The organism is Pseudomonas sp. 13B_2.1_Bac1 (assembly GCF_025466155.1).
In the GTDB taxonomy this organism is placed as follows: Bacteria; Pseudomonadota; Gammaproteobacteria; order Pseudomonadales; family Pseudomonadaceae; genus Aquipseudomonas; species Aquipseudomonas aylmerensis.
Window position 1 is genome coordinate 170,962 of record NZ_JANLOH010000115.1, and the last position, 43,896, is coordinate 214,857.

General features: G+C 62.7%; 34 protein-coding genes and 1 pseudogene (1 of these 35 only partly in view). 16 read left to right on the top strand and 19 right to left on the bottom strand.

Annotation, left to right across the window (positions count from 1 at the left end; genetic code table 11):
• A protein-coding gene (locus NTD80_RS30725) for an AvrE-family type 3 secretion system effector (RefSeq protein ID WP_262135891.1) crosses the window boundary here: on the bottom strand, positions 1-3,247 show its 5' portion. 998 nt of this gene lie to the left of the window's left edge; the window shows 3,247 of its 4,245 coding nt (coding positions 1-3,247); the start codon lies at positions 3,245-3,247; its stop codon lies off the left edge, out of view.
• Positions 3,248-3,594: 347 nt separating this feature from the next.
• Here NTD80_RS30725 and ggt point away from each other — a divergent pair, with 347 nt between their 5' ends.
• Positions 3,595-5,406, top strand: coding sequence for a gamma-glutamyltransferase (gene ggt / locus NTD80_RS30730; protein WP_262135892.1), 1,812 nt, complete (start codon positions 3,595-3,597; stop codon positions 5,404-5,406).
• Positions 5,407-5,428: 22 nt separating this feature from the next.
• The gene (pgeF, locus tag NTD80_RS30735) at positions 5,429-6,151 is read left to right on the top strand and encodes a peptidoglycan editing factor PgeF (protein ID WP_262135893.1); all 723 of its coding nucleotides are present in this window, start codon (positions 5,429-5,431) and stop codon (positions 6,149-6,151) included.
• 21 nt (positions 6,152-6,172) lie between these two features.
• Here the strand turns inward: pgeF and ddlA are convergent, their stop codons facing one another.
• Both ddlA and NTD80_RS30745 read right to left on the bottom strand, forming a co-directional pair.
• A complete protein-coding gene (gene ddlA, locus NTD80_RS30740) occupies positions 6,173-7,267 on the bottom strand; it encodes a D-alanine--D-alanine ligase (RefSeq protein WP_262135894.1) in 1,095 nt (364 codons plus the stop codon).
• Between the two features lie 44 nt (positions 7,268-7,311).
• Entirely contained in the window at positions 7,312-7,950 is a 639-nt protein-coding gene (locus NTD80_RS30745; protein ID WP_262135895.1) for a LysE family transporter, read from the bottom strand.
• 139 nt (positions 7,951-8,089) lie between these two features.
• Here NTD80_RS30745 and NTD80_RS30750 point away from each other — a divergent pair, with 139 nt between their 5' ends.
• Entirely contained in the window at positions 8,090-8,899 is an 810-nt protein-coding gene (locus NTD80_RS30750) for an AraC family transcriptional regulator (protein ID WP_065900440.1), read from the top strand.
• Positions 8,900-8,936: 37 nt separating this feature from the next.
• Here NTD80_RS30750 and NTD80_RS30755 read toward each other — a convergent pair whose 3' ends face one another.
• Entirely contained in the window at positions 8,937-10,295 is a 1,359-nt protein-coding gene (locus tag NTD80_RS30755) for an MFS transporter (RefSeq protein ID WP_262135915.1), read from the bottom strand.
• Positions 10,296-10,417: 122 nt separating this feature from the next.
• Here NTD80_RS30755 and NTD80_RS30760 point away from each other — a divergent pair, with 122 nt between their 5' ends.
• Positions 10,418-11,302: a LysR family transcriptional regulator gene (locus NTD80_RS30760; RefSeq protein ID WP_262135896.1), complete on the top strand. Its 885-nt coding sequence runs from the start codon at positions 10,418-10,420 to the stop codon at positions 11,300-11,302.
• Positions 11,303-11,342: 40 nt separating this feature from the next.
• Here NTD80_RS30760 and NTD80_RS30765 read toward each other — a convergent pair whose 3' ends face one another.
• The 4 genes and pseudogenes from NTD80_RS30765 to NTD80_RS30775 all read right to left on the bottom strand — a co-directional run bounded on the left by NTD80_RS30765 (position 11,343) and on the right by NTD80_RS30775 (position 13,734).
• Positions 11,343-11,921 carry a flavin reductase family protein gene (locus NTD80_RS30765; protein ID WP_262135897.1) on the bottom strand — a complete coding sequence of 193 codons (579 nt, stop codon included), beginning with the start codon at positions 11,919-11,921 and terminating at the stop codon, positions 11,343-11,345.
• Positions 11,922-11,980: 59 nt separating this feature from the next.
• A complete protein-coding gene (locus NTD80_RS31510) occupies positions 11,981-12,412 on the bottom strand; it encodes a methyl-accepting chemotaxis protein (protein ID WP_371920712.1) in 432 nt (143 codons plus the stop codon).
• Positions 12,413-12,520: 108 nt separating this feature from the next.
• A pseudogene (locus NTD80_RS31515) lies at positions 12,521-13,402 on the bottom strand (PAS domain-containing protein); the annotation flags it as partial.
• Positions 13,402-13,734, bottom strand: coding sequence for a DUF2790 domain-containing protein (locus NTD80_RS30775; RefSeq protein WP_065900430.1), 333 nt, complete (start codon positions 13,732-13,734; stop codon positions 13,402-13,404). The gene NTD80_RS30775 and the pseudogene NTD80_RS31515, both read right to left, overlap by 1 nt.
• A gap of 225 nt (positions 13,735-13,959) precedes the next feature.
• Here NTD80_RS30775 and NTD80_RS30780 point away from each other — a divergent pair, with 225 nt between their 5' ends.
• The 3 genes from NTD80_RS30780 (at position 13,960) to NTD80_RS30790 (ending at position 17,728) form a co-directional block, all read left to right on the top strand.
• Positions 13,960-15,279 carry an OprD family porin gene (locus NTD80_RS30780; RefSeq protein WP_262135899.1) on the top strand — a complete coding sequence of 440 codons (1,320 nt, stop codon included), beginning with the start codon at positions 13,960-13,962 and terminating at the stop codon, positions 15,277-15,279.
• A gap of 341 nt (positions 15,280-15,620) precedes the next feature.
• Positions 15,621-16,295, top strand: a complete 675-nt coding sequence (locus tag NTD80_RS30785) for a heavy metal response regulator transcription factor (RefSeq protein WP_065900428.1) — start codon at positions 15,621-15,623, stop codon at positions 16,293-16,295.
• Positions 16,292-17,728 carry a heavy metal sensor histidine kinase gene (locus NTD80_RS30790; protein WP_065900426.1) on the top strand — a complete coding sequence of 479 codons (1,437 nt, stop codon included), beginning with the start codon at positions 16,292-16,294 and terminating at the stop codon, positions 17,726-17,728. Before NTD80_RS30785 ends, NTD80_RS30790 begins: the two co-directional genes overlap by 4 nt.
• Here NTD80_RS30790 and NTD80_RS30795 read toward each other — a convergent pair.
• The 4 genes from NTD80_RS30795 to NTD80_RS30810 form a co-directional block, all read right to left on the bottom strand.
• Positions 17,643-20,798, bottom strand: coding sequence for a CusA/CzcA family heavy metal efflux RND transporter (locus NTD80_RS30795; RefSeq protein WP_262135900.1), 3,156 nt, complete (start codon positions 20,796-20,798; stop codon positions 17,643-17,645). The genes NTD80_RS30790 and NTD80_RS30795 overlap by 86 nt on opposite strands.
• An 18-nt stretch (positions 20,799-20,816) precedes the next feature.
• Positions 20,817-21,923 (bottom strand): efflux RND transporter periplasmic adaptor subunit, encoded by a 1,107-nt coding sequence (locus NTD80_RS30800; RefSeq protein WP_262135901.1) that lies wholly within the window; start codon positions 21,921-21,923, stop codon positions 20,817-20,819.
• An 18-nt stretch (positions 21,924-21,941) separates the two neighbouring features.
• Positions 21,942-23,162, bottom strand: coding sequence for a TolC family protein (locus tag NTD80_RS30805; RefSeq protein WP_262135902.1), 1,221 nt, complete (start codon positions 23,160-23,162; stop codon positions 21,942-21,944).
• Positions 23,163-23,272: 110 nt separating this feature from the next.
• Complete coding sequence (locus tag NTD80_RS30810; protein ID WP_201143485.1) at positions 23,273-24,178, bottom strand: cation diffusion facilitator family transporter; 906 nt, start codon at positions 24,176-24,178, stop codon at positions 23,273-23,275.
• Positions 24,179-24,431: 253 nt separating this feature from the next.
• On the opposite strand from NTD80_RS30810, the gene NTD80_RS30815 reads away from it, so the two are divergent.
• On the top strand, positions 24,432-25,802 hold the full coding sequence (locus NTD80_RS30815; protein WP_106805243.1) for a gluconate:H+ symporter: 1,371 nt from the start codon (positions 24,432-24,434) through the stop codon (positions 25,800-25,802).
• A 3-nt stretch (positions 25,803-25,805) separates the two neighbouring features.
• Here NTD80_RS30815 and NTD80_RS30820 read toward each other — a convergent pair whose 3' ends face one another.
• Positions 25,806-27,095 carry an MFS transporter gene (locus NTD80_RS30820; protein WP_262135903.1) on the bottom strand — a complete coding sequence of 430 codons (1,290 nt, stop codon included), beginning with the start codon at positions 27,093-27,095 and terminating at the stop codon, positions 25,806-25,808.
• A gap of 185 nt (positions 27,096-27,280) precedes the next feature.
• Here NTD80_RS30820 and NTD80_RS30825 point away from each other — a divergent pair, with 185 nt between their 5' ends.
• From NTD80_RS30825 to NTD80_RS30840, 4 genes are all read left to right on the top strand, one after another.
• Positions 27,281-28,699: a short-chain fatty acid transporter gene (locus NTD80_RS30825; protein ID WP_262135904.1), complete on the top strand. Its 1,419-nt coding sequence runs from the start codon at positions 27,281-27,283 to the stop codon at positions 28,697-28,699.
• A 141-nt stretch (positions 28,700-28,840) separates the two neighbouring features.
• Entirely contained in the window at positions 28,841-30,541 is a 1,701-nt protein-coding gene (acpA, locus tag NTD80_RS30830; protein ID WP_262135905.1) for an acid phosphatase, read from the top strand.
• A gap of 122 nt (positions 30,542-30,663) precedes the next feature.
• Positions 30,664-31,833 (top strand): hypothetical protein, encoded by a 1,170-nt coding sequence (locus tag NTD80_RS30835; protein ID WP_262135906.1) that lies wholly within the window; start codon positions 30,664-30,666, stop codon positions 31,831-31,833.
• Between the two features lie 146 nt (positions 31,834-31,979).
• Positions 31,980-32,504, top strand: a complete 525-nt coding sequence (locus NTD80_RS30840; protein ID WP_262135907.1) for an SET domain-containing protein-lysine N-methyltransferase — start codon at positions 31,980-31,982, stop codon at positions 32,502-32,504.
• Here NTD80_RS30840 and can read toward each other — a convergent pair.
• Positions 32,501-33,145, bottom strand: a complete 645-nt coding sequence (gene can / locus NTD80_RS30845; protein ID WP_262135908.1) for a carbonate dehydratase — start codon at positions 33,143-33,145, stop codon at positions 32,501-32,503. The two genes, NTD80_RS30840 and can, sit on opposite strands and share 4 nt — an antisense overlap.
• 153 nt (positions 33,146-33,298) lie before the next feature.
• Between can and NTD80_RS30850 the strand changes: the two genes are divergently transcribed.
• Positions 33,299-33,703, top strand: a complete 405-nt coding sequence (locus NTD80_RS30850) for a serine kinase/phosphatase (RefSeq protein ID WP_106805246.1) — start codon at positions 33,299-33,301, stop codon at positions 33,701-33,703.
• Between the two features lie 81 nt (positions 33,704-33,784).
• On the opposite strand, the gene rimI is transcribed toward NTD80_RS30850, so the two are convergent.
• Positions 33,785-34,237: a ribosomal protein S18-alanine N-acetyltransferase gene (gene rimI / locus NTD80_RS30855; RefSeq protein WP_003188286.1), complete on the bottom strand. Its 453-nt coding sequence runs from the start codon at positions 34,235-34,237 to the stop codon at positions 33,785-33,787.
• Positions 34,230-34,973, bottom strand: coding sequence for an energy transducer TonB (locus NTD80_RS30860; protein ID WP_262135916.1), 744 nt, complete (start codon positions 34,971-34,973; stop codon positions 34,230-34,232). Before NTD80_RS30860 ends, rimI begins: the two co-directional genes overlap by 8 nt.
• Positions 34,974-35,160: 187 nt before the next feature.
• On the opposite strand from NTD80_RS30860, the gene mksB reads away from it, so the two are divergent.
• The 3 genes from mksB to mksF are packed head-to-tail and all read left to right on the top strand — an operon-like array spanning position 35,161 to position 39,987.
• The gene (mksB, locus tag NTD80_RS30865) at positions 35,161-36,453 is read left to right on the top strand and encodes an Mks condensin complex protein MksB (RefSeq protein ID WP_065900405.1); all 1,293 of its coding nucleotides are present in this window, start codon (positions 35,161-35,163) and stop codon (positions 36,451-36,453) included.
• The gene (mksE, locus tag NTD80_RS30870; protein WP_012722059.1) at positions 36,443-37,150 is read left to right on the top strand and encodes an Mks condensin complex protein MksE; all 708 of its coding nucleotides are present in this window, start codon (positions 36,443-36,445) and stop codon (positions 37,148-37,150) included. Before mksB ends, mksE begins: the two co-directional genes overlap by 11 nt.
• Positions 37,147-39,987 (top strand): Mks condensin complex protein MksF, encoded by a 2,841-nt coding sequence (gene mksF, locus NTD80_RS30875; protein ID WP_262135909.1) that lies wholly within the window; start codon positions 37,147-37,149, stop codon positions 39,985-39,987. The genes mksE and mksF overlap by 4 nt, the downstream gene beginning before the upstream one ends.
• 172 nt (positions 39,988-40,159) lie before the next feature.
• On the opposite strand, the gene NTD80_RS30880 is transcribed toward mksF, so the two are convergent.
• From NTD80_RS30880 to NTD80_RS30890, 3 genes are read right to left on the bottom strand one after another with little or no spacing between them, the layout of a single operon-like run.
• Positions 40,160-42,463 carry a PqiB family protein gene (locus tag NTD80_RS30880; RefSeq protein WP_262135910.1) on the bottom strand — a complete coding sequence of 768 codons (2,304 nt, stop codon included), beginning with the start codon at positions 42,461-42,463 and terminating at the stop codon, positions 40,160-40,162.
• Positions 42,456-43,079, bottom strand: coding sequence for a paraquat-inducible protein A (locus NTD80_RS30885; RefSeq protein ID WP_065900398.1), 624 nt, complete (start codon positions 43,077-43,079; stop codon positions 42,456-42,458). The genes NTD80_RS30880 and NTD80_RS30885 overlap by 8 nt, the downstream gene beginning before the upstream one ends.
• Entirely contained in the window at positions 43,066-43,725 is a 660-nt protein-coding gene (locus tag NTD80_RS30890) for a paraquat-inducible protein A (protein ID WP_213554137.1), read from the bottom strand. The genes NTD80_RS30885 and NTD80_RS30890 overlap by 14 nt, the downstream gene beginning before the upstream one ends.
• Positions 43,726-43,896: the final 171 nt, after the last annotated feature.

Sequence of the window (43,896 nt, forward strand, 5' to 3'; positions counted from 1 at the left end):
TGGTGCCCGCCGCCGTGCGCGTAGTGGACTGACTCTTGTCCGCATGCGCAAGATTGAGGTTCGCCAACCCGCCGATACCTGCGCGTATCACTGAGTCCAGCTCGGCAATATTCTCCTGGGGGTTGTAGAGCACACGCAACTGCGCGAGTCCATCCAGGTTAACGTCACCACTCAGCTTGGAGCTGTGCCCGGCAGCGTGCTGCTCTCCCAGCGCCAGCAAATCGTGGAGACCACCCGATGAGTGGGTGAGGATCGACATCAACTTGCCGAAGTCCGCCTCCTTCACGTCAAAACTGATGCTCGAACCGGTGTTTTTCGCCACCGCTGCCGTCAATTCCCCCGCGACTCTCAAACCCGGCCCGTACGCTTGGCTGCCCCGCCCCACCGTCACCCCTGAAGCCACCGAAGCGGCCAACCGCCGTGTGTCGTCCATCGAGATCTCGACCCTGGCGCCTTTATCCGTGCGACTGATGCTGACGCCGTTGGTATGGGACTTGGAGGCGCCCAGGAAAAATTCCACGGGGGCGACAGGTTTTATCCCCGTCACCATCAAGCCCAGGCTTTTGCCCTGGGTGCGGCTGGAGCCAAGGGTTTGACCACTCTCCAGTTGTTGCACTTGCTGCGTCAGTGCGTCCTTGAGGGAAGCATCGACGGGCAATCCGAGCAGCGTCGAGAGGTGCCAATGCAAGGCGGATCCCGGTGTACCCAGGTCCTTGGCCAATAATTTGAAGTTGTCGTAGAGGGTCTCTGCCTGCGCGTAACTGACGACGTTCTGACGTGGCAATTGATGCAACGGGCTCTGGTCAAAATCCTTGATGACCGCGCTCACAGAGCCTTCTATGCGCTTCAGGGCGCTTGGGCTGTATCCGGAAACGCTGTCGAGTTCCTCCGCCAGATCAGTCAGTTTCCTCAGCGTGTGGGCGTGATGAATCAGGTCGCCTTCGACGAGGGCGCCAGGGTGAGTGAGGTCTCGCTTACGCTCCGGTTTCCATTGGGGCAACGTCAAATCTTGCCCCTCCAGATTGGCCAGTAGCGCAGCGGTGGTTTTTTCCGATGAGGGTGAGACCCGCATGAACGCCTGATGCAGTTGATGCAGCGTCGATTCCGGGTTGACCACTGTCCGGCCCAGTGTGGGCCGCGAGTCAAACGCCAGCCCATGCACATCGCCTAACAGGCGTGCGCTGGCCTGGCTGCTCGCGTCTACACGGGCCAACGCCTGGCTGATCTGGTTGGCCAACGCCTGGCGCGGGCCGGGTACGCCGAGCGCGACGAGGCGCGCGCTCAGGTCAGCCGCAACCGGCTTGCTCTTCGACAGGGGCTTGAGCCGCTCGTGCAGTTGCTTATCGTCAGCGTAGACGGCCTCCAGCCCGCGACGGCCGCTGACACGGTGCTGAATATCCTTGCCTGTCTGGCTGAGGGATTCCAAAGGGTGAAAATGCGCCTTGATCCCTTGAAAAAAACTGCGCTGGTGCGCAATCCCCTCACGGGATTGCCCCATCACATGACTGCTGGCCGTCAATGCCCCGCCTGGAAACTGCGCGCGCATTTGAGCACTCGCCAATGTATCGCCCAGCAACGGTACCGCTGTCACCGGTAGCAACGGCCCCCATTGCATCGACGTTGAGTCCGAGTGATCCAATCGATGGAACTGCTTATCCCAGCCGGCAACCAAGTGCTTGTCAGCCCCCATCCGCAAGGATTCCAAGAGGCGGCCCGCGGGCAGCTCAACCCTGGCCCAGCGATGCGGCCCCCTGGCGCTGCCTTGCCAAACCTCGCGATCAACCCTGAACAACTCGTCACCCTGGCTGTGTGCGTAGAGATGCCCTTCGTGATCCAGCGCCAGTGCCTTTATCGCAAGCGGCGGTGACAGCCGTAATGGGGTGACGACACCCTCCTGATGAACCTGGAGTTCGTTGTCTTGATTGGCCGTTACGAAATGACGGCCATCGGCGACTGCAAAGTGGGCGATGGGGCTCTGACTTTTTCCAGCGAGTACCTCAACCAGCGACACGTGAGGACGGGGCTTGGGCAGAGCGGCCAAGTCATGGCTGGCGCCCTCGAAAACCGGATCACGCACTTTCTGGATCGCCACCGCTTTCAGTTGCCCCTCTTGCAGCACATAGGCACGTCCATCCAGGCCACGCTCCAGACGCTCGACGCCCGGCTGCCGGGCGTTATCCCATTGCTGTGCACCCGCGTTCCAACTCAACAGCCTGCCTGAATCAAGTGCGACCTTGCCCCGCAGCCCGAGATCGATCGAGGCCGCGAGTGCCTGCTGGCTGGGCAAGGGCAGACCTTTCTCGATGCCCTTGACCAACACGTCACTGAGGTTCCAGTGCGGGCGCAATGCGCTTGATTCATTCAAGGGAGAACTATGCAGTTGCTCGCGCGCATCGCGAACCTGGGCATTGAGTTGCCCTGCATCATCATGAAAGAAACCTTCGACTCTGACACTGCCCTTCAGCGCCTGCTCCAGTGCTTCGACCGATTGACGTGCCATCGGCAGCACGCCGCCCCTGGCCTGACGCACATCTGCGCGCAGCAGTTCGCCGTCAGTCGTCGCGCCATACAGGGTACTACCGGCCAGCCCGATGCGCGCGAGCGGCACAGGCACGCCGGCCTCATCCAACGGACGCACAGCCGGTGCGCCGATGCCCTGCAGGTGCAGGGCAGAGACGCCCTGGACCTGGCTCAATACCACCGAACCCTGGCGCTGCGCACTGCTGTCCAGAGAGCCCTGAGGTGTCTTCAGCAAATGCCCTTCCCCGGTCAAACCAATGCGGCTGTATGCACGTGCATCGGCGTCGGGCAGCCAGGATAGCGTGATCGGTTCAAAGCGATAAAGACGCTCGTTATCCAGGCGAAACTGCTTGCCCTCGACAGTCGTGTGGATTGCGCTGACGCTTGCCAGGTGCGCCCGGCCAGGGTTGTCTAACGACGATACAAAGCTTGCATCGCCGGCCGGATCGGCAAGGCTGCTCTTGAATACCGCCGCGACAGCCGGCGTGGACTGAATATGAAACAGGTACTGTCGTTCATCTTTGATACGCAACGTATTGCCGCGCTCAGCAGCATGCCCGTCAACGACATAGCGTTTGCCTGGCGCGTTGAGATGATGGGCGACATCACGGCCCGCGGCTGTCGTGTCAGCCTGCACGTGTCCTTCTTTGAGGCTGACGTCGAACAACATCGAGGCCGGGTTCAGCGTTTGATAATGTGACTTCTGCACGTCAGGCAGTGAAGTCATACCCGCGCCCGGCGACTCTTTACCAGTCGACCTGACTGAGCGTTCGACAACATTCTGGTGCAACTTGAGCAGACCGTCTAACCCACCATGCATGACAACGCCTTAACCGGATACTTGAGAAGTACGTAGTGAACAGTTGCAGCACTTGGTTCCAAAGGGAGCAGCACACTCGTGGTGGGATCCGCTCCAAATTCCTTGCGGCCACGGCAAAGACAACAGACGGCAAACCTGCAGCCGACGGGCTCTCCAGAAAAATCAGTCAACCCAGCACGCCTCTGGCTCACCGCTGCGGTAAAGTCCCCCCACAGGAAAACCAGATCATTCTCAAAGTGAACGGAGTTCAGCGCGTGTTTTTGATTTCCCGCCGTCAACTGTCTGTGATTGCCGCCGCCCTCGTCCTGGCGGCCTGTCACACCCCCGTCAGCGAGCAACCGCCGGCACCGGAGTTGGGCTCGGGCTACCGCACCAACCTCACCCCCCAACACGCCGAACGCCATATGGCGGCAGCCGCCAACCCGCTGGCGGCCGAAGCCGGGCGGGAGATGTTGCGCCAGGGTGGCTCGGCCATCGATGCGGCCATTGCGATGCAGGCAGTGCTGACGCTGGTGGAGCCGCAGTCCTCTGGTATCGGCGGCGGGGCGTTCATCATGGTGTGGGACGGAGATAAGGTGCACGCGTATGACGGTCGTGAAACGGCACCGGCCGGGGCGACCGAGCGGCTGTTCCTGAAAGCGGACGGTACGCCGATGACCTTCACCGCGGCGCAAATCGGCGGGCGCTCGGTGGGCACGCCGGGGGTACTGCGGGCACTGGAGATGGCGCACAAAAAGACCGGGCACCTGCAGTGGGCCAAGCTGTTCGAGCCGGCGATCCGCTTGTCGGAACAGGGCTTCGCGATTTCCCCGCGCTTGCACGCGTTGATCGCGGCCGACCGCCATATCCCCCGGTCGCCGGAAATGGCCGCGTACTTTCTGAATGCCGATGGCACGCCCAAGGCCACCGGTACGCTGTTGAAAAACCCGGCGCTGGCCAACGTCTTCAAGCGCATCGCCAAAGAGGGCCCGGATGCGCTGTACCACGGGCCGATTGCCGACGAGATCGCGCGCAAGGTCCAGGGCAATCGCAATGCCGGCAGCCTGTCGGTGGCGGACCTTGAGGGCTATACCGCCAAGGAGCGCACGCCCCTGTGCAGCGACTACAAACAGTGGACCGTGTGTGGCATGCCACCACCGTCATCGGGCGGGATCGCCATCGCGCAAATCCTCGGCACATTGCAGGCACTCGAAGCCCGCGATCCGGGCCTGGCCATCGCACCGATGACGCCGGTGAAAAGCGCCTCGCCCGCAGGCCTCGAGCCAACGCCCGAAGCCGTGCACCTGATTGCCGAGGCGGGTCGCCTGGCCTTCGCTGACCGTGCTTCGTACGTCGCCGACGCCGACTTTGTACCGGTGCCGGTGGCCGGTCTTGTCGCACCGGACTACCTGGCCAAACGCGCAGCACTGATCGGCGAGCGCAGCATGGGCATCGCCAAACCCGGCACGCCTGCGGGCATCCAGGTCGCCTACGCGCCGGACCGCTCGCCGCTGCGCATCTCCACGTCGCAAGTGGTGGCGGTGGATGACCTGGGTGGCGCCGTGTCGATGACGACCACCGTGGAGGCGGCGTTCGGTTCCCATCTGATGGTCCAGGGCTTTTTGCTCAACAACCAGATGACCGATTTCTCGTTTATCCCCGAAGAACACGGCCAGCCGGTGGCCAACCGTGTCGAGCCGGGCAAACGCCCACGCTCGGCCATGGCCCCGACGCTGGTATTTGATCGCAGAAGCGGCGAGTTGCTGGCCGCCGTCGGCTCGCCCGGCGGCTCACAGATCATTGAGTACGTGAGTAAATCCCTGGTGGCGATGCTCGACTGGAAACTCGACCCGCAGGCGGCCATCAGCCTGCCGAATTTCGGCAGTCGCAATGGCGCCACCGAACTCGAACAAGGACTGTTCAGCCCCGCGTTGAAACAAGCGCTGAAGGACAAGGGCCATGCATTGAGCGAGATCGACATGACCAGCGGCATCCAGGCCATCGTCCGCACGCGCGACGCCCAGGGTAAGGTGTCGCTGAGCGGCGGCGCCGACCCTCGGCGCGAAGGCGAAGCGGTCGGCGACTGATTTATTGAGCGGAGAACAGCCCTTGCAACAGGCAAACAATCTCGGCGCCCTTGCCGGCGTCGACCACGGTTTCTGTGCGATCAATGACCCGGCGCGCCCGGAAGAGGTGTTCATCTGCAAGCAGGTGCACAGCGCCTCGGTGATTGAGTGGCAGCCGGGCCAGGTGGCCAATACCATCGAGGCTGACGCTGTGTTTACCCACACGCACCAGCCCATCGCGGTGATCACCGCCGACTGCCTGCCCATTCTGTTCGCCTCCAAAGACGCTCAGCAGGTAGCGGCAGTGCATGGCGGCTGGAAGGGCCTGCAACGCGGGATTATCGCCAACGCGGTGCAGCGCTTTGCCGCCGCGGGGATCGCGGCGGATCAACTGCAGGTGGCAATCGGGCCGTCGATCAAGCCATGTTGTTATGAGGTGAGCGAAGGGTTTATCGCCCAGTTCCAGGCGGAGCAAGGGCACCTGTGGCAGCACCGCCAGGCACCGTGGAGCAGCGTGCAACCGGCACCGCGGCAGACACCCGAAATTGCCCCGCCCGCCGCAAGGCAAAGCAACAGCGCGTGGTTTGACTTGAGCAGGTATGCGCTGATGTTGCTGCAGGCGGCGGGGGTCAAGCGCGAGCAGATCGAGGTCAGCGAGGTGTGCACTTACTGCACGTCGCCGACGTTTGCCAGCTACCGCAGAAGGACACATCACCCGCAAGAGGCGAAGACCTTGATCTATTCGTGGATCGCGCGCCGCCCCTGACCACCCGATAGCCCGCGGCGCTCAACGATTGATCTTCAGCCCCTTGCGCGCTGCATGCCGCTCCAGCGCCAGCTCGATCAACCGGCTCACCAACTCGCTGTAGCTCATCCCCGCCGCCTGCCACAGCTTGGGGTACATGCTGATGCGGGTGAAACCCGGCAGCGAGTTGATTTCGTTGATCAGCACCTCACCGTCTTCAGTGAGGAACACGTCGACGCGGGCCAACCCGGCGCACCCCAACACTTCGAAGGCGTCGATGGCCAGGCGGCGGATACGCTCGCTGGCGTCGTGGCTGATGTCCGCCGGCACCACCACTTGGGCGGCCTGGGCGTCGATGTATTTGCTGTCGTAGGAATAGAAACCGTTGTTCACCACAATTTCGCCGCAGCCGCTGGCGATGGGGTTGTCGTTGCCGAGCACGGCGCATTCGATCTCGCGCCCCTGGACGGCCGACTCCACCAGGACTTTCTCGTCAAACCCCAACGCCAGCTCGACGGCGGCGTGGTACTCGGCTTCATTGCCGACCTTGCTCACGCCCACCGAGGAACCCTGGTTGGCAGGCTTGACGAACATCGGCAGGCCGAGCTTGCGCACGGCGGCAGCAAACGCGGTGTGCGCGGCGTTGCGACGGGTCAGGGTAATGAACGGGGTGACGGCAATGCCGGCGTCGCGCAGCAGGCGCTTGCTGATGTCCTTGTCCATGCACACCGCCGAGCCGAGCACGTCGGACCCAACAAAAGGCAGGTCGGCCATGCGCAGCAAGCCTTGCAGGCAACCGTCTTCGCCGAGGGTGCCGTGGACGATGGGGAAGATCACATCAATGTGTTCGAGCAGGCCGCTGCCGGAGGTTTCCACCACTTGCTGGCTGGCCTTGCCGGGCACCACCGCCAGTTCGCGGTTGGACTGGTTGAGCGCGATGAGGGCCGGGTTTTCCTGGTTGATCAGGAAGTTCGAGGTGTCGTTGAGGTGCCAGTGGCCGGCCTTGTCGATGCCGATCAGGACCGGCTCGAAACGCGTGCGGTCGAGCGCATCGACGATGTTGCGCGCCGACTGCAACGAGACCTCGTGCTCGGCCGAACGCCCCCCGAAAATAATACCTACGCGCACCTTGCTCATGAACCGGCCTCACTGTTGAAAGTAAGGCTTCTTACCACGGGCGGTCAGCGATTCGCTACCAGATGTGCACCGAACAACACGTAGCAACCGCCGGCAAAACGATCCAGCCATTTGCGCGAACGGCTGTAGAGGTTGGCCATGCGCTCGCTGGAAAACACCAGGGCCACGCTGGTGTACCAGCTGAATGACAACGTGGCCATGGTGATCACCGCCAGGGTCAACAGCATCGGCGAGGGCGAAGGCGGCATGGTCGACGCAAAGATGGTGGCGACGAACAGCGCGGCCTTGGGGTTGGACAGGTTGCCCAGCAGGCCCAGGCGCCAGGCGGAAAACAGCGAGCGCCGGGGTTCGTCTGCCAGCAGGTTTTGGCCCATGGCCGGTGCCGAGCGCTTGAACAGCTTCAGCCCCAGGTAGATCAGGTAGCAGCCGCCGATGATCTTGAACGCCAGGTACAGCATCGGCGCAGCGGTGAACAATGACTTGATACCCAGGCCACCCGCCAGGCCCCACATGATCGTGCCGGTAGCGACACCCGCCGATGCCACCACGCCATGACGACGCGAACAGCTGGCGGCCAACTGTGCGGTGTTGAAGAAGTTGGGGCCGGGCGTCACCACCGCCACGGTCCACAGCAGGGCCAGCGAGACCAGCGGCGCCACGTAGGCGGGGTCGAAAAAATCCATCGGGGCAGCTCCATCAGTGCAAGGCACGAGCCAGGATCATAGGCCTCGCCCGGCACCTGCACAATCGTACAAGACCCCGGCAGACAAGGAATGCAGACTGGGTTAACGTGTTTCCATCCCTTTTTTGTGACAAGCCACCATGGGCAAACCGACTCCTATCCTCGACTGGCTGCACCGCGCGCCGCACGCCAGCGGCCTGGACCGTATCGAGGCGTACTTTGCCGGCTTCGCCTTCGACCCGCATCGCCATGACACCTACGCCATCGGACGCACGCTGTTCGGTGTGCAGAGCTTTCACTACCGCGGCGGCATGACCCACAGCATGCCTGGCACGACCATGGTGATTCACCCCGATGAAACTCACGACGGGCGCGCCGGCAGCGAGGAAGGCTTCAAGTATCGGATGATCTATGTGGAACCGGCGCTGATCCAGCAGATCATCGGCGGCAAGCCGTTGCCGTTCATTCCTGGCGGATTGTCCAGCGACCCATGGCTGCACCGTGCCAGTGAAGTGCTGCTGCAAAGCCTGGATTGCCCGATCGACCCGCTGCAGGAACAGGACGCGATGTTCGACCTGGCGCAGGCCCTGAGCAATGCCTCAGGCGCGATTGCCAGTCGCAAGACGTTCGATTACGTGGCCGCCGAGCGCGCGCGGGAATTTATCCACAGCGCGCTGGGCCGCAGCATCACCCTGGATGAAATCGCCGAGCACGCCGGTCGCGACCGCTGGGCGTTATCGCGGGATTTTCGCCTGTTGTTCGCCACCAGCCCGTATCGCTACCTGACCATGCGCCGCCTGGACCTGGTGCGCAGCCTGTTGGCCCAGGGCCAGTCATTGGTGGACGCGGCGTTGACCGCCGGGTTCACCGACCAGAGCCATATGACCCGACAATTTCGCAGCACCTACGGCATGCCGCCCTCGCGCTGGGTAAAGATGCTCGGGCGCTGAGGGCCTGGCCTGGAATACACCCACGCCTACCGTTGATCTACGTGGTTTCCAGCAACGCGTCCGGCTTCGGTGCGCGCGCTCTGAGCCCCAGCGCCAGCAGCGCCCCGGCCAAGGCAATCGCCGCACTCCAGCCCATCGCCGCTTCGATCCCCGCCGCCTGGCTCGACCCGGCATTTGCCACCGACACCAGCACCGCCAGGCCCAGCGCCCCACCGATCTGCTGGCTGGTCGATGCCATTCCCGCCGCCACGCCTTGCTCTCCTGGCCGGATGCCCAGCCCCGCAGCGACCCACATCGCGGTCCAGGTCATGCCCTGGCCGATGCTCAGGATGAAAATCCCCGGCAGCAGCGACCAGAACCCCACCCCTGTCGGCAACGCCCAGCACACCAGCGCAATCCCAACGGCACCGGCCAGCTGCCCGCAGACCAGCGTGTTGCGTAACCCCAACCGGGCGAGCGAACGCTCCGCCAGCCAGATCCCGAACGTGCACACCAGGGTCGCGGGTAAAAATGCCAACCCTGCCTGCAGCACGCTGTAGCCGTAGACCTGCTGGTAATACAGTGCGAGAAAGTAGTACTGCACGCCAAAGCTGCTCATGAACACCGCCGTCAGCACCATCGCCATGCGCAACTCGCGATAGGCAAACAAACGCAGCGGCATCAGTGGGTCGCGGCCGCGATGTTCAATCCAGGCGAACAGGCCGAGCAGCGCCAACGCCAAGCCCAGGCAACCCAGCGTGGACGGTGCCGTCCAGCCCCATTCAGGCCCCTGCACCAGCGAAAACACCAGCAAGGTGCCGCCAACGGTCACGGTCAACGCGCCGTTCACATCAAAGTTGCGTCCGCGCGCACGCTCGCCATCGGCGGGGATCCAGTAGCGCGCCGCCCAGGCGCAACCGCCCGCCAGCGGCACGTTGACCAAAAATACCGCCTCCCACCCCCAGGCCTGGGTCAGCACGCCACCCAGCAGCGCGCCGAGCGCCAGGCCTGCCGCCGACGCCGCGCTCCACACGGCAAACGCGCGGTTGCGCGCCGGTCCTTCGGCGTAGTGGGTGTTGATCAGGGCCAAGGTCGCCGGAAACAACAACGCCCCGCCCACCCCCTGCACGGCCCGCGCCAGCACCAGCAACACAGCGCTGCCACCGAGCACCGCAGCCAGGGAGGCCAGCGCATATAACGACTGGCCGACCCGATACAGACGACGCTTGCCAAGCAGATCCGTGGCGCGCCCGCCGAGTAGCAGGAAACCGCCAAACGCCACGCTGTAGGCACTCACCACCCACTGCAATTGCGCGGCGGAGAAGTTCAGATGCGCGCCAATCTGCGGCAGCGCCACGAACACGATGGTCGCATCCAGCGCAATAATCAGTTGCGCCGTGGCCAGCAGCATCAGCATCCAGCCTGAGGGTCGAGAGGGAGACATCACAGCGTCCTGTCCGAAAATGAGAAGCCGTCAGTGTCTTTTATGCGAAACAGATGATAAATAGCGCAATCACTCTTTCAGTAATGACTTTAATCATGGATCTGAACGCTGTTCGCTTGTTAGTCCGCGTGGCCGAAACCCGCAGTTTCACGCGCGCGGCCGCAGACCTGGGGCTGACCCAGTCGGGCCTGTCTCGCGCCATTTCGCGCCTCGAACAGGAACTGGGCGTACGCCTGCTGCAACGCAACACCCGCAGCGTCGGCCTGACGCCCGACGGGCAGATGCTCTATGAGCGCAGCGCGCCGCTGTTGGCAGAATTGGCCGAGGCCGAAAAGCTGATGCTCGACCGCCGCAGCACCCCTTCCGGCCTGTTGAAGATCAGCACGCCTTCGCTGTTCGGGCGCAAGGTGGTCATGCCGGTGATCGGCGAGCTGACCTTGCGTTACCCGGCGTTGCGCATCGAAGCAGTGATGACCGACCGCCTGGTGGACATCGTCGATGAAGGCTTCGACGCGCTCCTGCGCACCGGCGAGATCCAGGACCAACGCCTGATCGCCCGCCCGCTGGCGCCGCTGCGCTGGATCACGGTCGCCTCACCGGCTTACTTGGCGCGCTTCGGTACGCCGCAGAGCGTCGACGAACTCAAGGACCACAACTGCCTGACCGTGCGCAATCTGCGCAACGGGCGCATGGTCGATTGGCAGTTCATGCTCGATGGCAAGGTGCAAGACGTGAGTGTCGAAGGGCGGCTGATCTTTGATATCGGTGATGCACTGGTCGACGGCGCCGTCGGTGGCTTCGGCATCGCCCAGGTCATGGACTTTGCCGTGCGCGACGACTTGGCCGCCGGGCGCCTGGTGCCGCTGCTGGAAAACTTCGCTGGCCGCCGCCGGGCGATCTCGCTGGTTTACCCGCCGTCCCGACAGTACTCGCCAAAACTGATGGCGTTTGCCGAAGCCCTCGGCCAGGCCCAATGGTAACCCTGCAGGCACAGGCACGCCGGCGCCTGCGGGGGCTGTCTCAAGGCAAGGTTTTACCGTCAATCGGCGCGCCGATGGTGAGGAAATGCCCACCCGCCACATGGTGCAAGGTGCGCAGCGGATCATGCCCTTCGAAGTGCCAGCGGCCGTCGCTGAACACGCGCTCGTCGGCATAAGCCGCCACCACTTCACCCAGGAACAGGTCGTAGGCCTGCTGGTTGTGCGGTTCGGGCAGCAGGCGGCATTCCAGCCAGGCCACGCAGCCTTCCAGCAATGGCGCTTCTGTGTGTTCACCGCTGAAGGTGTGCAGGCCGTAGGCGGAAAATTTGTCCGTCTCAGAGCCGGTGGTGTTGCCGACGGTCTGGACCAGATCGACCTGGGCCACGCAAGGCACCTGCAGCACGAAGGTGCCGGCGCCTTCCAGCAGTTGGCGGGTCCAGGTGGCTTTGTCCAATACAACCGCGACTTTCGGCGGCTCGAAATCCAGCGGCATCGCCCAGGCGGCGGCCATGATATTGCGCTGGCCGTTGTGGGCCGCGCTGACCAGCACGGTAGGCCCATGGTTGAGCAGGCGGTAGGCCTTGGACAGCGGAACGGGGCGGCGGTGAGTAGGGCTCATGGAGGATCGGCTCTTCAAACGGAAAAAACCTACGATACCTCAAGCACAAGCCCCACGGCTCAGCTCGACAACTGGTTTGCGAATTGTCCCACTGCACTGACCACTTTTTGCGCACCGTCCTGGATTTCGACGATGACCGTGCCCGCCTCCGCCGCGAGGGCCAGGCCCTGCTCGGCTTGCAGACGGCCATCAGTCATCAGGGTCACCGCATCGCGGGCCATGTCCTGGTTCTGGCGCACCACGCCGACAATCTCCTCGGTGGCTTTGCTGGTACGTGACGCCAGCTGGCGCACCTCATCGGCCACCACCGCGAAACCCCGCCCTTGTTCACCGGCGCGCGCCGCTTCAATGGCGGCGTTCAGCGCCAGCAAGTTGGTCTGCTCGGCGATGCCGCTGATGGTCTTGACGATGGTGCCGATCACTTGGGACTGGGCGTTGAGCGCCTCGATGCCCTCGCCGGCCTGTTGCATGTGCTTGGCCAGATCGCGCATCACGTCCACCGCCTGGGTCACCACCGTGGTACCGCGCTGGGCACTGCTGTCGGTGTGCAACGAGGTGCTGTAGGCAATGTTCGCCGCTTCAGCGACGGCCTGCTCCTGATTGACCTGGTCGGTGATCACCGTGGCGAACTTGACCACTTTGTACAGCCGGTCGTTGGCATCCAGCACCGGGTTGTAGGTGGCCTCCAGCCAAACGGTGCGGCCATGGCTGTCCACACGCTTGAAGCGCGCCGCGACGAACTCGCCGGCGTTCAAGCGCTTCCAGAAATGCTGGTATTCGGCGCTGTTGTACTCTTCCGGCGCGCAGAACATACGGTGATGTTTGCCCTGGATCTGCGCCAGGCTGTAACCCATGCCGGCGAGAAAACGATCGTTGGCAGTGAGCACGTGTCCGCCCAGGTCGAACTCGATCACGGCGGTGGACCGCACCAACGCGGTGATCAGGTTTTCATGCTCGCGAGAGGCCTCGATCGTGCGGGTGAGGTCGCTGGAGTAGATCGAAAAATGCTTGATGCGCCCTTCCGAACTGCGCACCGGCTGCAAGATCGAGCGCAGCCACGCCTCCTGGCCATTGCCGCGCATCAGGCGCACGGTGCCGGCGAAATGCTCACCGCGCACCAGGGCGTTCTTGAAGCGGCGATGGAATTCATCATTGCGCACGTGATCGGGTACCAGGTCTTCGATCGGACGACCGAGAATGTTGCTCGACGCGTACACCAGTTCCTGCAGGAAGTTGGCGTTGGCCCACTCCACCCGGCCTTCGGCGTCCAGCGTCAGGCACAGCATTTCGCTTTCCAGGCTCTCCTTGACCTGTTGCAAGCTGGACAATTCTTCGCGAAGAGCCGACAGCTCCTGCTTCAAACGGGTGTTGAACATGGGGCACCGATGGTCATTTGGGGAGAGTGATCTGACCTGCATCGGCGCTGGCGGCGTTTTCTGAAGCGCTTTTTTGCGTGGGCCCCACTGTTTTTTTGGATCCATCAACTGCCGTTATTTCGGCACACACCCATCACTTGATATTCCAGGGTATTGAGATTGCCGCGGGAGTCTTCATAGGTCATGCGCGAGGGCACGGGATTGCACGCGCGGATCGGCGGCGTCACGTTGATCACCTTGGCAATGTCCAGTTTCATGCCGTAGCGATACGCCTGCACCTCGGGCGCCGGCTTGCCGTTTTTCACCGCGTAGTCGGCCATGGCTTTTTCATTGCGCTCCATCATCAACGCAAAAGTGCGATCACCGCCGCCTTCGGCCAATGCGCCCAATGACAGGCTTGCGGTAAATACACCCAGGGCGATTGCATAAAAGTTCATCACAGGTTCCTCGACTGAAAGTTCAGTGCCGAGACTAACCAGCGAACCCTGACGCGATGTTCACCAGAACATTACTTATTTGTTAGGTGGCCACCAGTTTCCAGAATTGTAATGTTGCCGCCACCCAGTCGTTATCCACGGTTTGCAACTATCAGCCCGGGCCAGATCAATAAGAACGCCCGCCTCCATAAGAAGCTGATCACTGCCAATACCGAGGAGCGAAACATGCGGATCCGTTATTACACCCTTCCCCTGTCACTGGTCGCCACGTTGCCGCTGGCCGCCGTGGCAGCCGAAGAAAAACCCGAAGGGTTTATCGAAGGCAGCAGCGTGAACGTGCTGGCGCGCAATTTCTATTTCAATCGCGATGACCGCAAGGGCCAGTCCAGCCCCACCGGCAACGGCTACTCCGAAGCCTGGGCCCAGGGGTTCATCGGTAAATTCGAATCCGGGTTCACCCAAGGCACGGTGGGGTTTGGCCTGGATGCGTTTGCCATGGTCGGCCTGAAGCTCGACTCGGGCACCGGCCGCAGCGGTGGCAAAGGTTCGTTCGGCGTGCTGCCGGTGGACAGCGACAACCATCCCGAAGACAGCTATAGCAAGGTCGGCGGCGCGGCGAAATTGCGCGTGCTGGACACGGTGATCAAGGCCGGCGACGTATTCCCGCTGAACCCGGTGGTGGCCTATGGCGATTCGCGCCTGCTGCCGGAAAGCTTTCGTGGCGTGACCGTGCAAAACACCAGCCTGGAAGGCCTGAGCTTGCAGGGCGGGCGTTTGAGCGGCATGAGCCAGCCCAGCGAAAGCGGCATGGATAAAGGCTTTGCGACGTTTTACGCAGGCAAGGTCGACTCGCCCTGGATCAGCTATTTCGGCGGCGACTACAGCCTCAACCAGCACCTCAGCTTCAGCCTCTACAGCAGCCGCCTGAAAGACGCCTGGGACCAGTATTACGCGGGCAGCGCCGCCAGCTACCCACTGACCGACGACGTCTCGCTGTTCGGCGACGTCAACCTTTACAAGGCGGTGGATGAAGGCAAAAAGCTGCTTGGCGAATTCGACAACACCATCTGGAGCGCCAGGCTCGGCGTCAAGATCGGCGCCCACAGCCTGGCCGTGTCGCACCAGCGCAACAACGGTGATGACGACTTCGATTACCTGCGCCAGTCGGATTCGATCTTCCTCAACAACTCGATCCAGTACAGCGACTTCAACTCCCCCAAGGAGCGCTCGTGGATGCTGCGCTACGACCTGGACATGCAGCCCTTCGGCATTCCCGGCCTGTCGTTCATGACCCGCTACGGCAAGGGCACCGGCGCCGACTACAGCGACGCCAACGCGGTATACATGCGCCGCGACGCGGCCGGCAATCCGCTCACCGACCAACGTCGCTGGGAGCGGGATGTCGAGGCCAAGTACGTGGTGCAAAGTGGCACGCTGAAGGACTTGTCGCTGCGCCTGCGCCAGGCCACGGTGCGCTCCAGTGCGTTCGAATCCGACCTGGAGGAAGTTCGCCTGATTGCCGAATACCCGCTGGTGGCGCTGTGAGTCGTTACAGTCGTTCGCGGTTAACTAACATCTGTTCACAAATAGCCAGGTATCAGAACTGTAATATTGGGCCCACCTTCCCGTTAAGTTGAACTTCTTATAGTGGACTCAACGCGTCATACACCGAGCACATTCATCTCTGAAGCTTTTGTGTAGCTCCTTTGGAAAGAGATGGATTTTTAACGCCCCGGTCGGGGCGTTTTTTTTGCGCACGCCCTTATGCGGCCGATGGTCGCAGTTGACCCTGAAGCGACTTCACGGTTGAGAATTTTCCCCTACCCCGAACACGTCATTCCATAAGGACATGGACCTCCCCTCTGGTAAAAAAAGGTAAACCCCCCATGCGTATCCTTGTGGTTGAGGACGAGCAGAAAACCGCTGACTACTTGCAACAGGGCCTGACCGAAAGTGGCTATGTCGTCGATTGCGCTGCCAGCGGCATCGATGGCCTGCACCTGGCCAGGCAGCACACTTATGAACTGGTGATCCTCGACGTGAACCTGCCCAACACCGACGGTTGGGAGGTGCTGGAACAGTTGCGCCGCGACGGCAATCAACGTGTGATGATGCTGACGGCACGCGGCCGGCTGGCCGACAAGATCAAGGGCCTGGACATGGGCGCCGATGATTACCTGGTCAAGCCCTTCGAGTTTCCCGAACTGCTGGCCCGTGTGCGCACGTTGCTGCGGCGCAGCGAGCACATCCCGTTGCCGGACGTGCTGCGTGTCGCGGACCTGGAGCTGGACCCGCGCCGCCATCGCGCCTATCGCGGCAACCGGCGGATCGACCTGACCACCAAGGAGTTCGCCTTGCTGCACGTGTTGATGCGCCAGGCCGGCGAAGTGATGACCCGCACGCAGATCATCTCCCTGGTGTGGGACATGAACTTCGACTGCGACACCAACGTGGTGGAAGTCTCCATCAGCCGCCTGCGCGGCAAGGTCGATGACCAGAGCGAGGTCAAGCTGATCCACACCATTCGCGGCGTCGGCTACGTGCTGGAGGCACGCCCATGAGGACCAGCAGCCTGTCGATGCGCCTGGGGCTGACGGTCAGCCTGATGGGCGCAGGCCTGGTCGTGCTGTTGGCGACCCTGGCTTACCTGGCGCTGACCCACGAGCTGGACAAGCTCGCGCGCAAGGGCCTGGAAAATAAACTGGAGCAACTGGAACACAGCCTCGGCCAGGACCTCAAGCCGCACGATATTGCCGCCCGCCCCCATTCGCTGCTCGACCTGGTGATGGGCCACGACAACATCTACCTGACCATCATCGGCGGTGCCCCCGATGCACCGGTGCTGCTCAGCGTCGGTGCCAAGCCCCAGCAACCGCTGTTGCTCGACGTGCCCGCCGGCAAGACCCTGGCCTACCTCAATTGGGTGGATGGGCGCGGCAATCGCATCCTCAGTGCCACGCGGCTGATGCCGTTGCGCAGCGGCGAAAATGTGCGCGTGCTGCTGTCGCTGGACCGCTCCGATGATGAGGCGCTGCTCAGTGCCTACCTGCGCTCCACGGTGATCGCGCTGCCGATGCTGCTGCTCCTGATCGGCATGGGCGCCTGGTGGCTGGTGCAACGTGGGCTCGCGCCGCTGCAGCAGTTCAGCCGCGTGGCAGCCAAGGTCAGTACCCAGGACCTGACGCACCGTTTGTCGCTGGACAACCTGCCCAAGGAATTGGGCGAGCTGGCCGAAGGCATCAACTTCATGCTGCATCGCCTCGACGCCGGTGTGCAGCAGCTGTCGCAATTCTCCGATGACCTCGCCCACGAACTGCGCGCGCCACTGACCAACCTGATGGGCAAGGCCCAGGTGACCCTGTCCCGCGAGCGTCCCGGCGAAGCCTACAAGGCCGGGCTGGAATCCTGCGCCGAGGAAATGGAACGCCTGTCGCGCATCGTCTCCGACATGCTGTTTCTCGCCCAGGTCAGCCACCCCGCTGCACGGGCGGGTTTCGACGCGGTGTCGCTGGGTGCCGAAGCGCAGCGGGTAATGGCGCTGTTCGCCCTGAGCGCCGAAGACAAACGCGTGACCCTGAGCCTGCGCGGCGACGCCTGGATCAAGGGCGATCGCCTGATGATCCAGCGGGCGATTTCCAACCTGCTGTCCAACGCGATTCGCCATACGCCCGAGGGCTCCACGGTGTTGCTGCTGGTGGAAAGCTACGACCACAGCGTCTCGCTGTCGGTGGGCAACCCCGGCCGTGGCATCGAAGCTCACCACCTGCCACACCTGTTCGAACGCTTTTACCGCGCCGACAGCAGCCGTACCCGCGCCGAGGGCGGCACGGGGCTGGGGCTGGCCATCGTGCAGTCGATCATGCGCCTGCATCAGGGGCACGCCGACGTCAGCAGCCAGCCCGGGCGCTTTACGCGCTTCGACCTGGTGTTTCCTCTTCCTTGCGATGCGCCCACTGGTACAGCGCCGGCAGCACCAGCAAGGTCAGTAGCGTAGAAGAGATAATCCCGCCGATCACCACCGTCGCCAACGGGCGCTGCACTTCGGCGCCGGTGCCGGTGGCCAGGGCCATGGGGATGAACCCGAGGGAGGCCACCAGCGCAGTCATCAACACCGGGCGCAAACGGGTCAACGCGCCTTCGTGGATCGCCACCGACAACGAACGCCCCTCCTCGCGCAGGTTGCGGATGAAGGCAATCATCACCAACCCGTTGAGCACCGCCACGCCGGACAAGGCAATAAAGCCCACCCCCGCCGAGATCGACAGCGGAATATCCCGCAGCCACAGCGCCATGATCCCACCGGTCAAGGCGAACGGAATCCCGGTGAACACCAGCAGCCCGTCCTTGAGGTTGTTGAACATCATGAACAGCAACCCGAACACCAGCAGCAGGGCGACCGGCACCACGATGCGCAAGCGCTCGGAGGCTTCCTTCAACTGCTCGAACTGGCCACCCCAGGTGGTCCAGTAACCCGCCGGCACTTTCACCTGCGCGCTGATCGCCGTTTCGGCCTCTGCCACGAACGAGCCAATATCACGCCCGCGCACGTTGGCGCTGACGATCACCAGGCGCTTGCCATTTTCGCGGCTGATCTGGTTCGGGCCGAGGACCAGGTCCAGGCTGGCAACCTGGGACAAGGCGATAAACCCCAACTGCCCGGCCGCGTTACCCGCCAGCGCCGGCACCGGAATCAACAGCCGCGACAGGCCGTCGATATCGGTGCGCAGTGCGTCGGACAAACGCACGACCATGTCAAAACGACGGTCGCCTTCGTACAACGTACCGGCCTGGCGCCCTCCCACGGCAACCGCAATGGTGTCCTGCACATCGCCGACATTCAGGCCAAAGCGCGCGGCCTTGTCACGGTCGATATTGATGGTCAGCACCGGCAGGCCGGAGGTCTGTTCCACCTTCACCTCCGAGGCGCCCTCGAGCTTTTGCAGGGTCTCGGCGATTTCCCCGGCCGTCGCGTTCAGCACCGCCATGTCATCGCCGAAGACCTTCACCGCCACGTCGCTGCGCACCCCGGATATCAGCTCGTTGAAACGCAGCTGGATCGGTTGCGACAGTTCATACGCACTGCCCGGCACAATCGCACTGGCGCGCTGGATATCGGCGATCAGGGTTTCGCGGGACTTGTTCGGATCCGGCCATTGGTCCTTCGGCTTGAGCATCACATAGCTATCGGAAATGTTCGGCGGCATCGGGTCCGAGGCAATTTCGGCGGTGCCGGTACGCGCAAATACCCGCAGGATTTCCGGCACCTGGGCCATCAGGGTTTTTTCCAGTTGCTGCTGCATCTGCACCGATTGCGTCAGGCTGGTGCCGGGCACGCGCAAGGCCTGCTGGGCAAAGTCGCCTTCGCTGAGGCTGGGGATGAATTCGCTGCCCATGCGGCTGGCTACCCAGCCCGAGGCGAGGATGGTCAACACGGCCAGGCCGAACACCAGCGGACGACGCCCCATCACCCAATCCAGGACTGGCGCATACGCCCGGCGCGCGGTGCGCATCACCAGGTTTTCTTCCTCCTTGACCTTGCCGGTGACGAACAGGGCAATCGCGGCCGGCACAAAGGTCACCGACAGAATCATCGCACCCAGCAAGGCAATCACCACGGTGAAGGCCATGGGGTGGAACATCTTCCCGGCCACGCCGGTGAGGGCGAAGATCGGCAGGTACACGACCATGATGATCAGTTGCCCGAAGATCAACGCGCGGCGGGCCTCCTTGGCAGCGGCAAACACTTCATGCAGGCGCTCGCTGCGGGTCAGCAGGCGGCCGTGACGCTGCTGCGCATGGGCCAGGCGGCGGATGGCGTTTTCGACGATCACCACCGCGCCGTCGACAATAATGCCGAAGTCCAGCGCACCGAGACTCATCAGGTTGGCGCTGACCCGGTTGGTGAACATCCCGGTAAAGGTGAACAGCATCGCCAGGGGAATCACCATCGCGGTGATCAGCGCCGCACGGATATTGCCCAGAAACAGGAACAACACCGCCACCACCAGCAGCGCACCTTCGAAGAGGTTTTTCTTGACGGTGGCGATGGCTTTTTCGACCAGGTCGGTGCGGTCATACACGGTGACGGCCACCACCCCTGCGGGCAGCGAGCGATTGATGCTCTCGAGTTTTTTCGCCACCGCCTGGGACACGCTGCGACTGTTTTCGCCGATCAACATGAACACCGTGCCCAGCACCACTTCACGGCCGTTTTCGGTGGCCGCGCCGGTGCGCAATTCACGGCCGATCTCGACCTGGGCGACATTGCGCACCCGGATCGGCGTGCCCTCCACGCTGGTGATGACGATGTTGGCGATGTCGTCGATGGACGCCACTTGCCCCGGCGCCCGGATCAGCAACTGCTCGCCGCTGCGCTCGATATAACCGGCGCCGACGTTGGCATTGTTGCGTTCAAGCGCCGTGACCAGGTCGCTCAAGGTCAGGTTGTAGGCCGCCAGGCGCTTGGGGTCGGGGGCGATCTGGTATTCCTTGGCAAAGCCGCCGATGGTGTTGATTTCGGCCACTCCGGGCACGTTGCGCAGTTGCGGCTTGATGATCCAATCCTGGATCACCCGCAGGTCCGTCGGCGTGTACGGCGTGCCGTCTTCCTTGAGTGCGCCGTCTTCGGCCTCGACGGTCCATAGGAAAATTTCGCCGAGGCCGGTGGAAATCGGCCCCATCGCGGTCTCGATGCCGGCCGGCAATTGTTCGCGGGCGGTCTGCAGGCGCTCATTGACCAACTGGCGGGCGAAGAACAGGTCGGTGCCGTCCTTGAAAATCACCGTCACCTGCGACAGGCCCGAGCGCGACAGCGAGCGGGTCTGCTGCATGCCGGGCAACCCGGCCATGGCGGTCTCGATGGGAAAGGTGATGCGCTGCTCGGTTTCCAGCGGCGAAAAACCCGCCGCCGCCGAGTTGATCTGCACCTGCACGTTGGTGATGTCGGGCACCGCGTCGATCGGCAGTTTCTGATAGCTGGCGATGCCGACACCGGCCATCAGCAGCACCGCCAGCAGCACGATGATGCGCTGCTCGATGGCGAATTGGATAAGGCGCTCAAACATGAGAAATCACTCGCGGGATCAATGGGCGTGCTCGGCCGAGCCCTTGCCCAGTTCGGACTTGAGGATGAAGCTGCCAACCGTGGCCACTTGCGCCCCGGCATCGAGGCCTTGACGCACTTCGACGTAGCCGTTTTCACTCAGGCCGAGTTCGAGATGGCGCGTGATAAAACCGTCCGGGGTACGCACGAATACCGACGGTTTGTCCTCGACGGTCTGGATCGCCGTTTGCGGCACGGTGACCTTGGCCTGGTAGGTGTCGGTGGCCAGTTGTACCGTCACGAACAACCCGGGGCGCCAGGCGTCGTCGGGGTTGGGTACCGTCACACGCACGGTGGCGGTGCGCGTCTGCTCGCCGAGTAAATTGCCGACATAAGCCACGCTGCCGATTACCTCGGTGCCCATTTCGGTGGAGCTGACTTTCACCGGTTTGCCGAGCCGGACCTTGTTCAAATCCTTGGGAAACACGCCGAAGGTGACCCACACCTGGGACAGGTCCGAGAGGGTAAACGCGTTGCTGGTTTCGCTGACCACCTCGCCGACACCCAGGTGTTTTTCCACCACCACACCGGCGAAAGGCGCCCGCAATTCATAGCGGTTGCCGCCCACCAGCACGGCGCTGCCGCTGAGGGCCGTCATCTTCTGGCGGGCATTGTTCAGGGCGATTTCGGCCTCTTGCAGGGTTTGGCGCGCCAGCAGGTAGTCCTGCTCGGCGGAAATCTTGTCCTGCCACAATTGCCGCTCGCGCTGGAAGGTCGTGCGCGCCAGTTCGACCCGCCGCTCACTGGCGGCCAGCTCACTGCGCTGATCGGAAATCTGCTGGCTGGCGATCACCGCCAGCAGCTCGCCTTTCTTCACCGATTGCCCGAGATTGACCCGCACCGACTCCACTACCCCGGCCGCACGCGGCACGATATGCGAGGTGCGGTCCTCGTCGAAGCGCACCTCTCCCGGCAGCGTCAGCAACGTGCTGATCTGCCGGGGCTGGGCCTGGGCGAGCTGAATGCCGGCAGCTTCGATTTGCTGCTCGGTGAGTTCAAGTTTGCCTTCCTCTTCCTCGGCGCCGGCCACGCCAGACAGCATCAGGCCCAGGGCGACGGCAAGCGCCACGCCGTGTCGTTTGTTCATAAGCCACTCCAGAAAAAATCAAAACCGGGCGAGGTCGCCGTAAATCCGTTCGATACGCACCCAGGCCTCGGTGGCCTGGGCGGTTGCCGTGAGGTATTGGGTGCGGGCCGCAATCAGCGTGCGCTGGGCGTCCAGCACCTCGAGGAAGTTGAACTTGCCCATTTCAAAGCCCCGCGTGGCGCTGTCCACCGCGCTTTGCGCTGCTGGCAGGATCTGCTGGTTGAACGCGCGCACTTCGGTATTGGCGGTGTGCCACAGGTCCAGGGCCTGGCGGATTTCAGTGCGCAAGCGCAGTTCGGCGGCGTTACGCAGGTCGCGGGCCTGGTCGGCGCGGCGGCTGGCGGCGAGGACATTGCCCTGGTTGCGATTGAACAGCGGGATCGGCATCGACACGCCCACCAGGTTGACCCGCTCGCGCACGCTGGCGTCGTACTGGCTGCCGATGGACACATCCAGGTCGGGAATACGCTGGGCTTTTTCCAGGCCCACGCTGGCTTCGTTCTGCAGGATCTGCAGTTCGGCCAGGCGCAACTCGGCGGTCTGTTCCAGGCGCGCGAGCAATTGATTCGCCGGCGGTAATGAAGGGGTGGACTGAGGCTGTGTGGCGACGGCCTGGAAGTCGGTCGACGCGCTGCCGGTACTCGCGGCCAGACGGCGGTAGGCGTCGGTGAGGCCCATCTGCGCGCGGTTGAGTTCGAGGCGGATCTCTGACAGCTGCACCTGGGCGCGCGTGGCCTCCACCGGCGAAGACTTGCCAGCGCTGACGCGGCCGTTGGCGACCACCAGGCCACGCTCGGCCAATGCCATGGAACGTTGCGCCAGGTCGAGGCGTTCCTGGGCGCGAAGGGCGCCGTAATAGCTGTCGATCACCTCGGCGCGCAGCATGTTGCGCCGCTGCTCCAGGGTCAGCGCCGCGGCGTCCTGGGCGCGCGTGGCCACGTCAATGCGTGCACCGCGCTTGCCGCCCAACTCGAGGGTCTGGCTCAGTTTGATCGTGGTGGTGCGCGTATCGCGCCGCGTGTCTTCGGCATCCCAGGACGCCACCGGGTTGGGGATCAAGCCCGCCTGCTGACGACCGCCTTCGGCGATGTCGATGTCCCACTGCGCGGCGGCAAGGTCAGGGTTATTGGCGAAGGCGGTTTGCAGCGCTGCATCGAGGGTGAGGGTCTGCGCCTGGGCCACCGCAGCGACGCCCCACAACGCCACCGCCCCCAACAGTGTTCTAACAGAAATTGCCATAACGAAAGTTCCACGCCCATGAAGTCGCTGAGGTTTCCCAGCGGGGGGCAATGTAGCTTTCGGTACTTATCAGGGCGGTGGGCAGAACATTACAAATCCGTTAGCCAGGATCAGGCGTGCACCTCGTCATGTTCGTCATGCGCAAAACCGTCGCCTTCGACTTGGACGGTAGCGTGGGAAATATCGAATTGTTCATGCAGCATTTCCGTCACCTGGCTGAGGATCTTGTGCTCAGTGTCCAGCGCCAAATCGGTCACCAGATGTGTGCTCAGCACGTTTTTGCCGCTGGTCAGCGCCCAGATGTGCAGGTCATGCACATCCTTGACCCCGGGAATGGCGCGAATGGCCTGCTCCACCTGGTCGATATCGATACCGTCCGGCACGCCTTGCAGCAGTACATTCATGCTTTCCTTGAGCAAGCTCCAGGTGCGCGGCAGTACCCAGAAGCCGATGGCTGCCGCCACCAGCGAGTCGACCCAACCCCAGCCCGTCAACATGATCACCACCGCCGCGATCATCACGCCGATGGAGCCGAGCATGTCGCTCCAGACTTCCAGGTAGGCGCCCTTGACGTTCAAGCTCTCGCCGCTGGCAGCGCTGAGCAGGCGCATGGCAATCAGGTTGACGATCAGCCCCAGCACCGCAATCACCAGCATGCCGGTGGACTGGATTTGCGCAGGTGCCTGTAGCCGTTGATAGGCCTCATACAGAATGTAAAACGCCACGGCGAAAAGCAGCAGTGCATTGAAAGCGGCTGCCAGGATTTCAAACCGCGCATACCCAAAGGTGCGCTTGCGGTCGGCGGCGCGCTTGGCGACCTGGATGGCCACCAGCGAAATCGCCAGGGCCAGGGCGTCGGTCATCATGTGGGCTGCGTCGGACAGCAGCGCCAGGCTACCGGTGACAAAGGCGCCGATGACTTCGGCAATCATGAAGCTGGTGGTCAGCCCCAGGGCGAACCATAACTTGCGCTCGTGGCCCGCGCGGACTTGGGCGTGGCTGTGTCCTGCACTCATGAGCAACCCTCGTGATGTTGTTGGCGGCAGGCGCTGGCGTGCCGGCTCCCACAGGTGTGTGGGTGAGCATAGAGCTATAGGCCCGACTCATTGCCATAGGTTGCACAATTGTCATCGGCGGGCCATTGGCACGTTATTGTCGAGCGCACCAAAATCGCACAGGTACGCTCTGGAACCGTTGTATCAGGTATGCTTTTCGAGCAGGAAACAAAAAGAAACAATTTCCCCAACCTGTTCGATAAGGAGTCCCGTTTTGGAGTTATCGACTGCCGCGTGGATGGTTCACGACACCCGCCTCATGTTCTGCGTCCTGTTGGCCATCGCCAGCATCATCGTGCTGATCAGCGCGACCAAGTTGCCACCATTTCTGTCGATCCTGATCGGCACCTTTATCGCCGGGGTCGGTGCCGGACTGCCGCCGGAAGAAGTGGCCAAGGCCTTCAGCAAAGGCGCCGGGGCGATCCTCGGTGAAGCAGGGATCATCATTGCCCTGGGCTCTATGCTCGGCGCATTGATGGCGGAATCCGGCGCCGCCGACCGCATCGCCACCACCCTGCTGGGGTTGGGCAAAGGCAAGTCGCTGCCATGGGTGATGGCGCTGGTGGCGATGGTGATCGGGCTGCCGTTGTTCTTCGAAGTGGGCCTGGTGATGATGGTGCCGATCATCTTTGTGATGGCCAAGCGTTCGAACCAGCCGCTGCTGAAAATCGCCATCCCGGCGCTGGCGGGCATGACCACCCTGCACGCCTTGATGCCACCGCACCCCGGGCCGCTGATTGCAGTGAGCGCGTTGCACGCCGACCTCGGCCTGACCATGCTGCTGGGCTTCTGCCTGGCGGTGCCGGCGGTGATCCTCGCCGGCCCGCTCTACGGCAACTGGCTGTCCAAGCGCCTGCACGTGGATGAGCCGGCCGACATCGGCGCGCTGTTCAGTGCACCGCCCAAGGCGCCGCGCCAGCCGAGTTTTGGCGTGTCGCTGTTGATCATTCTGTTGCCGGTGATTCTGATGCTCGGCAGCACCTTGGCCAAAGTCGCCCTGCCGGCGGAAAGCACCGTGGGCCTGACCCTGAAATTCCTCGGTGAACCGCTGATCGCCCTCGGCCTCGCGGTGATAGCCGCCGTGATCTGCCTGGGCTGGGCCGCCGGCATGCCGCGCGCCGAAGTCGGCAACACCCTGCGCAAGGCCCTCGCGCCCATCGCCGTGTTGCTGCTGACCATCGGCGCCGGCGGCGGCCTCAAGCAAACCCTGCTCGACGCTGGCGTCAGCCAGACCATCAGCAAAGTCGCCGAAGGCGCCCACATGCCGTATCTGTTGCTGGCCTGGTTGATTGCCGTGGCGTTGCGCCAGGCCACCGGCTCGGCGACGGTCGCCACGACCACCACCGCCGGTATTCTCGCGCCGATGATGGCCGGGTTGGCCGCCACCCAGAGTTCATTGGTGGCACTGGCGATTGGCGCCGGCTCGGTGTTCTTCTGCCACGTCAACGACGCCGGGTTCTGGATGGTGCGTGAGTACTTTGGCCTGCAGTTGAAGCAGACGATCTGGGTGTGGTCGGTGTTGCAGACGATTGTGTCGGTCGTCGGCCTGATCGGTACCCTGCTGCTCTGGCACTTTTTGACCTGAGTTTCAGCCAACCAGGGTGTGGCGCTTGCCGAACAGCGCCACACTTCCCACCCCCACCGCGCCCATCACCACGCAATACCCCACGCAAATCCAAGGGCTGGTTGGCATCAGCGCAATCAGCAGCAGCGGCGTAGTGCTCGCCCACAGTGCATAGGCGATGTTGTAGGTGAAGGAAATTCCCGACACCCGCACTGGCGCCGGAAACAGCCCGACCATCACCGACGGCACCGCGCCCACCACCCCGCAACTCAAGCCCGCCACGGCGTAGGCCGCGCCGAGCCACACACCCCCGTTGATCAGGCTGGCGTAGAGCAGCGCGACCCCCAGCGGCAGCAACAGGCTGTAGACCCGCACCGCGCGCCAGGCGCCGATGCGGTCCACCAGCAGGCCGGCGAGGATGCAGCCGATGTTCAGGAAGACGATGCCCAGTGCGCTCAAGGCGAAGGTGTGGCTGGGGCTCATGCCGAAGGTTTTCTGCATCATGGTCGGGGTGATGACCACCAGCACGACCACGGCCGAGGTGAGCACGCAGGTGAGGACCATCGCCGGCAGCAGCACGGCGCGATGGTCGCGCAGTACCGTGCGCAGCGGCAGTTCGGCAGCCGCGTGGCGGCGGGCCTGCATTTCGAGGAATACCGGGGTTTCACTCAGCCAGCGGCGCAGCCACACGCCAATCACGCCGAACACACCGCCGAGCAGGAAGGGAAAACGCCAGGCGTAGTCGAGGATTTCGGCCGGGGTGAAGACTTGCGCCAGCAGCGTCGCGGTCAGCGCACCGAGCAGGTAGCCAAAGGTCAGGCCGGCCTGCAGGAAGCCCAAGGCGTAGCCGCGATGGTGCGGCGGCGCGTGCTCGGCGACGAACGTCCAGGCGCTGGGGACTTCACCGCCGACCGCGGCGCCTTGCAGCACCCGCAGCACGAGCAGGATCAGCGGCGCGAAATAACCGATTTGCGCGTAGGTGGGCATGATCCCGATCAGCAGGCAGGGCAACGCCATCATCAGGATGCTCAGGCTGAACACGCGCTTGCGCCCCAGGTGGTCGGCAAAGTGCGCCATCAGGATGCCGCCCAGCGGGCGTGCCAGGTAGCCGGTCACGAAGATCCCGAAGCTTTGCAGCAGGCGCAGCCACTCGGGCATTTCCGGCGGGAAAAACAGCTGGCTCAGGGTCAGCGCGAAGAATACGAAGATGATGAAGTCGTAGATTTCCAACGCGCCACCGAGGGCGGCCAGGCCCAGGGTTTTGTAGTCGGAGCGGGAAAAACGCTGCGCCTGTGGAGAAAAGGTGGCAGTCATGTGATGGCTCGGCAGACAAACAAAATGGCGTGCAGGTTATGAGCTGGGCCGGATGATGGCAATCGCGGCAGATATATTTGTTTTCCTCATGGATCGATGAAGATAACTGCATTCCCATATGAATGGCCGTAGCGGAACATGCCGTAAAACTGCCAACACCATAATAAATACAAGAGGAAAGACTCGTGGCCGATGCTATCGAAGAAAGCCGCTATGCCCGATTTGCCCTGCGTTGTTCCAATTTCGCCGAACGCTGGTTCCCCGACTCCTGGGTGTTCGCCGCCCTCGCCGTGATCATCGTCGCCGTGGCGACCCTGGGCATGGGCGCCGCGCCGACCGAGGCCGCCAAGGCCTTTGGTGATGGGTTCTGGAGCCTGATTCCGTTCACCATGCAGATGGCCTTCGTGGTAATCGGCGGCTACGTGGTTGCCAGCTCGCCGCCGGCGGTCAAGCTGATCGACCGCCTGGCGCGCATCCCGAAGAACGGCCGCTCCGCCGTGGCCTGGGTGGCGTTGATTTCGATGGTGGCGTCGCTGCTCAACTGGGGCTTGTCCCTGGTGTTCGGCGGTTTGCTGGTGCGCGCACTGGCGCGTCGTACGGACTTGCGCATGGACTACCGCGCAGCCGGTGCGGCGGCCTATCTGGGCCTGGGCGCGGTGTGGGCGCTGGGGCTGTCGTCGTCGGCCGCGCAACTGCAGGCCAACCCGGCCAGCTTGCCGCCGTCGATCCTGTCGATCACCGGGATGATCCCGTTCACCGAGACCATCTTCCTGTGGCAATCCGGCGTGTTGCTGCTGGCGCTGATCGTGGTCTCGCTGATCATCGCCTACGCCACCGCCCCGGGCCCGAACAGCGCGCGTGACGCCAAGGCCTGCGGCGTCGACCCGGCCTTCAACCTGCCCAAGCCGCAGCCTCCCACTCGCCCGGGCGAATGGCTGGAACACAGCCCACTCCTGACCATCCTGCTGGCGCTGCTGGCGGCCGGCTGGCTGTTCCATGAGTTCTCGACCAAACCGGCGATCAGTGCGATCTCCGGGCTGAACACCTACAACTTCCTGTTCATCATGGTCGGCGCCCTGCTGCACTGGCGCCCGCGCAGCTTCCTCGACGCAGTGGCCCGCGCCGTGCCGACCACCACCGGGGTGCTGATCCAGTTCCCGCTGTACGGCTCGATCGCCGCCCTGATGACGGTGGTCAAGGGCGGCGACGGCCAGACCCTGGCGCACCATATCTCGACTTTCTTCACCTCCATCGCCTCCCATGACACCTACGCCCTGCTGATGGGCGTGTACTCGGCGGTGCTGGGCTTCTTCATCCCGTCGGGCGGCGGCAAGTGGATCATCGAAGCGCCCTACGTGATGCAAGTGGCCAACGACCTGCAATACCACCTGGGCTGGTCGGTGCAGATCTACAACGCGGCCGAGGCGCTGCCGAACCTGATCAACCCGTTCTACATGCTGCCGCTGCTCGGGGTATTGGGGCTGAAGGCGCGAGACTTGATCGGCTTTTCGTTCGTGCAACTGCTGGTACACACGCCGCTGGTATTGTTCCTGCTATGGGCGCTCGGGACGACACTGAAATATCTACCCCCTGTCATCCCTTAGGTCACAGCTACAAGCTTCAAGCTTCAAGCCTCAAGCCTCAAGCCTCATGCTGGTAGCTTGTAGCTGACTTAATTCCGTCACATTGCGTTGCTACCGTCCTGCGAAATATCTTGCAACAATCTCTAGCAAGGACTCCCCGCAATGAGTGACGAGCACGAAGACCGCCCTGCCCCAGATTCCGCAGCCCAACCGCCGGTAGACACCAGCCGCCGGCGCTTCCTCGGGGGCGCGGCGGTATTGGGGGTCGGCGCGACCTTGAGTGCTTGTGGCAATACCGGCGAAGCCCCGGGCAAGCCGGTGACGCGGCCACTGACCCCGCAGGAGTTGGATAAGGCGTTGCGCGACCAGGTGAAAACCGTGGTGGTGATCTACGCCGAGAACCGCAGCTTCAACAACCTGTTTGCGGATTTCCCCGGCCTGGAGAAGCCGCTGTCGGCCCTTTCCGCCGCCCAATACCAGCAGCGCGATCGCGATGGCAATCTGTTGACCACCCTGCCCCCGGCTTGGGGCGGCGTGCTGCAAGTCGGCCCGCAAAGCGTGGATGGGGTGACTTACCCCAACGAGGTGCAGTTCCAGGAAAACCTGCCCAACGCGCCGTTCGCCCTCAAGGGTCCAAATGCCGAGGACCTGCCCCTGAGCCTGGTGACCCGCGACTTGTGGCACGTGTTCTACCAGAACCAGATGCAGATCAACGGCGGCAAGAATGACGGTTTCGTCGCCTGGGGCGATTCCGGCGGCCTGGTGATGGGCCATTACGCGCAGAGCCGCTATTCCCTGCGCCTGTGGGACGTGGCTAAGGAGTTCGTGCTCTGCGATAACTTCTTCCAGGGCGCGTTCGGCGGCTCGTTCCTCAACCACCAATACCTGATCAGCGCGACCGCGCCGTTTTATCCAAATGCCGCGCAATCGGTGGCCAAGGCGCAGATTGCCACGCTGCAAAGCGAGGACCCCACCGACCCGCGCCTCAAGCCGCTGGACAAGTCCCCGGCCAGCGCCATGACCGGCCCGCCGCAGTTCGGCCCCAGTGCGCTGACGCCGGACGGCTACGGCGTGAACACCTTGGCTCCGCCCTACTGGCCGACCTGGATCCGCGACCCGGAAAACCCGGACTATTCCAAACCCGACCTGCCCAACGTGCTGGTGCCGCAAACCCACGAGCACATCGGCGACAAGCTGTCGGAAAAGAACATCGACTGGGCCTGGTACGCCGGCGCATGGCAGGCCACGCTGGAGCAGTTCAAGGATTCGGGCGGCATCCCGAAAATCCCCAACTTCCAGTATCACCACCAGCCGTTCAACTACTTCAAGCAGCAAGGCCCCGAGCACCGCGCAGAGCGTGACAAGCGTCTGCGTGACGGCGGCTTGGGCGATGAGTCCAGCACCAACAAGTTCTTCGCCGACGCCCAGGCGGGCAAGCTGCCGGCCGTGAGTTTCTACAAGCCGCAGGGCAACCTGAATATGCACGCCGGCTATGCCGACGTGGCCTCGGGCGACCGGCATATCGCCCGTGCGTTGAAGGTGTTGCAGGAAAGCCCGCAGTGGAAAAACATGGTGGTGGTGGTGACAGTCGATGAAAACGGCGGCTGGTGGGACCACGTGGCGCCGCCCAAGGGCGACCGCTGGGGCCCGGGCACGCGGATTCCAGCACTGGTGGTCTCACCCTTTGCTCGCAAAGGCACGGTCGACCATACGGTCTACGACACCGCGTCGATCCTGCGGCTGATTACGCGGGTTTTCCAGTTGGAGACGCTCGACGGTCTCAAGCAGCGCGATGACGCGATGATCGCCCGCGGCCAGAAACCCATGGGTGACCTGAGCAATGCATTGCAGTTCAACGTGTAGGTTTCTTATCCAATAGCGACACGCCTGGCGATTTAGCACGCGTTTTCCTGGTCAGCCGCTACTGTTTGAGGGGTGGCGCTTTCATCCCGCGCAGACGGGCCTTCGCTGACAAGGAATCAAGCATGTTTAAACCGACCAGGCTGTCCTGCACCCTGGCCGCACTGCTGGCGAGTGCGGTCGTACAGGCTGATATCGAGGTACCACTGGGCAGCACGCAACGCGTCACCCAGTTGTTCGCCTTCCCCAACAATTGCAACGTGATCTGCTTTCGGCCATGGACGCTGGAGCAGACCGTGGAGCATTACCTGAACCAGAGCCTGCAGCGTGACGGTTACAGTCGGGCCAAGGTCAGTGTGAAGACGCATGACGGCCAGGTCTCGGCCACCTTCAGCGGTGTGCCCGACGACTATGGCAAGCCACTCACCGCACTGCTCGACACCGCCGACCTCGCCTACCAGGGCGCCAGCAAGCTCAACAGCGACGGCAAGTGGGCCTACAACTGGTACCTGTTCCTGCCGCTGGGCATGGCCCTGGAAAAGCGCAAGAGCATCGAGTTGCTGCACTTCCCTCCGGATTACTCGCTGACCCTGGCCCAGGACTACCTGGAATCGGCCACCTCCGACCGCTGGGCCACGTTGCTCACCGACAATGGCGTGCCGGCCGGCGAAACCCCGGCCTACCAGACCATCATCGATATCGCGCCCATTGCAGCCCCTTCCACGGCGGGCAAGGACCTGGAAAACGTCTATGGCTACTTCACCGACTACCAGACGCGCATGGTCCGGGAGCTGAGCCTGCCGGCCAACGGCTCGTTACCGATGGTGGCGTTCGGTTCGCCGGTGCGCGCCTGGGTCAAGCAACAATACGGGCCGTCCGTGGCGGTACTGGGCCTTGTGCAGATCAGCCCGGCCGCAGGCAAGAGTGTCTCGGTACTGGGCGCCAATCACCCGAGCTACATCTGGTATGCGGCGGACCCGGCCAGCTATGACGGCAATGAACAGAAAGCCGATGAAGCCGGCCTGACGGTGATGGGCCAGGACCTGAGCGCAGCCTGCTGGCAGGCCGGGATGGGCCAGAAACCGGCGAGTGATCCCAATGTGCTGCTCAAGGCCTGCATGAACACGTGGCAGGTCACGCGCAAGGAGCAGACCTGCGAGCTGTTCTATACCTCGGTGCGCAACCTGTCGCCGGAAAAGGCGAATGCCAAATGCGCCACGCCCGCGATCAAAGCGCAGCTCAGGCAGCTGAAGAATGCCGCCCCCGCCCCGGAAATAAGCGTCCCCGCCCTATAAACCGCACAAAAAAAATCCGCTGGCTACTGTCAGGTTTGACAGTAGCCAGCGGATCGATCTTCGGCGAATCTTGTGCCGCCCCCATCTGCTGCAAGACTGGTAGTCAGCCACCATCCGCAGGTCCATGCAGCCCACCAAGGAGAGTCATGAAAACTCAGGCCATGGATAAGGCTAAAACGGCGGCAAATGACTGCCTGTACCCCTTCAAGACACTGCTCGTTGAGCAAGGCTATCCGTCGTACCAGCATTTCCAGGTCATGCAGGGTAGCGACAGTACCGGCAGCGGGGTCAAGGCACGCATCGCGTTTGACGGGCGCATGCGAATTGCCCAGGTCTCCGGCTACGCCGTGAGCGAGCGGCGCCCGCACACGTTGCAACTGTCGCCGCGCATCCATTTATACGACTGCTGGTTCTGCGGCCTGCTCAGGCACTCGTGCAATCCGAATGTGTTTTTCGACACCACCTACCTGGAACTCTGGACCGTACAGCCCATAGGCGCCGGCACCCTGTTGACCCTGGATTACGCCAGCACCGAGGATGCGTTGTTCCGGCAGTTCAAGTGCCAATGCGGCGAACTGAACTGCCGGGGCTGGATCACCGGTCGCGACGAACCCCTGAATGCCGAGGGCCAGCAGTTCATGGTGCAGTGGCGCGAGCGCAAACGGCCTTAGGCTTCGCCCAAGGGGCGCAGGCGATACTGCGGCGGCAGTTGCTCTAAACCACTGATGGTGGTGTTCAAGCTCTTCCAGCGGCCGTCCTTGATGCCATAGATGCAGCCATGGATCGACAGGCTCTGCCCACGGTGCCAGGCATTTTGCACAATGCTGGTGTGGCCGACGTTGGCGACTTGCTGGATCACGTTGAGCTCGCACAGACGGTCGACGCGCTCCTCTTCGGTAGGCAACTGCGCCAGCACGTCACGGTTTTCGTAGTAGAGGTCGCGAATGGTGCGCAACCAGCCATCGATCAGGCCGAACTGGCGGTCCTGCATCGAGGCGCGCACGCCGCCGCAGCCATAATGGCCAGTGACGAGGATGTGTTTGACCTTGAGTACGTCGACGGCGTACTGGATCACCGACAGGCAATTGAGGTCGGTGTGCAGCACCACGTTGGCCACGTTGCGGTGCACGAACAGATCGCCCGGCAGCATGCCGACGATCTCGTTGGCCGGTACGCGGGCGTCGGAGCAGCCGATCCACAGGTATTCCGGGGTCTGCTGGCGGGCGAGCTTGGCGAAGAATTCGGGATCTTCCTGTTTGATCGCATCCGCCCAGCGTTCATTGTTATCAAGCAGGTCTTGTAGTTCGTTCATCAGGGAAAGCCTCAGGAATGATGCGCAGCTTTGACAGACGACCGCTCGTCCGGGTCACGCCGCCGCGAAAGAATACCGATTGCCAATTAGCTTGAATCTTTAGCGAACGACGCCTGTCCACACACTATAAGCCCCACAGTATGAGGATTGGCCATGACTGAATCACGACGTCCCTACGGCGCTACGCAGCCGGAACCGATTGATGACAACGAAGACCGCATGGGCGAGATGCGCGAGCTGGACTTTGACCAGGAAGAGCCGACGGCGGAGATCGGCGAGGAAATCCCCCGCCGTGAGCGTGAGCACCTGATGCCCGACGAGCGGGTGCGCGAGGCCGGATTGACCGGGGCTTCAACCGATGATCATGAGTCGACGGACGATGACATGAGCCCGGAGACGCTGATCCATGAGGACGGCGCGCGGGATGCCCAGGAAGCCGGCGAAGGTGAGCAGGCGGATTGGGACCTGAGCATCGTCGATGAAGACGAGATTGGCGGCGGCAATGGCCTGGATGAGGCTGAGCTGGCGGATATCGACCCGGTAGACGGCAACCGCTGATACACCGTCAACCTGTAGAAGCCCGGCTTGCCGGCGAGTGCGTCGTTGAGATCGCCATCGCCGGCAAGCCGGGCTCTTGCATCAATCGACCAGGGTGCAGGCCATCACGACCGCATCTTCACGGCCACCCACTGCCGGGTAATAATCCCGACGACGGCCGATTTCATTGAAGCCATAGCGTTCATACAGGCGAAACGCGCCGGTATTGCTGTCGCGCACTTCCAGGAAACATTCGCGGGCATTGGCGGCATAGGCGCGGGACATCAGGTGTTCCAGCAGCGCCAGGCCGAGGCCACGCCCCTGGTTTTCCGGTTTGACGGTGATGTTCAGCAAATGCGCCTCATCGAGGATGATCTGCACCACGCCGTGGCCCACCTGCTGCTCGCCTTCGAACATCAGCCAGATCTGGTACTTGCCCAGCCCGTCGAGAAAGATCCCGCGGGTCCAGGGATGGCTGAACGCCGCGTATTCGATTTTCAGCACGGCGTCGAGGTCAGCCTCGGTCATCGGGCGGAAGGATAAAGCCTCACTCATCGGTTGTTTTCCAGCGCGCCATCAGCCGGCGCATGGCTTGCCAGACATCAGCCTTACGCTGTGGCTCTTCCATTAATAATTCCAGGCCCGGCAGGGCCCACACCGAGCCCAGGCCCTCGACCTGCAGCTCGCGGTACCAGGACTCGGCATTCGCTTCGCCGGCAAACCGTACGGCGGGCAGCCCGATCAGCCACAGGCACACGCAGGGTTCATCCTCCAGGCGCGCCGAGACAAAACCCTGGACAAAATCCCGCGCGGCTTCCGGGCCCTGGTCCATGGTGCCGCGTACCAACAGCGGCCAGCGCACCGGATCGCCGACGATCTGCGGACTGTCGGGCAGGCCGGCGGCGCGCAGCATGTCCTTGAGCAGCATGTAGGCAGGATCGCGCGTCTGGAAACGCTCGCCGGTGGGCAATTCCACCAGCAGCAGGCAACGCCCGGCGCGCAGCAATTGCAGGGCAAAACGCGGCGGCGGCACCACCGCAGCCTTGACCACCGGCGCGGCTTCTTCGGCCACCACCGGCTTGGCCACCGGTGACGGGCGTGGCACTTCGATCTTGGCCCGCTCGACCGCCGCACGCGCCTCGGGAGCGGGCTTGACCACCGCGACCGGCGCGGCAGCCTCCTCGCCGGACGCTTCCAAGGCCTCATAGGGCTCGAACGCCTCCAGCAGCTCGGGCCGCGACGGCGCGGCAAACGGCAGTTCGGTGCGGGGCAGCCAATTGACCACCTGCATGGCGGTCAAGTAAGCGCGACGTCGGGACTCGATAAGCACAGCTCGGCCACTTGTGGATAAGTTAAGAGCGGGGATTCTACCGCTGTTCGGTAACAATCGCCCACTGCGCACTGACCGGCTGTGGATAAATCCCGCGTCCGATGCAGTACAATCGCGACTTTTAATCGCCAACCAGCCGGCCATTCCCATGATCGAACCCAAGCGCGTCCTGCGCGCCCTCGCCGAACACTGGGCCCTACTCGAGCCACTGTGCGAACACTTCGACCAAGGCACCCTGAGCCTCGGCGAGCTGCGTGCGCAACTGGCCGCCCAACAACTGGACAGCACGCCCCAGGACATCACCAGCCTGCTGGACGTGTGGATTCGCCTGGATATCCTGGTGCCTGTCGCCAAGAGCCCGAACCGTTTCGAGCTCAACGCCCAGATCCATGACTTCCTCGCCTATCTTCGCAAGGAGCACCGGCTTGGCCTGTGCCTGGAAATCGAAGCCTACCTGCGCCACCTCGAGCGCCTGGCCGGTTACATCCAGGACGCCTTCGACATCCGTGATGGCCATGACCTGGCCCGCCAACTGCGCCTGCTGGATATGCGCGTGCGCGACGTGCTGAAAAAACTCGCCAACGACGAACAGGCCCTCGCCGCCGTGGCCGACCGCGCCAAGACCAGCGACCGGCAGATCCCGTTGCGCCAGCGCTACGCCGAAGTACTGGCGACCTGGGATGAATACGTCGAACCGATGATCCAGCTGGTGAACGCCGACGGCGCCTTCGAACAAGGCGTGCGCAAGGTCGAGAACGTGCTGTTGCGCATGCTCACCGAGCAGCAGCGCCTCGGCCACCTGGTGGACGACGACATGCTGCTGCGCACCCACGCGCGCATCCTCGAAATGCAGACCAGCGCCCAGCTGACGTTGCGCCATGCCCGCGAGCTGCTGCTGCCGCTGCGCGAAGAAGCGCGCCGGCACAACGCCGTGACCCGTGGCGCGGCGCTGGCCTTGTCGGCCATCCGCCGCAAGGGCCTGGACGCCGTGCCGCAGGCGGCGATGCCGATGTTTACCCGGCCGCAAAGCACCTTCCTCGGCAGCGCCAGCCAGGTCGAGGCCTATGTGTATGCCCTGGCGAATTTCGAGCCGAAACCGGCGCGTTTCCCCAAGGCGCACAAATCCCACAAGGGCGACGCCCAGCGTGCACCGCGCACGGTCAAGGAAATGCTCGAGCGCTGCGAAGACGCGCTGCCGATGCCGGACCTGATGACCTGGCTGCTGGAGCAGGAACCGGACGGTGCCACCGACGAATTGCTGTACTGGTTCTCACGCCTGTCCCGCGAAAAACGCTTCAAGCGCGAACGCCTGGAACGCCGCGATTACCACACGCACGAGCACCAGGTCAGCCTGCGCTCATTCGCCCTGCTCCCGGCTACGCCCGACGCCGCCGAGAACTCTGCGAGCACCGCTAATGTAAGGACTTCGCATGCATCTTGATCTATCCGAACTGTCCCAGCTGGCGCCGATCTTCCGCGAGCTGTTCAAGGGTTACCACGTCAGCCGCCGCGACCCGGAACTGTACGCGCAACTGTCGAACTTCCAGGACCAGTACCGCACGCTGTTCAAGGCCCTGGGCTTTGAGCTGGTGTGTGACACCCGTGGTTTCTACTACTTCGTGCCGGACTCGGCGATTGCCAGCGCACAGGTCAACAAGACTGCCCAGCGCCTGGCGTTGTTCACCTTCATCATCGTCGAGCACCTGGCCGACCAGGGCCGTGACCCGATCGCCGTGCTCGACGGTGGCAGCCTCGGCCGCGATGAACTGCCATCGCTGCTGGAGAAGTACCGCGACCTTTTTATCCAGGCCGAAGTGCAGACCCAGGAAGAGCTCGAAGAAAAAATCATGCGCCGCATGACCCAACTGGGTTTTGCCAGCGAAGACAACGGTATCTATCGCTTCCTGCCGCCGATGCACCGCTTCCTCGATGTGTGCCTGTCGGTGCAACAGGACCGCGACCTCGCCGCCAGCGTGCACAGCGTGTTGCCGCTGCCGGCACCGGTGATCATCGACGAAGACAGCGATGAAAAACTGCTGAAGACCGATGACCCGCTGGATCTCAGCGACTTTGCCGACGAAAGCGAAGAAGACGCCCTGGCCCGCGCCATTGCCGAAGAACAGGAGACCGATGCATGAGCAAGGAACGCTACGGCATCCGCCGCTTTGCCCTATTGAACACCGCCGGCTACAGCTTGGGCCTGTTCCCGCTGGAAGAGCCGCTGTCGGTGTATGGCGCGAACAACCTGGGTAAATCCGCCTCGATCAACGCCCTGCAGTTCCCGATCCTGGCGCGCATGTCGGACATGAGTTTCGGCAAGTACACCCTGGAACAATCGCGGCGCTTTTACTTCGCCACCGACACCAGCTACATCCTCGTGGAAGTGTCCCTGCCCCACGGCCCTCACGTGATCGGCGTGGTCGGGCGCGGTCCGGGCGGCGGTTTCGGTCACCAGTTCTTTGCCTATGCCGGCAAGCTCGACCTGGCGCATTACCAGAAGAACGATACCTGCCTGCGCCAGAAAGAGCTGTTCACCAACCTTGAGCGCGAAGGCCTGAAAGCCTACGAACTCAAGCCGGATGAACTGCGCCGTTTGCTGGTCGGCGGTCATACGTCGATCCCGCTGGACTTGACCTTGATCCCGCTGCGTTCCACCAGCGAGCAGAGCCTGAAGACCTTCCGCGCGCTGTTTATCAACCTGCTGCACATGCGCGAAATCACCGCGGCCAAGCTCAAGCAGCTATTTCTCGATGCATTCGAACACAGCTTGCGTTCGGGCAGCGTGGACTACATCGCGGCGTGCGAAGAAGCCTTCCGCGACGTGCGACGCATGGAACAGGACTACCACTCGCTGGTGGCCGCCGGCCCGCTGGTCGAGGCGCTCTCCAATGGCGTGAAACAGCGCGACATCCTGCGCGGCAAGCTGCATCGGCTGTCGCCGCTGCTGGACTCGCTGCTGGGCACCTGGTCGGACTACGCCAGTGCACGCAAGGAAGAGCTGACGATCCAGGCCGAACACTACCGCAACGAGCAGGATGCGCTGCAGAACGACCAGCGTGGCGGCACCCAGGAGCTGATGCGCCTGGAGCGCGAGATCAGCGGCATCCAGCGCTGGCTGGGTGAGCTGTCGGTGCTCAAGCATCGCTTCGCCCTGGTGGATGACGTCAAGGTGCTCGAGCAGCAACTGCTGGCGGCCAAGGATGCTCACGACGAACTGGCGGGCGCCCTGGCGCAGTCGCGGCAGTTCAGCGCCGAAGATCTCGACGAGCGCTTGCGCGACCTGGAAAAACGCCTGAAGTCGGTCAAGCAGCAGCTCGATCATGCGGACAACAACAGCTACGCCAAACTGCGCGAAGAATTCTCACAGCAGGATGTCGAGCGCCTGATGCGCCTGTTCAACAGTTCGTTGTTCAGCCTGCCATTGGGTGAGCATGGCATCACGCTGGACGAGGACGGGCAGTGGGTCAAATCCCTGGAGCTGATCCTCGATGGCTTCAAGGGCGAGCGCTTCGAAGTGCCGGGCCTGTCCATCGACATCTCGCACATCGAGCCACCGGCCTTGCAGGCCCTGGCGGATCGCGCGGCACTGCGCGACCAGAAAGAGCGCCTGGAAAAAGAACTCAAGCAACTCAAAACCCAGCAGGCCGTAGCCTCTGACCGCGCCGCGAGCAAGACTCAGACCGAGGCGCTGTATCAGCAGGTGCTGGACGCGCAGAAGGCGCTGGAAGACTTCCGCCGCGCGCACACCCTGAGCGCCGAAGAAGACGAGAAACTGGAAAGCCTGGCGCAGATGGAAGCCGCGCAGGATGAGCTGAAGCGCTCCAGTGATGCCTTCACCGAGCGTGTCCAGCAACTGTCGGCCAAGCTGCAACTGGTCGGCCGGCAAATCGGTGATATGGAAGCCAAGCAACGCACCCTCGACGACGCACTGCGCCGCCGCCAGCTGTTGCCAGCAGACTTGCCATTCGGCACGCCGTTCATGGACCCGGTCGACGACTCCATGGACAACCTGCTGCCGCTGCTCAATGACTATCAGGACAGCTGGCAAGGCCTGCTGCGCGCTGATGGCCAGATCGAAGCGCTGTACGCCCAGGTGCGCCTCAAGGGCGTGGCCAAGTTCGACAGCGAGGATGACGTCGAACGTCGCCTGCAACTGCTGATCAACGCCTATGCCCACCGCACCGACGAAGCCCTGACCCTGGGCAAGGCCCGCCGTGCGGCGGTGACCGACATCGCGCGGACCCTGCGCAATATCCGCAGTGACTACGACAGCCTGGAACACCAGCTGGCGCTGTTCAACCGCGAGATCAACAAGCGCCAGGTGTCCAACCTGCAAAGCTTCCGCATCGTGCTGGCGCCGAACAAGGAAGCCCTCAAGCATATCGACCAGATCATCCACAGTGCCGGTCAGTATGAAGAAGGCGAGACCCTGTCGGTGTTCGACCTCAGCCAGAGCGCCGAGCAGGACAACAAGAACGAAGAGGCCAAGGAATACCTGGCCCGCCTGGTGGCCGCCAACCATAACCAGCTGGGCCTCAAGGACCTGTTCGAACTGGCGTTCGAGATCACCAAGGTGCATGGCCAGCCGGTGATCCACACCGACATCGACGGCGCGGCATCCAACGGCACCACCATGACCATCAAGGCACTGACCAACATGTACTTGTTGCTGCACTTGATGGACCGTGACCAGGCCGGGCGCGTGCGCTTGCCGTACTACCTCGACGAGGCCGCGGATATCGATGAAAAGAACCAGGCAGCGCTGCTCGAAACCAGTCTGCAATTGGGCTTTGTGCCGATTCTCGCCAGTGTGAAACCGCAAGTGTCTGCGCAAGTGGCGATCGACCTGGAAGGCGGTAGCGGGCCGAATGGGATCTACATTGATGAGGCGGACTGGAAGTACATCCGTCGTCACGATGTGGTGAAGGCGACGGTGAATGTGCAGGCGGACGAGCCGGAGCTGGATGAAGTCTGATCGGCTGCAGTGAAATGCAAAAAGGCCGCGATCTTATGGATCGCGGCCTTTTTTTTGGTGTTGCTGAGGGTCTCATCGCGGGCAAGCCCGGCTCCCACTGTTGACCGGGTTTTCCTATAGGAATGCAGTCGAATGTGGGAGCCGGGCTTGCCCGCGATAGCCTCGCCTCGGTTTACTTGCCGAGCGGAATTTTAGGCGCCCAAGTCAGCCATTCCTCTTCGAACTTGTCGAACAGCGGAAAGGTTTGCTGCGGCCGTGCGGCGTTGCCCATGCGCTCGCCGTCTGGCGTGGCGAAAGCGATACCGCCGGAGACCAGGGTCTCCAACGACTCGGTGCGTACCGTCGCGCCTTTGAACAGGCCAAAATCGAGACCGAAACCGCTGGTGTTCCAGAAGCGGCTGCCACCGCGTACCAGCGGCGCGTACTTCGGCTCGATCAGGATGTGGATCAGCACGCGGTCGGCGGTCTGGCCCAACTCGTAGCCGGTGACTTTGCCCACGGTGACTTCGCGGTAAGTCACCGGTACGCCTTCTTTCAACGAACCACGCCGTGCGGCACTGAGTGTCAGGCTCAGGCCTGCCTCTTGGTGGACCGCTTCAGGCGGCTGATCCAGCGCGACAAAGCTCTTCTGTGGACCGGCATTTTTCGCCGCCGGCTGCACCTCGATGTACTGCCCGGTAACCAGGGTTTCCAGGTTGGAGGTTTTCATCAGGCCCAGCTCAGGCTTTACCACCCAGAACTGGCTGCCGACACGCGCGATGCGATCCGCCACTTGGGTGATGCGCGCGCTGAGCAGCACCGACTGCAAATCGGCGCTCAGGTCGACGCTCTCGATCTTGCCGACATCCAGGCCTTTGAAACGCACCGGGGTGCCAGGACGCATGCCATCGGCGCGGTCGACCTTGATGGTCACCAGGGTGCCGCGTTGATTGGCGGCCTCGCGATCGGCAAAGAGACGGAAGCGCGGGATGCGCTTTTTCAGCGGCACATTGGGTTCCGGGGTTTCGAAGGCGATACCGCCGGCCATCAAGCTGGCCAGGGATTCACTTTTCACCTGGATGCCGCCAGTGAGCCCGCCGGTCAGGGTGACGCCGCTGGCATTCCAGAAACGCGTCGAGCCGTTGACCAGGTTTTCGTATTCCTTCTCGATATGAACGCCGATCACCAGTTGCTTGTTCTTGCGCGAGAACTGATAGCTCTGCACCGAACCGACCTTGACCTGTTTATAGAGAATCGGGCTACCGACATCCAGGGAGCCGAGGTTGTCAGTGAACAGCACCATGTGCAGGCCTGGGGAACGCAGATCCAGCGGCGGTGCCTTGGCCCGCGCAACGAATTCGCGTTGCGGCGCGCTGCCTTTGTCACCAGGGCGAATGGCGATGTAGTTACCCTTGACCAGGGCTTCCAGCCCGGTGATGCCCGCCAGGGAGATGGAGGGTTTGACCACCCAGAACTGGGTGTCCTGCACCAGGTAGTCTTCGGCCAATGGGTCGAGCGTCAACTCGGCATTGGCGCTGGACAGGTCAGGGTCGATCTTCAAGGTTTTCAGGCTGCCGACCTGGATGCCTTTGTACATGACGGGCGTACGGCCAGCCTGCAGGCCTTCGAAGTCGGTGAGTTTGACCTTGACCTTGATGCCAGCAGCGGCGGCGTCGAAGTCTTCATACAAGCGGAACGGCAGGCTCGGATCAGTCGGCGGGCTGTCCTTGCGGTTCTCCGGCGTGGCGAAGGCAATACCGCCGGCGACGATACTGGAGAGCGATTCACTGCGTACTTTCACGCCGGAAAGGTTGGCGTCGATGCTGATGCCGCTGGCGTTCCAGAAACGTGTGTGTTTGCGCACCAGGCTCGCGTAGGTCGGCTCGATGTAGACCTTGATCTCTACGGTGCTCTGGTCCTCGGAAAGCAGATAGCTTTTGACCTGGCCAACCTGGATCTGTTTATAGAACACTGGACTGCCACGGTTCAGCGAGCCGAGGCGATCGGCCTTGATCGTCAGGTGCAGGCCGGGCTTGGCGTCTGACAACGGCGGCTCTTCGGAGAGCGCCTTGAATTTGCGCGTGGGCTCACCATCACCCGGGCTGGCGGCGATGTAATTACCCGACACCAAGGTTTCCAGGCCTGTAATACCGGCGAGGCTGACACTCGGCTTGACCAGCCAGAAGCGCGTATTGGTCTTGAGATATTGGTCGACGTCCTTGTTCATCTCAATGGTGGCAATCACCCCACGGTTACTGCCCTCGTCGTCCAGGGCCAAGGTCTTGACCTTGCCCACGGACATGCCTTTGTAGACCACTTCCGTTTTGTTGGCCTGGATACCTTCGCCACTTTCAAAGCGCACCTGGATCTCGATGCCCTGTTGGGAATAGGCGCGCCACCCCAACCAACCGCCGATGATCAGGGCAATCAGGGGTAACACCCAAATGGCCGACCAGTTGGAGGCCGGGCGGGTTTTAGCTTTAGGCAAATCACTCATGGTCGTCGTCCGACTCCGTGTTATCCCAAATCAGTCGGGGATCGAAAGTTACTGCGGCAAGCATCGTCAAGATCACCACACTGGCGAACGCCGCGGCGCCGAGGTTTGCCTCGACACTGGCAAGTCGCCCAAAGTTTACAACCGCCACCAGGATGGCGATCACGAAGATATCCAGCATGGACCAACGTCCAATGAATTCGATGAAGCGGTACATCACAATGCGCTGTTGCGCGGACAGCGGTTGGTGGCGCTGTACAGAGAACAGTAGCAGGCCAATGCCTACCAGCTTGAACGTGGGCACCAGGATACTGGCGATAAATACCACCGCCGCGATGGGAAACATACCGTGCTGCACCAACTGGATCACACCGGCCATGATGGTACTGGGATCACCCTGGCCGAGGGAATTGATGGTCATGATAGGCAGCAGGTTGGCGGGGATATACAAAATGGCCGCCGTGATCAACAACGCCCAGGTGCGGGTGAGGCTGTTTGGACGCCGGGCATGGATCAGCGCACCGCAGCGAGTGCAGGTTTGCTCATCGGTGTCCGCTGCCTGTTTGTTCAACTCGTGGCATTCGGTACAAATCAGAATGCCTGCATCAATCGCCCGCATGATCATCCTCTCCTGACAACGCTTGCCAGACCTGGTGGGGCGACATCACCACCTCAAGCAGTACCTGAACCATTAATAGACTGACAAAACACACGAGCCCCAAGCCGACCGTGATAGAGGCCATGTCGGCGAGCTTTACGATCGCCACCAGTACGCCCATCAGGTAGACCTCCAGCATCCCCCAGTCTTTGAGGTGGTGGTAAATGCGGTACAGCAACAGCCCATAGCTGCGGCCCACCTTCCAACGAATACTGAGCAGGACTGCGAGCTGGCAGAGCAGCTTGAGCAAGGGAATCCCCATGCTGCACAGGAAGACAACGGCGGCGACGCCTTGCATGCCGGTATCAAACAAGCCGACCACGCCACTCCACACGGTGTCTTCCGAGGACTGCCCGAGTAGATTGAGCTGCATGATGGGCAAAAAGTTCGCGGGGATGTACAGCAACAGCGCCGCGAGCACCAAGGCGAGACTTCGCTCAACGACATTGTGGCGGTGAGCGTACAGCTCGTAACCGCAACGCGGGCATTGGGCTTTTTCGCCAAGGGCAAGCTTGGGTTTGCGCATCAGCAAGTCGCACTCATGGCATGCCACCAGGTCGTCCAGTGGTAAATCCGACACCTCAGGGGCATCAACCGGATCGGGCATAGATAGGGCTCTGACTCTAAAAAAGGTTAGGTGCCTATTCTAGTGGTCTGGTTCAGAAATAACTGTGCAAATTTGTCGGGGCTTGGGGACCCACATGGACATCCCGGATAGGGGGAGTCGCGGGGTTAGGACGGCTTGAGCTGATGGCGGGGGCTGCGGCGGCCAACTTAC

Excerpts from the sequence above, each read along its gene's own strand:
- NTD80_RS30860 (WP_262135916.1), bottom strand. The coding sequence starts at position 34,973 with ATGCAGGTGGTCAATTGGCTGCCCCGCACCGAACTGCCGTTTGCCGCG.
- ddlA (WP_262135894.1), bottom strand. The coding sequence starts at position 7,267 with ATGAGCAAGGTGCGCGTAGGTATTATTTTCGGGGGGCGTTCGGCCGAG.
- mksE (WP_012722059.1), top strand. The coding sequence starts at position 36,443 with ATGCATCTTGATCTATCCGAACTGTCCCAGCTGGCGCCGATCTTCCGC.
- can (WP_262135908.1), bottom strand. The coding sequence starts at position 33,145 with ATGAACGAACTACAAGACCTGCTTGATAACAATGAACGCTGGGCGGAT.
- NTD80_RS30840 (WP_262135907.1), top strand. The coding sequence starts at position 31,980 with ATGAAAACTCAGGCCATGGATAAGGCTAAAACGGCGGCAAATGACTGC.
- mksF (WP_262135909.1), top strand. The coding sequence starts at position 37,147 with ATGAGCAAGGAACGCTACGGCATCCGCCGCTTTGCCCTATTGAACACC.
- NTD80_RS30800 (WP_262135901.1), bottom strand. The coding sequence starts at position 21,923 with ATGAACAAACGACACGGCGTGGCGCTTGCCGTCGCCCTGGGCCTGATG.
- NTD80_RS30795 (WP_262135900.1), bottom strand. The coding sequence starts at position 20,798 with ATGTTTGAGCGCCTTATCCAATTCGCCATCGAGCAGCGCATCATCGTG.
- NTD80_RS30790 (WP_065900426.1), top strand. The coding sequence starts at position 16,292 with ATGAGGACCAGCAGCCTGTCGATGCGCCTGGGGCTGACGGTCAGCCTG.
- NTD80_RS31510 (WP_371920712.1), bottom strand. The coding sequence starts at position 12,412 with ATGCGCGATCTGGCCAAGCACATGCAACAGGCCGGCGAGGGCATCGAG.
- NTD80_RS30835 (WP_262135906.1), top strand. The coding sequence starts at position 30,664 with ATGTTTAAACCGACCAGGCTGTCCTGCACCCTGGCCGCACTGCTGGCG.
- NTD80_RS30810 (WP_201143485.1), bottom strand. The coding sequence starts at position 24,178 with ATGAGTGCAGGACACAGCCACGCCCAAGTCCGCGCGGGCCACGAGCGC.
- NTD80_RS30775 (WP_065900430.1), bottom strand. The coding sequence starts at position 13,734 with ATGAACTTTTATGCAATCGCCCTGGGTGTATTTACCGCAAGCCTGTCA.
- NTD80_RS30755 (WP_262135915.1), bottom strand. The coding sequence starts at position 10,295 with ATGCTGATGCTGCTGGCCACGGCGCAACTGATTATTGCGCTGGATGCG.
- NTD80_RS30765 (WP_262135897.1), bottom strand. The coding sequence starts at position 11,921 with ATGAGCCCTACTCACCGCCGCCCCGTTCCGCTGTCCAAGGCCTACCGC.
- NTD80_RS30805 (WP_262135902.1), bottom strand. The coding sequence starts at position 23,162 with ATGGCAATTTCTGTTAGAACACTGTTGGGGGCGGTGGCGTTGTGGGGC.
- NTD80_RS30745 (WP_262135895.1), bottom strand. The coding sequence starts at position 7,950 with ATGGATTTTTTCGACCCCGCCTACGTGGCGCCGCTGGTCTCGCTGGCC.
- NTD80_RS30780 (WP_262135899.1), top strand. The coding sequence starts at position 13,960 with ATGCGGATCCGTTATTACACCCTTCCCCTGTCACTGGTCGCCACGTTG.
- NTD80_RS30760 (WP_262135896.1), top strand. The coding sequence starts at position 10,418 with ATGGATCTGAACGCTGTTCGCTTGTTAGTCCGCGTGGCCGAAACCCGC.
- NTD80_RS30750 (WP_065900440.1), top strand. The coding sequence starts at position 8,090 with ATGGGCAAACCGACTCCTATCCTCGACTGGCTGCACCGCGCGCCGCAC.
- NTD80_RS30880 (WP_262135910.1), bottom strand. The coding sequence starts at position 42,463 with ATGAGTGATTTGCCTAAAGCTAAAACCCGCCCGGCCTCCAACTGGTCG.
- acpA (WP_262135905.1), top strand. The coding sequence starts at position 28,841 with ATGAGTGACGAGCACGAAGACCGCCCTGCCCCAGATTCCGCAGCCCAA.
- rimI (WP_003188286.1), bottom strand. The coding sequence starts at position 34,237 with ATGAGTGAGGCTTTATCCTTCCGCCCGATGACCGAGGCTGACCTCGAC.
- NTD80_RS30850 (WP_106805246.1), top strand. The coding sequence starts at position 33,299 with ATGACTGAATCACGACGTCCCTACGGCGCTACGCAGCCGGAACCGATT.
- NTD80_RS30885 (WP_065900398.1), bottom strand. The coding sequence starts at position 43,079 with ATGCGGGCGATTGATGCAGGCATTCTGATTTGTACCGAATGCCACGAG.
- NTD80_RS30820 (WP_262135903.1), bottom strand. The coding sequence starts at position 27,095 with ATGACTGCCACCTTTTCTCCACAGGCGCAGCGTTTTTCCCGCTCCGAC.
- mksB (WP_065900405.1), top strand. The coding sequence starts at position 35,161 with ATGATCGAACCCAAGCGCGTCCTGCGCGCCCTCGCCGAACACTGGGCC.
- NTD80_RS30890 (WP_213554137.1), bottom strand. The coding sequence starts at position 43,725 with ATGCCCGATCCGGTTGATGCCCCTGAGGTGTCGGATTTACCACTGGAC.
- NTD80_RS30785 (WP_065900428.1), top strand. The coding sequence starts at position 15,621 with ATGCGTATCCTTGTGGTTGAGGACGAGCAGAAAACCGCTGACTACTTG.